General features: G+C 73.0%; 47 protein-coding genes (1 of these 47 running past the window's edge). 21 read left to right on the forward strand and 26 right to left on the reverse strand.

The genetic code is table 11. The annotated features are described in order from the left end of the window. Positions 1-533: 533 nt before the first annotated feature. From ACWEQG_RS08190 to ACWEQG_RS08200, 3 genes are read left to right on the forward strand one after another with little or no spacing between them, the layout of a single operon-like run. Complete coding sequence (locus ACWEQG_RS08190) at positions 534-1,430, forward strand: ABC transporter ATP-binding protein (RefSeq protein ID WP_452282894.1); 897 nt, start codon at positions 534-536, stop codon at positions 1,428-1,430. Next, positions 1,427-3,775, forward strand: a complete 2,349-nt coding sequence (locus ACWEQG_RS08195) for a YhgE/Pip family protein (protein ID WP_452282896.1) — start codon at positions 1,427-1,429, stop codon at positions 3,773-3,775. The genes ACWEQG_RS08190 and ACWEQG_RS08195 overlap by 4 nt, the downstream gene beginning before the upstream one ends. Continuing rightward, positions 3,772-4,398, forward strand: a complete 627-nt coding sequence (locus ACWEQG_RS08200; protein ID WP_452282898.1) for a TetR/AcrR family transcriptional regulator — start codon at positions 3,772-3,774, stop codon at positions 4,396-4,398. The genes ACWEQG_RS08195 and ACWEQG_RS08200 overlap by 4 nt, the downstream gene beginning before the upstream one ends. 141 nt (positions 4,399-4,539) lie before the next feature. Here the strand turns inward: ACWEQG_RS08200 and ACWEQG_RS08205 are convergent, their stop codons facing one another. Then, on the reverse strand, positions 4,540-5,469 hold the full coding sequence (locus tag ACWEQG_RS08205; protein WP_452282900.1) for a hypothetical protein: 930 nt from the start codon (positions 5,467-5,469) through the stop codon (positions 4,540-4,542). 166 nt (positions 5,470-5,635) lie between these two features. On the opposite strand from ACWEQG_RS08205, the gene ACWEQG_RS08210 reads away from it, so the two are divergent. Then, positions 5,636-7,462: an extracellular solute-binding protein gene (locus tag ACWEQG_RS08210; protein WP_452282902.1), complete on the forward strand. Its 1,827-nt coding sequence runs from the start codon at positions 5,636-5,638 to the stop codon at positions 7,460-7,462. Positions 7,463-7,478: 16 nt separating this feature from the next. After that, positions 7,479-8,231 carry a hypothetical protein gene (locus ACWEQG_RS08215; RefSeq protein ID WP_452282904.1) on the forward strand — a complete coding sequence of 251 codons (753 nt, stop codon included), beginning with the start codon at positions 7,479-7,481 and terminating at the stop codon, positions 8,229-8,231. 9 nt (positions 8,232-8,240) lie between these two features. Here the strand turns inward: ACWEQG_RS08215 and ACWEQG_RS08220 are convergent, their stop codons facing one another. From ACWEQG_RS08220 to ACWEQG_RS08235, 4 genes are read right to left on the reverse strand one after another with little or no spacing between them, the layout of a single operon-like run. Then, the gene (locus tag ACWEQG_RS08220; RefSeq protein WP_452282906.1) at positions 8,241-8,618 is read right to left on the reverse strand and encodes a hypothetical protein; all 378 of its coding nucleotides are present in this window, start codon (positions 8,616-8,618) and stop codon (positions 8,241-8,243) included. After that, positions 8,612-9,106 (reverse strand): acyl-CoA thioesterase, encoded by a 495-nt coding sequence (locus tag ACWEQG_RS08225; protein ID WP_452282908.1) that lies wholly within the window; start codon positions 9,104-9,106, stop codon positions 8,612-8,614. Before ACWEQG_RS08225 ends, ACWEQG_RS08220 begins: the two co-directional genes overlap by 7 nt. 1 nt (position 9,107) lies before the next feature. Further along, a complete protein-coding gene (locus ACWEQG_RS08230; RefSeq protein ID WP_452282910.1) occupies positions 9,108-9,740 on the reverse strand; it encodes a TetR/AcrR family transcriptional regulator in 633 nt (210 codons plus the stop codon). A gap of 33 nt (positions 9,741-9,773) precedes the next feature. Further along, complete coding sequence (locus tag ACWEQG_RS08235) at positions 9,774-10,718, reverse strand: threonine ammonia-lyase (protein WP_452282912.1); 945 nt, start codon at positions 10,716-10,718, stop codon at positions 9,774-9,776. Positions 10,719-10,793: 75 nt separating this feature from the next. On the opposite strand from ACWEQG_RS08235, the gene ACWEQG_RS08240 reads away from it, so the two are divergent. Together ACWEQG_RS08240 and ACWEQG_RS08245 are read left to right on the forward strand one after the other, a co-directional pair. Further along, positions 10,794-11,702 carry a LysR family transcriptional regulator gene (locus ACWEQG_RS08240; protein ID WP_452282914.1) on the forward strand — a complete coding sequence of 303 codons (909 nt, stop codon included), beginning with the start codon at positions 10,794-10,796 and terminating at the stop codon, positions 11,700-11,702. Positions 11,703-11,743: 41 nt separating this feature from the next. Continuing rightward, a complete protein-coding gene (locus tag ACWEQG_RS08245) occupies positions 11,744-13,027 on the forward strand; it encodes a serine hydrolase domain-containing protein (RefSeq protein WP_452282916.1) in 1,284 nt (427 codons plus the stop codon). Positions 13,028-13,049: 22 nt separating this feature from the next. Here ACWEQG_RS08245 and ACWEQG_RS08250 read toward each other — a convergent pair whose 3' ends face one another. Beyond that, positions 13,050-13,874 carry a cellulose binding domain-containing protein gene (locus ACWEQG_RS08250; protein WP_452282918.1) on the reverse strand — a complete coding sequence of 275 codons (825 nt, stop codon included), beginning with the start codon at positions 13,872-13,874 and terminating at the stop codon, positions 13,050-13,052. Positions 13,875-14,153: 279 nt separating this feature from the next. On the opposite strand from ACWEQG_RS08250, the gene ACWEQG_RS08255 reads away from it, so the two are divergent. Beyond that, on the forward strand, positions 14,154-15,320 hold the full coding sequence (locus tag ACWEQG_RS08255; protein WP_452282920.1) for a hypothetical protein: 1,167 nt from the start codon (positions 14,154-14,156) through the stop codon (positions 15,318-15,320). Here ACWEQG_RS08255 and ACWEQG_RS08260 read toward each other — a convergent pair. Further along, positions 15,308-15,583, reverse strand: coding sequence for a helix-turn-helix domain-containing protein (locus ACWEQG_RS08260; RefSeq protein ID WP_452282922.1), 276 nt, complete (start codon positions 15,581-15,583; stop codon positions 15,308-15,310). The genes ACWEQG_RS08255 and ACWEQG_RS08260 overlap by 13 nt on opposite strands. 55 nt (positions 15,584-15,638) lie before the next feature. On the opposite strand from ACWEQG_RS08260, the gene map reads away from it, so the two are divergent. The 4 genes from map to ACWEQG_RS08280 all read left to right on the forward strand — a co-directional run bounded on the left by map (position 15,639) and on the right by ACWEQG_RS08280 (position 18,914). Beyond that, entirely contained in the window at positions 15,639-16,406 is a 768-nt protein-coding gene (gene map, locus ACWEQG_RS08265) for a type I methionyl aminopeptidase (RefSeq protein WP_452282924.1), read from the forward strand. A gap of 56 nt (positions 16,407-16,462) precedes the next feature. Beyond that, positions 16,463-17,101, forward strand: a complete 639-nt coding sequence (locus tag ACWEQG_RS08270; RefSeq protein ID WP_452282926.1) for a LysE family translocator — start codon at positions 16,463-16,465, stop codon at positions 17,099-17,101. Between the two features lie 80 nt (positions 17,102-17,181). Beyond that, positions 17,182-17,895 (forward strand): VC0807 family protein, encoded by a 714-nt coding sequence (locus ACWEQG_RS08275; RefSeq protein ID WP_452282928.1) that lies wholly within the window; start codon positions 17,182-17,184, stop codon positions 17,893-17,895. After that, the gene (locus ACWEQG_RS08280; RefSeq protein ID WP_452282930.1) at positions 17,892-18,914 is read left to right on the forward strand and encodes a hypothetical protein; all 1,023 of its coding nucleotides are present in this window, start codon (positions 17,892-17,894) and stop codon (positions 18,912-18,914) included. Before ACWEQG_RS08275 ends, ACWEQG_RS08280 begins: the two co-directional genes overlap by 4 nt. Here the strand turns inward: ACWEQG_RS08280 and ACWEQG_RS08285 are convergent. The 5 genes from ACWEQG_RS08285 to ACWEQG_RS08305 are packed head-to-tail and all read right to left on the reverse strand — an operon-like array spanning position 18,866 to position 25,149. Beyond that, positions 18,866-20,476 carry an acyl-CoA synthetase gene (locus tag ACWEQG_RS08285; RefSeq protein WP_452282932.1) on the reverse strand — a complete coding sequence of 537 codons (1,611 nt, stop codon included), beginning with the start codon at positions 20,474-20,476 and terminating at the stop codon, positions 18,866-18,868. The genes ACWEQG_RS08280 and ACWEQG_RS08285 overlap by 49 nt on opposite strands. An 18-nt stretch (positions 20,477-20,494) precedes the next feature. Beyond that, positions 20,495-21,643: a thiolase domain-containing protein gene (locus ACWEQG_RS08290; RefSeq protein ID WP_452282934.1), complete on the reverse strand. Its 1,149-nt coding sequence runs from the start codon at positions 21,641-21,643 to the stop codon at positions 20,495-20,497. Positions 21,644-21,651: 8 nt separating this feature from the next. After that, positions 21,652-22,692: a thiolase domain-containing protein gene (locus ACWEQG_RS08295; RefSeq protein WP_452282936.1), complete on the reverse strand. Its 1,041-nt coding sequence runs from the start codon at positions 22,690-22,692 to the stop codon at positions 21,652-21,654. Next, positions 22,692-23,612 (reverse strand): Zn-ribbon domain-containing OB-fold protein, encoded by a 921-nt coding sequence (locus ACWEQG_RS08300; RefSeq protein WP_452282938.1) that lies wholly within the window; start codon positions 23,610-23,612, stop codon positions 22,692-22,694. Before ACWEQG_RS08300 ends, ACWEQG_RS08295 begins: the two co-directional genes overlap by 1 nt. Further along, positions 23,602-25,149, reverse strand: a complete 1,548-nt coding sequence (locus ACWEQG_RS08305) for an acyl-CoA synthetase (RefSeq protein ID WP_452282940.1) — start codon at positions 25,147-25,149, stop codon at positions 23,602-23,604. The genes ACWEQG_RS08300 and ACWEQG_RS08305 overlap by 11 nt, the downstream gene beginning before the upstream one ends. A gap of 340 nt (positions 25,150-25,489) precedes the next feature. On the opposite strand from ACWEQG_RS08305, the gene ACWEQG_RS08310 reads away from it, so the two are divergent. Both ACWEQG_RS08310 and ACWEQG_RS08315 read left to right on the forward strand, forming a co-directional pair. Further along, entirely contained in the window at positions 25,490-26,305 is an 816-nt protein-coding gene (locus ACWEQG_RS08310) for a crotonase/enoyl-CoA hydratase family protein (RefSeq protein WP_452282942.1), read from the forward strand. Positions 26,306-26,499: 194 nt separating this feature from the next. Further along, a complete protein-coding gene (locus tag ACWEQG_RS08315) occupies positions 26,500-26,925 on the forward strand; it encodes a nuclear transport factor 2 family protein (protein ID WP_452282944.1) in 426 nt (141 codons plus the stop codon). A 45-nt stretch (positions 26,926-26,970) separates the two neighbouring features. On the opposite strand, the gene ACWEQG_RS08320 is transcribed toward ACWEQG_RS08315, so the two are convergent. Continuing rightward, the gene (locus tag ACWEQG_RS08320) at positions 26,971-28,164 is read right to left on the reverse strand and encodes a damage-control phosphatase ARMT1 family protein (protein ID WP_452282946.1); all 1,194 of its coding nucleotides are present in this window, start codon (positions 28,162-28,164) and stop codon (positions 26,971-26,973) included. Between the two features lie 189 nt (positions 28,165-28,353). Beyond that, positions 28,354-29,469, reverse strand: coding sequence for an NAD(P)H-dependent flavin oxidoreductase (locus ACWEQG_RS08325; RefSeq protein ID WP_363467134.1), 1,116 nt, complete (start codon positions 29,467-29,469; stop codon positions 28,354-28,356). A 228-nt stretch (positions 29,470-29,697) separates the two neighbouring features. Here ACWEQG_RS08325 and ACWEQG_RS08330 point away from each other — a divergent pair, with 228 nt between their 5' ends. Both ACWEQG_RS08330 and ACWEQG_RS08335 read left to right on the forward strand, forming a co-directional pair. Further along, positions 29,698-30,660, forward strand: coding sequence for a LysR family transcriptional regulator (locus tag ACWEQG_RS08330; RefSeq protein WP_452282948.1), 963 nt, complete (start codon positions 29,698-29,700; stop codon positions 30,658-30,660). A gap of 294 nt (positions 30,661-30,954) precedes the next feature. After that, complete coding sequence (locus ACWEQG_RS08335) at positions 30,955-32,109, forward strand: S1 family peptidase (protein WP_452282950.1); 1,155 nt, start codon at positions 30,955-30,957, stop codon at positions 32,107-32,109. 43 nt (positions 32,110-32,152) lie between these two features. On the opposite strand, the gene ACWEQG_RS08340 is transcribed toward ACWEQG_RS08335, so the two are convergent. Genes ACWEQG_RS08340 through ACWEQG_RS08355 form a run of 4 tightly spaced genes read right to left on the reverse strand, consistent with a single transcriptional unit; the run spans position 32,153 to position 36,176 of the window. Continuing rightward, on the reverse strand, positions 32,153-32,902 hold the full coding sequence (locus ACWEQG_RS08340; RefSeq protein WP_452282952.1) for a decaprenylphospho-beta-D-erythro-pentofuranosid-2-ulose 2-reductase: 750 nt from the start codon (positions 32,900-32,902) through the stop codon (positions 32,153-32,155). Between the two features lie 22 nt (positions 32,903-32,924). Beyond that, positions 32,925-34,274, reverse strand: a complete 1,350-nt coding sequence (locus tag ACWEQG_RS08345; RefSeq protein WP_452282954.1) for an FAD-binding protein — start codon at positions 34,272-34,274, stop codon at positions 32,925-32,927. After that, complete coding sequence (locus ACWEQG_RS08350; RefSeq protein WP_452283911.1) at positions 34,271-35,197, reverse strand: decaprenyl-phosphate phosphoribosyltransferase; 927 nt, start codon at positions 35,195-35,197, stop codon at positions 34,271-34,273. Before ACWEQG_RS08350 ends, ACWEQG_RS08345 begins: the two co-directional genes overlap by 4 nt. Positions 35,198-35,246: 49 nt before the next feature. After that, complete coding sequence (locus tag ACWEQG_RS08355; protein ID WP_452282956.1) at positions 35,247-36,176, reverse strand: DUF3068 domain-containing protein; 930 nt, start codon at positions 36,174-36,176, stop codon at positions 35,247-35,249. Between the two features lie 185 nt (positions 36,177-36,361). Here ACWEQG_RS08355 and ACWEQG_RS08360 point away from each other — a divergent pair, with 185 nt between their 5' ends. Beyond that, positions 36,362-37,630: an acyltransferase family protein gene (locus tag ACWEQG_RS08360; RefSeq protein ID WP_452282958.1), complete on the forward strand. Its 1,269-nt coding sequence runs from the start codon at positions 36,362-36,364 to the stop codon at positions 37,628-37,630. Positions 37,631-39,531: 1,901 nt separating this feature from the next. Further along, positions 39,532-40,302 carry a class I SAM-dependent methyltransferase gene (locus ACWEQG_RS08365; RefSeq protein WP_363463990.1) on the forward strand — a complete coding sequence of 257 codons (771 nt, stop codon included), beginning with the start codon at positions 39,532-39,534 and terminating at the stop codon, positions 40,300-40,302. Here ACWEQG_RS08365 and ACWEQG_RS08370 read toward each other — a convergent pair. The 5 genes from ACWEQG_RS08370 to ACWEQG_RS08390 all read right to left on the reverse strand — a co-directional run bounded on the left by ACWEQG_RS08370 (position 40,243) and on the right by ACWEQG_RS08390 (position 48,798). Continuing rightward, positions 40,243-41,226 carry a DUF3068 domain-containing protein gene (locus ACWEQG_RS08370; protein WP_452282960.1) on the reverse strand — a complete coding sequence of 328 codons (984 nt, stop codon included), beginning with the start codon at positions 41,224-41,226 and terminating at the stop codon, positions 40,243-40,245. The genes ACWEQG_RS08365 and ACWEQG_RS08370 overlap by 60 nt on opposite strands. Then, complete coding sequence (locus ACWEQG_RS08375; RefSeq protein ID WP_452282962.1) at positions 41,223-45,368, reverse strand: alpha-(1->3)-arabinofuranosyltransferase domain-containing protein; 4,146 nt, start codon at positions 45,366-45,368, stop codon at positions 41,223-41,225. The genes ACWEQG_RS08370 and ACWEQG_RS08375 overlap by 4 nt, the downstream gene beginning before the upstream one ends. Positions 45,369-45,376: 8 nt before the next feature. Further along, a complete protein-coding gene (locus tag ACWEQG_RS08380) occupies positions 45,377-46,645 on the reverse strand; it encodes a glycosyltransferase family 4 protein (RefSeq protein ID WP_452282964.1) in 1,269 nt (422 codons plus the stop codon). 183 nt (positions 46,646-46,828) lie between these two features. Beyond that, the gene (locus ACWEQG_RS08385) at positions 46,829-46,960 is read right to left on the reverse strand and encodes a hypothetical protein (protein ID WP_256862666.1); all 132 of its coding nucleotides are present in this window, start codon (positions 46,958-46,960) and stop codon (positions 46,829-46,831) included. 137 nt (positions 46,961-47,097) lie between these two features. Beyond that, positions 47,098-48,798 carry a hypothetical protein gene (locus ACWEQG_RS08390; protein WP_452282966.1) on the reverse strand — a complete coding sequence of 567 codons (1,701 nt, stop codon included), beginning with the start codon at positions 48,796-48,798 and terminating at the stop codon, positions 47,098-47,100. A gap of 272 nt (positions 48,799-49,070) precedes the next feature. Between ACWEQG_RS08390 and ACWEQG_RS08395 the strand changes: the two genes are divergently transcribed. After that, positions 49,071-49,625 carry a hypothetical protein gene (locus ACWEQG_RS08395; RefSeq protein WP_452282968.1) on the forward strand — a complete coding sequence of 185 codons (555 nt, stop codon included), beginning with the start codon at positions 49,071-49,073 and terminating at the stop codon, positions 49,623-49,625. A gap of 74 nt (positions 49,626-49,699) precedes the next feature. Here ACWEQG_RS08395 and ACWEQG_RS08400 read toward each other — a convergent pair whose 3' ends face one another. Together ACWEQG_RS08400 and ACWEQG_RS08405 are read right to left on the reverse strand one after the other, a co-directional pair. Further along, positions 49,700-50,695 carry an MBL fold metallo-hydrolase gene (locus ACWEQG_RS08400; RefSeq protein WP_452282970.1) on the reverse strand — a complete coding sequence of 332 codons (996 nt, stop codon included), beginning with the start codon at positions 50,693-50,695 and terminating at the stop codon, positions 49,700-49,702. Positions 50,696-50,711: 16 nt separating this feature from the next. Beyond that, positions 50,712-51,314: a hypothetical protein gene (locus tag ACWEQG_RS08405; RefSeq protein WP_452282972.1), complete on the reverse strand. Its 603-nt coding sequence runs from the start codon at positions 51,312-51,314 to the stop codon at positions 50,712-50,714. Positions 51,315-51,493: 179 nt separating this feature from the next. On the opposite strand from ACWEQG_RS08405, the gene ACWEQG_RS08410 reads away from it, so the two are divergent. Then, positions 51,494-54,292, forward strand: coding sequence for a helix-turn-helix transcriptional regulator (locus tag ACWEQG_RS08410; RefSeq protein ID WP_452282974.1), 2,799 nt, complete (start codon positions 51,494-51,496; stop codon positions 54,290-54,292). 109 nt (positions 54,293-54,401) lie between these two features. Here ACWEQG_RS08410 and ACWEQG_RS08415 read toward each other — a convergent pair whose 3' ends face one another. Further along, the gene (locus ACWEQG_RS08415; RefSeq protein WP_452282976.1) at positions 54,402-56,609 is read right to left on the reverse strand and encodes an acyl-CoA dehydrogenase; all 2,208 of its coding nucleotides are present in this window, start codon (positions 56,607-56,609) and stop codon (positions 54,402-54,404) included. Positions 56,610-56,780: 171 nt separating this feature from the next. On the opposite strand from ACWEQG_RS08415, the gene ACWEQG_RS08420 reads away from it, so the two are divergent. Further along, a protein-coding gene (locus ACWEQG_RS08420; protein WP_452282978.1) for a S1C family serine protease crosses the window boundary here: on the forward strand, positions 56,781-57,671 show its 5' portion. The gene runs 192 nt beyond the window's last position; only the first 891 of its 1,083 coding nucleotides appear in the window; it begins with the start codon at positions 56,781-56,783; the stop codon falls past the right edge of the window.

Below are 57,671 nucleotides of genomic sequence, written 5' to 3' on the forward strand. Positions count from 1 at the left end.
TCCGGTAGGCGCCCGCGCTGGGCGCCGCGTTGGAGACGCCGGTGAAGACGCCGCCGACCAGGGCGGCGACCCCGATGAGGGTGCCGATCACCCCGAATCCGGTTCTGGTACTCCTTCTCAAACCGAGCTCCTCGCAGATCGTGCAGGACCCCTGACCGAGGCGGTGGCGCGAGGCCACTCCTGATCCCGCGGGGGGCAATTCATGAATGTGAACAACATCCATGAACCGGAACGCGGCTTAAATTACGGACCGTGGGAACCCGGGTCAATGCTCCGTGTCGGACGCGTGACGCCCCGAACCGGACGCCCGCCGGTTTGGCCAGGTGAGAGCCGGAGCGCCGAGGTCTCCTCGGTGAAATTTTCATGAAACGCCCGCGCCGCGCGAGTGCCCGGCGACGTCGGAGCGGCGCATCCCAGAGGCCCGATCGGCCTCACCTGTGTAGGTGACATCACATCGCGCCGAGGCGGCGCGAGGGATCCTGGGCGCTATTGTTTTGTACCGACTGGTCAGTGCAAAAGAGTGGAGCACAGACATGGATGCCCGGCGGCCCTTGGATCCCACACCCACTGCCGGAGCTCCCGCCACACCGTCCGGCGGCGCCTTCGCGGGTGTCGAGGTGGCGGCGCGGGGACTGGGCGTCCGGGGTGGTCACGGCTGGGTCTACCGGCACGTCTCACTGCACGCGGCTCCCGGGACGCTCACCGTCGTCGCGGGTGAGGCGGGCAGCGGCCGTACGAGCCTGCTGCTCACCCTCGCGGGGCGGATGAAGCCCACCGAGGGAACGCTCACCGTGGGCGGCCTGGTGGCGCCTCGCAGGATCGCGCAGGTGGCCGCCCTCGGACTCTTCGCGCAGGTGAACCCCTTCGACGACGCCCTGTCCGTGCGGGAGCACCTGCAGGAGCGCCTGCGCGCGCACGGGTTCCTGTGGCGCAGGCGGCACCCCGGCGCCGCCCGCGCGGCCCTCACCCACGCCGGGCTCGATCCGGGCGCGCTGCCGCAGGGCGATCGGACGCCGGCCAGGGGGCTCACCCGTGACCAGGCGGTCCGGCTGGGCGTGGCGCTCGCGCTGCTCGACCAGCCGGGCCTGCTCCTCGTGGACGACGCCGACATCGGCATTCCCGCAGGCAGGCGCCACGAGTTGTGGGACACGCTCCGCGGCCTGGCCGACGAGGGCCTCACGGTCGTCGCGGCCTGCACCGACGCCGAGGAGGCGGCCGGCGTGGCCACCACGCTGCTGCCGCTGCCCGTCGAGCGGGCGGCCGCGCTCCGCGACGAGACGGCCGGGGACCCGGACGGCACGGGCGAGGACACCTCCGGCGACCCCGATCACGACCGCGGGGACGACCGCGGGGACGACCGCGGGGACGACTGCGGGGCGGCGCCCCGCGACGACGACCGTCACGATGCCGAGGAAGGGGCACGCCGATGAGGGCCCTCCTCCCCGGCCGGTTCGAACTGCGCAGGTTCATGCGCTCGCGGCTCACCAGGGCCGCGCTGGTCGCCGTCGTGATGCTGCCCCTGCTGTACGCCGGGCTCTACCTGTGGTCGTTCTGGGATCCACAGGCGAACCTGAGCCGCGTACCGGTGGCCCTCGTGGTGGAGGACCGTCCGGCCACCGTCGCCGGAGCCGCGGGAGACCGGCCGAGCACGGTGGACGCCGGCCGCGAACTCGCCGACGAACTGGAGGAGCGCAGGGTCTTCGCCTGGCACCGGGTCGGCGCGGCCGAGGCCGACAGGGGCGTCCGCGAGGGGCGTTACTACCTGTCGCTCACGATTCCGGCCGACTTCAGCGCCGACCTCGCCTCGCCCTCCGGTGACGGCACGCCGCATCCGGCCCGGCTCGGCGTACGGGTGGACACCGGGCGCAGCTACATCATGGGAACGATCTCGGACGCCGTGTTCCGCGAGGTCAAGCAGGCGGCCGGGCGCAGCGCGGTCAAGGACTACCTCGACCAGATCTTCCTGTCCTTCGGCGAGCTGCACGACAAGACCACCCAGGCGGCCGACGGCGCCGACCGGCTCCACGACGGGGCCGCCACCGCGAGCGACGGCGCCGCTTCGCTGGCCCAGGGCCTCGGGTCCGCGCAGGACGCGACGGACCGCCTGTCATCCGGGGCCGACGCCCTGTACGGCGGGTCGAAACAGCTGACGAGCGGGCTGCACCAGGCCAGGACCGGCTCGGCCACCTTGTCCGCCGGCCTGGCGAAGGCGGCCTCCGGCGCGGCCGACCTCCGCGAGGGCCTGTCCGCGCTCGACAAGGGGGCGGCCAAGCTGGCAGAGGGCAACCGCGAGGCCTACCGCCAGGTGCACGCCCTGTCTCCGACCGTCGACCGCGCGGCCGACACCTACGTCCCCGTGCTGAAGCGGAACGGCGACCGCATCCGGCGGGCCGCGCTCACCCTGGCGGAGGGCGCCGACGGCTTCGCGGACGCGCTCGACGGCCTGCCCCGGGAGGTGCGGAGCTCGGCCGGCACGGCCCGGCAGGACCTGCGTGCCGTCGAACGCTGGCTGGACACCCATCCCGACGCCGACCCCGAGCTGCGCACGCTGGTGGAACGCGCCGCGGGGTCGGCCGGCGACCTCGCGTCGGCCGCCGGACGGCTGCAGGACCGCCTCGGCGCCCAGCAGGGCAGGCGTGACGACCTCGCCCGTACGGCGCGGACGGTGGCGGACGACGCCCGCGAGCTGGCCGCCGCCGCACCCGGCCTCGGCACCGCCCTGGACGACGCCCGCGACAAGTTCAACGAGCTGGACAAGGGTCTCAGGCGACTGGCCGACGGAGCGTCCGACCTGCACGACGGCACCGGCAAGGCTCTGAGCGGGGCCTCCTCGCTGTCCACGGGCCTCGGCACGCTGAACGCGGGCGCGCGCGGACTGTCCACCGGCCTGGCCAGACTCGACGACGGAGCGGGCAGCCTCACCACGGGCCTCGCCTCACTCGCCTCCGGAGCGGGCAAGCTCGACAACGGCATCGGCGCGCTGCGGCGGGGGGCCGGGAAGCTCGACTCCGGGCTGGTCAAGCTGACCGACGGCTCGGGCGAGCTGGCCGGTGAGCTCGGCGACGGGGCCGGCCGGATCCCCGACTACGGGGCCGGGGAACGCGCCAGCCGTACGGACATGATGAGCGACCCCGTCCGGCTCGCCACCACGGTGGACAACGAGGTGCCGAACTATGGGACCGGCTTCGCGCCGTTCTTCGTGCCGCTGGCGCTGTGGGTCGGCGCGATGGTGACGTACATGGTGCTGCGGCCGCTCAACCCGCGGCTGCTCGCCGGGTCGGCGCCGGCCTGGCGCACGGCGCTCGCGGGCTGGCTGCCGGGTCTCGCGATGGGCACGCTCCAGGTGGCGGTGCTGCTCGCCGTGCTGCGCTTCGGGCTCGGGCTGCGGGCCGGCAGCTGGCCGGGCGTGGCGGCGTTCCTCGTGCTCGTGACGGCGGCGTTCCTCGCGATCGTGCAGGCGGTCAACGCGCTGCTCGGGCCGCCCGGACGGGTCGCGGTGCTGGCACTGCTCATGCTGCAGCTCACCTCGTCGGCGGGCACCTACCCCATCGAGACCTCTCCCGGCTTCTTCCAGGCGATCTCGCCGTGGTTGCCGATGAGCTGGGTGGTGTCGGCGATGCGCCGGCTCATCAGCGGCGGCGACACCACCGTGGTGTGGCAGGCTTGCGGCGTGCTGTCCCTGTTCGTCGCCCTCGGTCTCGCGCTCACCGTGCTCGCCGTCCGCCGCGGCCGTACCTGGTCGATGCGCCGTCTCAAGCCGGAGCTGTCGCTGTGAGCCGCCCAACGGACGGCCCGACGGACGGCCCGGCGAAGGAACAGGGCGGCAGGCGGGCCGAGACGCGGCAGCGGCTGTACCGTGCCGCGGCCGACCTCATCGCCGAGCAGGGCTTCGCGGCCACGACCGTCGACGCGATCGCCGAACGCGCCGGGGTGGCCAAGGGCACCGTCTTCTACAACTTCGGCAGCAAGGAAGCGCTGTTCGCCGGGCTGCTCGACCACGGGATCGAGCGGCTCGCCGACGCCCTCGCCGAGGCCGCGCGCGGCCCCGCCGCCTCGCCGGTCGCCATGCTCGACGCGCTCATGCTCGCCCAGCTCCGCTTCTTCGACGAGTACGGGCCCTTCGCCCGGGTGCTGCTGGCCGAGTTGTGGCGGGCGGCGTGGCAGGACGCCGTCCTGCGGCTGCGTACGAGCGTGCTCGCGGCGTACGAGCGCGTTCTCACGGACGCGGTCGAGGCCGGCGAGCTGCGCCCGGGGTTCGACACCGGCACCGCCGCGACGGCCGTCTTCGGCATGGTGCTCACCGTCGCCATCGAACGCCGTGCCCTGCGCCCCGACCAGCCGGTCGAGGACGTCCACGCCACCCTCGCCGAACTCGTCCACCGCCGCATCTCGCCCTGACCGGGCGCGGTGAGAAGGGCCGGGATCCACAGGGCCGGGATCCACAGGGCCGGGATCCACGGGGACAGGACACCGGTCGCGCGAGCACCGAGCCCGCCCGGCGACCCCCAAGACCCCCCATCCGCCGCAGGGCCAGGGGCCTCAGGAGAAGAGGTCGTCCACGGATTTCGCCGTGGCCGCCCGGCGGATCCATTTCTCCAGCAAGTGCAGGTCGGAGCATCGACTGATCCGCTCACGCGCTTCGGAAGGGATGTCCAGGCCACGGGCGTCGAGCACGGCGAGGATCGCCTCGATCTCGCCCTCCGCGCGGCCCTCTTCCCGGCCCTCTTGACGACCCTCGATGCGCCCCCGTTCCAGACCTTGTTCCAGGCCCTTGTTCACCCACTCGGAGAAATAACGGTCACCGATGACCTTCTCGTAGTCGGCTGACGCTGTCATCAAGAGCTCCTTCAGTCGCTCGCCCGCTACAGCAGGTATCCGGCCGAACACGTAGTTCAAATATAGCTGGACGCCCTCCCCGCCCACCTCCTTCAGACCTTCCAGCATCGCCTGCAGCCCCTTGTCGATGTCGGGGTGGTCGCCGTTCATCGCCACCGACAGCACGGCCAGCACGGGATGCCTTCGCGCTTCGTCCGGGTCGGTGACCAGAGGCAGCCGGCCCGGATGGATCGCCACCGGGGTGACGGTCCCACTCGGGCCCATGGAGATGGGCCGCTCGCACCAGCGGCCCACCGCCCGGTTCAGGCAGATCACCAGCAGGGCGGTGTCACACTTCAGCCGGGCACGCAGCGCGGCGGCGTACACGGGCCAGCTGAAGCGTTTGCGCGCGTCGCGACGCGACTGCACCTCGACGATCACCGCCAGGCGGGCCTTTCCCGCGCCGTCGCGGAGCACCACGACCGCGTCCGCGCGGTACTCCACGGGAGTCAGTTGTGTGGCGTCCACCGCCTCTGCCGTGGCCATGGCGAACTGGGGCGGGTCGATGCCGCCGACCGCGCGCAGCAGCTCCACGGCGGCACCGGGCCGGTCGTGGAAGAAATCGACGGTCTGCTGATGGATGAGCTTCGGCACGAGGCGAACTTTACTTATTGTGTTCGAGTCGTCACGGAGGATTATCGGAATCTGTGGATGGCGTGGGAACGGGGCTGATGCGTTAGCGAGACGAGATGATCGGCAACTAACGTGATCCGCCGTTCGTCGGGATGAATGCAGGCATCCCGGAGCAATGGAGGAGATCGTGTACCCCCCACCGCAGCAGAAGCGCCGTCGCAGCGTGGCTCCGTTCATCGTCGCGGTCGTCTTCGCGGGAGCGCTCATCGTCGGGTTGAAGCTGCTGTTCGGCGGGGTGTCGGGCGGCGGGAACGCCGGTGACGACAAGGACGGGAACGCGACCAGGCGCGCCTGCGACGACGGCGGGATCACGCTGACCGTCGCCGCCTCCAGTGAGAAGGCCGAGCTGCTGCGCACGATGGCCAACGGCTACAACGGCCACAAGGTGGACGGGCAGTGTGTGGACGTGGTCGTGAACTCCAAGGCGTCCGGCGGGGCGATGCAGGCCCTGGCGCGCGGCTGGGACGAGCGGCAGGACGGCCCGAAGCCGGACGTGTGGACGCCGGCGAGCGCCGGCTGGATCACCCTCCTGCGGCAGCGCGTCGAGGGCGGCGACCAGGCGTCCCCGGTGTCCGCGGAAAACCCGACGATCGCCACGTCTCCGCTGGTCATCGCGATGCCCAAGCCGATGGCACAGGCGCTCGGCTGGCCGTCGAAGAAGATCGGCTGGTCCGACATCCTGGACCTGGCCAACGACCCGAAGGGCTGGGCGAAGTACGACCACCCGGAATGGGGGCAGTTCCGTCTCGGCAAGACGAACCCGAACTTCTCCACGTCGGGCCTGAACGCGACCGTCGGGGCGTACTTCGCGGCCACCGGGCTGTCGGGCGACCTGACGGAACGGGACGTCGCCGCGGCGAAGACGCGTGACTTCGTCAAGGGTGTCGAGCGGTCCATCGTCCACTACGGCGACACCACGCTGACCTTCCTGTCCAACCTCCAGCACGCCGACGACTCCGGGACGGCCATGTCGTACATCTCCGCCGTGACGGTGGAGGAGAAGTCGGTCTGGGACTACAACCAGGGCAACCCGACGGGCGACCCCGAGACGCTCGGGGACCACGCCAAGCCGAAGGTCCCGCTGGTGGCGATCTATCCCAAGGAGGGCACGCTCTTCTCCGACCACCCGTACGCCGTGCTGTCCTGGGCGGACGCCGCCAAGAAGGCCGCGGCGGCGGACTTCCTGAAGTACCTCCAGGCGCCCGAGCGGCAGCAGGAGTTCGAGAAGTACGCCTTCCGGTCCTTCGACGGCAAGCCAGGCGGCCTCGTCACGACCGCCAACGGCCTCGACCCCAAGCAGCCGGCCACCACTCTCAGCACGCCGACTCCGCAGGTGCTCGACCGGATCCTCGCCAGCTGGGCCGAGCTGCGCAAGCCCGCCAACGTGCTGATGGTGATGGACGTCTCGGGCTCGATGGGCGCCGACGTCGCGGGCACCGGCAAGACCAAGCTCGACCTCGCCAAGCAGGCCGCGATCAACGCCCTGCCGCAGTTCGGCCCGAACGACCGCGTGGGCCTGTGGCTGTTCAGCCTCAAGCAGGACGGCGACAAGGACTACCGCGAGCTCGTTCCTCTGGGGACGAACAACCAGTCGCGCCTCAAGAACCGCATCAACGGCCTGATTCCCAGCGGCGGCACGGGGCTCTACGACACGGCCCTCGCGTCGTACCAGCACGTGATGCGGCACCAGAGCGGCGACGCGATCAACGCGGTCGTGTTCCTGACGGACGGCAAAAACGAGGACAACAACTCCATCTCGCTCGAGAACCTGCTGCCCGAACTGCGCAAGGAGGCGGGGCAGGAGACCGTGCGGATGTTCACCATCGCGTACGGCGCCGACGCCGACCTCGGCGTCCTGCGGAAGATCTCGCAGACCACCGACGCGGCGGCCTACGATTCGCGCAAGCCGGGGAGCATCGACGAGGTGTTCACCGCCGTGATCTCCAACTTCTGACCGGGAGCCCCTGCCTGTGTCCCGCTTCACCGACGAACTGCGCGACCCCTGGGCGCTGCTCCTGGGCGCCACGGCCGCCGGCGCGGCCTGGGCCGTCGACCTCCCTCCGGCGGGCGTGGCCGTCGCCGGGGTGGGGGTGCTGCTCATCAAGGCGTTCGCCTCCGCATGGCAGTCCGCGGGGGGCGAGAGCCGTACGGAGCCGCAGTCCCCGCCGGTCGCGCGCGGCAGCGTGGAGGAGGCGTGGCTGCGGCGGGCGGAGCAGGCCGCCGCGTCCTTCGCCGACCTGTCCGCCTCGATGCGCGGGCAGCTCCTGCTCGACCGGATCGCGGCCATGCGCCCGCAGGTGGACGACACCGTCGCGACCCTGCGCCGGCTGGCCGGGCACGCCACCGTCACCGGCTCCGCGCTGGCCCGTCTCGATCCCCGGTTCCTGGAGCAGGAGCGCGCACGGCTGACGCAGGCCCGGCGGACGGCCCGGCAGGAGGTCGCGGGCGAGCTCGACCGGTCGATCGCCGCCCTGGACGCCCAGCGCGAGGTGTACGACCGGTTGTCGGGCGCCCGGGAGCGGGTGCTGGCCCGGCTGCAGTCGGGCGCCATCAGCCTGGAGGGCCTGGTCGCCCGGGCCGTCGAGATCTCCGCCATGACCGCGACCGCCGACGGCGCGGGCGGCGGCGCTCGGGCGCTCGACGACCTGACCTCCGAGCTCGAACTCACCCGGCAGAGCCTGCACGAGGTCGAGGAGGCCACCCGCGACGACCTCGGCCCCTGATCGCCCCGCTCAGGCGGACGGCGCGGTCGCGGCGTGCCACAGGGCGGCTCTGTCCAGTTCGCCGACCTGCCAGGTGCGGGAGCGGAGCGTGCCCCGATGCCGGTACTCGCGCATGATCTCGACGTGCGCGCGCAGCCGGACGAACTCCCGCAGGTCGCTTTCGGCGCGCCACACCGACAGCGAACCGACCCGGCGGCCGGGGAGGTCCGCCCACAACCACATGCCGACCGCGCCGGGCAGCGACGACCACAGGCGGCTCAGCGACAGGCCGCGCCGCGCGATGCCGGGCAGGTCGAGCATCCGGTCCATCCGGAAGTCCGTCAGCGTGGCCACCAGTGGTCCCGGCCGCTCCGCGTCGGGCCCGGCGATCCAGCGCGACCTCAGCACGGCGCCGCCTCCGCGAGCACCGCGGGCGCCGTCCGCAGCAGAGGCGCGGCGGCGACGCGGATCTCGTCGCTGAACGGCGCCGGCCGGAAGGTGGCCGGATCCAGGTTGACGTTGACGCGGTAGCCCTCGGCGTGCACCGTGGCTTGCTCCCTGGCCTGCTCCGTGGCTTGGTCCGTGACGCGGTCCGCGGACAGCACGCGGAAGCCGTACACCCCGCTGGTGCGTCCCATCCGCTCCAGCCAGAAGTGCACCAGCCGCTCGCCCGGCTCCGCGATGGGCGCGTGGTAGGTCACCTTGAACTCGCGTACGGCCATGAGCACGTCGGGGAACGCCGACCGGGCGGGGTCGGGCGCCCAGCCGAGCCGGTGCCAGTACGCGCCGATGGCCCGTTCGACGAGCACGGCGTAGCGCGAGTTGTGCAGCAGCCCCATCGCGTCGAGGTCGTCGAAATACACCTGGACGGGTTCGTGGACGCCATCTGCGGTCATGTCAGTCCTCCGGGAGAAGCGCGGGGTCGGAACAGAGCGCACGCAGGCGCTGCAGCACGCCACGGCGGGCGTGGACGAGGGCCTGCGCCCCGTCGTACAACCGGGAGTGGATGATCACCATCTCGCCGAGCGCGTCGATTTCGTAGGCCAGCTGGGCCGGATCGACGCCGCCGTCCACCTCACCCAGCGTCACGGCCTCCGCGACCAGCCGGCGGATCAGCCCCTGCCACTCGTGCATGGCCCGCGCGAGCCGGTCGCGGACGGTCCCGGGGCGGTCGTCGAACTCGGCCTGCACGGCCAAGAAGAAGCACCCGCCGGGCAGCACACCGGTGCCGTAGAAGGCCAGCCTCGCCTCGTGCAGCGCGAACAGGCGCCGTACGCCCGCGGGGGCGCGCAGCGCGGGGCCCACAACCTGCTCGGTCCACTGCCGGGCGGCCCACTCCACGGCGTCGAGCTGCAGTTGTTCCTTGTCCCGCCAGTGGGCGAAGAGCCCGGACTTGCTGACGCCGGTCGCCGTCGCCAGCCGTCCGAGGGAGAGCCCGTCCAGCCCTTCGACGGAGGCCAGCTCCACCGCCTGCCGGAGAATCGTCTCGCGGCTGCGCAACCCGCGCAGCCGCCGGCCGTCTTGTGTCACCCGTCCAAACTATATGACCGACCGGTCGGTCGTCTATTCGGCGAGGAGGCGGGACAGTTCGGCCGGGCCGGCGTTGCCGCCCGTGCAGACGACGGCGACCCTCCGCCCGGCGAACTCCTCGCGCCGGGCCAGCAGCCCCGCGAGGGCGGCGGCCCCCGCGCCTTCGGCCAGGGTGTGGGCCTCGGTGAGCAGCAGGCGCTGGGCGCGCAGGATGTCCTCGTCGTCCACCAGGACGAAGTCGGCCAGCCCGTCCCGCATCACGGCCTGCGGGGTCGCGAACGCCGAACCGGTCGCGAGCCCCTCCACGACGGTCTTCACGGGCCGGGTCACGAGCTCCCCCAACCGCCAGGAGTCGTACGCGGCCGGGGCCTGGGCCGACTGGACGGCGATCACCCGGCAGCCCGGCGCGAGCGCGGCGGCGGCGATGCACGCGGCGGCGGCCCCGCTGCCGCTGCCCACGGGCACGAACACCGCCTCCAGATCCGGCCGGGCGGTGAACATCTCGACGTAGAGCGTGCCCACCCCCGCCAGGATGTCCGGCTCGTCGGCCGGGCTGATCAGCCTGCGCCCGGTCTCGGCGGCGAAGACCCTCGCGTGCTCCCCGGTCTCCACCATCGTCGCACCCCGGACCTCGATCGCCGCCCCGAGCGCCTCGACCGCCGCGACCTTGGCGGGGTTCGGGTTCTCCGGCATCAGGATCGCGCAGGGCACGCCGTACAGGCGGCAGGCGTACGCGATGGATTGCGCGTGGTTGCCGGTCGAGTACGCGACGACGCCCCGGGCGCGGTCGGCCATGCGGGCCAGCAGCGCGATGCCGCCGCGGACCTTGAACGCCCCCGTCGGCTGGACGTTCTCGTGCTTGACGTGGACCTCGGCGCCGACGGCCGCGTCGAGCACGGGATAGGACCATATGGGAGTCTCGGGCAGGTGAGGGGCGATGAGCCGCCGGGCGTCCAGGATGTCGCGGATGTTCGTCATGGCCCCAGCCTGGCCCGGGGCCCGACAATAGGTCCAACTGAAGTTTCCAGGCGAATCCATAGACGGGATCGATGAATGCCGCTTGACGTCGTACGACTGCGGGTTCTCGTGGCCGTGGCCCGGACCGGCACGGTGACCGCGGCGGCGCGGGAGCTGCACTACTCGCAGCCCTCGGTGAGCCACCACCTGGCCCGGCTGGAGGCGGAGACGGGCGCGAAGCTGGTGCAGCGGGTGGGCCGCGGCATCCGCCTCACCGAGGCCGGCCGCCTGCTCGCCGAGCGCGGCGCGGAGATCCTCGGCCGGCTGGAGGCGGCGTCCGCGGAGCTGTCCGCGCACGTCGGGCTGCGGGCCGGGCGCGTACGGCTGGCCGCGTTCCCCTCGTCCCTCGGCACGTTCGTCCCGGCCGCCGCCGCGCGGCTCGCCGACGACCACCCAGGACTGGATCTGCGGCTGATGGAGGCCGAGCCGCCCGAGGCGCTGCGGCTGCTGCGGGCGGGCCGGGTCGACGCGGCCGTGGTCTTCCGGTACGGCGAGAGCGGCCCGGACGATGGCACCGACGATGACACCGACGACGACACCAAGGACGACGGCGTCCGGCTGGTCCACCTGCTCGACGACCCGAGTCTCCTCGTCACCCCGGCCGCGCACGACGGCGCGGGTGACCTGGCGGCGTACGCGGACGGGCCGTGGATCGCGGGCTGCGAGCGGTGCCGGGCCCACCTGCTCGCGCTGTGCGCGCAGGCGGGCTTCGAGCCGCGCGTCTCGTTCACCACCGACGACTACGTGGCCGTCCAGGCCATGGTCGCGGCCGGTCTGGGCGTGACGGTCCTCCCCCGGCTGGCGCTGTCGGCCCATCGCCATCCGGACGTGCGGGTCCACGAACTGCCGGGCTCGACTCGCCGGGTCTACGCCGCGACGTACGGCGAGCCGCCCGACCCGCCCGCCACCGCGGCCCTGGTCGCCGCTTTGCTGGCTATCGCGTGAATTGTCTGCGCCGCGAGTCAAAGATCCACTAGAAATTGGACATGCGGAAAACGTCGCTGTACACGTCCATATCTGGCGACCAGGAAGGTCTGAGCAGGAGGGGCTTCCTCCAGATGGGCGCCCTCACGGTGCCCGCCCTCGCGTTCGGTGTCCAGGCGCGCCCTCTTCCCGTCGTGGAGACCACCGGGGTGGCGCCCACCGCGCTCGCCGGCTTCGACACGCTGATGAAGACCTACGTCAAGGATCGTGGGATCACCTGCGCGCAGCTCGCCATCTCCAAGAACGGCAAGCTGGTGCTCGCCAGGGGTTACCGCTACTCCGACGGCAGCCGGGCCATCCCCGCGGTGTCGCCGACGTCGCTGTTCCGGATCGCGAGCCTGAGCAAGCACATCACCGCCATCGCGATCATGCGGCTCGTCCAGGACGGCAAGCTCAGTCTGACCGCCTCGGTCGCGACGCTCCTCGGCCTGTCCACCACGGCCGACCCCCGGCTGGCGAAGGTGACCGTATGGCGGCTGTTGCAGCACACCGGTGGCTGGGACCGCGACGTCTCGGGCGACTACCTGTACATGGACCACGCGATCGCGGCCGCGCTCGGCGTCCCGCTGCCGATCAGCCAGGACCACATCATCACCTACGCCTGCGCCCGGCCGCTCGACTTCGAACCCGGCACGCGGTACGCCTACAGCAACTACGGCTACATGCTGCTCGGCCGCATCGTCGAGAAGGTCTCGGGCATGAGCTATGAGGCCTACGTCAAGCAGAAGATCCTCGCGCCGCTGGGGATCACCCGGCTCGGCCTGGGCCGTACGCTCCGGTCGGAGGCCGCGCCCGGCGAGGTCCTCTACGAGTCGCGGTACACGAGCAAGACCGTCACCGACGCCTCGGGCACGATCGTGCCCACGCCGTACGGCGGGTTCAGCATGCCCAACCGCGCCGGCGGCGGCGGGTGGCTCGCCTCCGCCGTCGACCTGGTGCGCCTCGCGAAGGTGCTCGACGCGCCGAACACCGTGCTGAACTCGACCTCCATCAGCAGGATGCTCGCCAAACCGGAGACCGGCGTCAACGAGAACGGCTCCTGGTATGGCGCCGGGCTGTGGGTCCGCCAGGTCACGGGGCACGTCAACACCTGGCACGACGGCTCGCTGCCCGGGACCTACACCTACACCGCCCGCCTGCAGAACGGCTTCAGCTACGCCGCGCTGTTCAACCGCCGCGAGGAGACCGGCTCGCCCGACTTCGACGTGCTCAGTCCGCTCGTCAACGCGGAGATCGGGAAGGTGACGAGCTGGCCGACCACCGACCTCTTCCCTCGCTACTTCTGAGGCCGCCCGCTGACGACTCCGTTCAGCTCGGGCTCGGTGCGGGCGACGGTGTGGCGACGTCGTTGTCCAGCTCCCTGGCGGTCCACAGGGCGACGCCGCTGCCCGGCAGCTGACTGATCCGGGACAGGAACGTGGCGCTGCCGTCCGTCGCGTCGTCGTCCTCCGCCGCGAAGACGGTGAGGGACTGCCAGGTGCTCCACTGGTCGGCGGGGAAGAGCAGCCGGGGGCCGATGGACAGGTCCGGATCGCCGAGCAGCCGCTCGCTGTCGACGGTCACCCAGCCGTACGACGGCTTCTGGCTGAGCCGCACGTGGATGAGCGCCGAGCCGCCTTCGGGCACGACGATGTCCGCGGGCGAGACGACGACGCTCGGCGTGGCGCTCGGGCTCGGCGACGGGACGGGGGTGGGGGCCGGGCTGGGCGACGGGCCGGCCACGCACGGCACGCCGTTGACGGCGAAGTCCGTGGGCCGCGGATTGCTCCCGCGCCAGGTGCCGGCGAACCCGACGGCGGCCGACGCGCCGGGCGAGATCGAGCCCGCCGGGACCGAGGCGGCGACCAGGTGGCCGGTCTGCGCCCACTGCGCCGACCAGCCGTAGGTGAGCCGCTGCGAGCCGGGGAAGGTGAACGTCAGCGTCCAGCCCGCGATGTGGTCACCGGTGTTGGCGACGTCCACACTGGCCGTGAAGCCGCCCCCGTCCTCTCCCCACTGCGTGGTCGCGTACGTGACCTCGCAGGAGACCGCGGCGTCGGCCGTGCCCGTGACGAGCCCGGTCGTGGCGGCAGCCGCGACCATCGCGGCCGCGAGGACGGCCGCGCGACGCAACCGGCCGTGGGGGAATCGCATCCGGCACCTCCATGGTGAGCTGACCACACCGTCCGGGCCGGCTGCGACTGATCGCCGGCGACGCTCCCAGCGTCAGGTCTGCCTCGCCCGCTGTACAGGAATTGCGGCGGCCCGCCCGCGCCGTGGCCGGCCGGGCGCGTGCCGGCCCGTCCCCGCTCACCTCGGTCAACACCCGCGACGGCGGCCGGGGCGCGGAGGCCGCCGCCCGTGCGGACCGGTGAAAGATTCAGAGCGGACGGTTCCCGGGACGGGTTCCGGCCCTCATGCGATCATGTCCGGGTGCGTACCAGTATGGGAGCACTCGCCGCGCTGGTCCTCGTGTGCGCGTCCACGCTGATCGCGGACACGGCCCGGTACGGCGCCGAGCGGACGGCCGGCCACGCCGTCGAAACGTCCTCGCGGTGGACCCTGAGGTACGCGGCCAGGGAACCCGAGGACTTTCCGGTGTCGATGGTCTACGCGGCGGACGGCGGAGTGTCGCTGTTCGTCAGGAAGAGGCCGGGCCCCGGCTGGTCGATGCTGCGGTGGGACGGGACCTCCTGGAGACGCGCCGGCCTGCCCGCGCAGTTCGGCAAGGCCTGGGGGCTGGAGGTCGGTGGATCTCCGTCCGGGCAGACGATCTGGGCGGCCTTGAGCGTCCCCGGCAAGTACGACACCGTGACAGAGCATCTGTGGCGGTTTTCCGGCGGGCGCTGGACACGCCTGCTCTCCCGCGACGCGACGTGGAACGGAGTGGTCGACATCTCCGTCGACGCGCGGGGCGGCGCCTGGTTGATCACCGGCATGGACCCGGACGGGGCTCCCTCCACCGTGCTGCGCTGGAGGGACGGCGCCTGGCGCCGGCAGCCGTCGCCCCCGCAGTTCGACCTCATCGCGGTCGCCGCCGCGAGCCCGGACGACGTGTGGATCGTCGGCCGGGAGCGGGGGTACAGATTGCTGCACTGGAACGGCGCGTCATGGCAGGACGCGCCCTACCCGTGCGCGATCGGCTCCGCTCGTCCGCCCTGCCGCGAACGCGCTCACCTGGTCGACCTGGACCTGGCCGCGCGGCCGGACGGCCAGGCGTGGGCGGCCGGGCCCTACTGGCCGGACGGCGGCAGCGCCGTCGTCCTCCACTGGAACCGCACGCGATGGGTGCAGGTGGGCACGGACCTGACCAGGACGGGCCTGACTGCGGTGCGTGTCGACCCAGAAGGCGGCGTGTGGATGGCGGCTCATCCCGCCTCCGGCGCGCCCTATGTCCTCAGCCTGCGCGACGGCGGCTGGACCAGATCCACCCTGCCGGCGGGTGGCCCCGGCGAGCGCATCGTCGACATCGTGCCCGTGCGGGGCACGACGCGGCTCTGGGTGCGCACACGGCGGCCCGATCCCACCGGTGGCGGGACGACCTCGCTGGTGTACGAGCTCTCCTGGGAAACGGCGCGGCCGGGGCGTCAGCCGGCTTGACGGAGCTCGGCGGCGTGCGGGCCCTCGGCGCAGGCGGCGGCCAGCTCGTCCAGCGACAGGCCAAGCGCGTCGGCGAGCGCGGCGACGGTGAAGAAGGCCGGGGTCGGGGCCCGGCCGGTCTCGATCTTGCGCAGCGTTTCGGCCGACAGCCCGGCCGCCGCCGCGACCTCGACCATGCTGCGCTCGCCGCGCGCCTGCCGGAGCAGGGCGCCGAACCGCTCCCCCCGCAGGCGTTCCTCGGGGGTCAGGGGCACTCTCACCATGACCGTGATACTAATACCGGTATAGTTATTGGTGCCACTAGGGAAGGCAAGTGTCATGGTGGAGATCAAGACCGACGCCGCGCTGGACGCGATGCGGGAGGCGGGGCGCGTGGTGGCCCGCATCCTCGACGCCGTGCGGAAAGCCGCGGCCATCGGGGTGCGGCTCACGGATCTGGACGAGACCGCGCGGGCGGTGTTGCGCGAGGCGGGGGCGAGCTCGCCGTTCCTCGGCTACCGGCCGCGGTTCGCGCCGACCCCGTTTCCCGCCGTGATCTGCGTGTCCGTCAACGACGCGATCGTGCACGGCATCCCGACGGACTACCGGCTGCGTGACGGCGACGTCGTCGGCGTCGACTGCGGCGCGGAACTGGACGGCTGGACGGCCGACGCCGCCGTCACGTTCATCGTGGGCACGCCGCGGCCCGGCGACCTGGAGCTCGTCGACACCACGCGCCGGGCCCTGGAGGCCGGGATCGCCGCCGCGACCGTGGGCAACCGCATCGGGGACATCTCGGCGGCGATCGGCGCGGTCGCCGAGGAGGCCGGGTACGGCATGCCCAGGGACTTCGGCGGCCACGGCATCGGCCGCCGCATGCACGAGGACCCGTCGGTGCCGAACCACGGCCGGCCCGGCCGGGGCTATCCCCTGCGGCACGGCCTCGCGCTGGCCATCGAGCCGATGTTCATCGCAGGAGGCCGGGACGGCTACCGCACGGCGGGCGACGGCTGGACACTGCACAGCGTGGACGGCAGCCGGGCCGCCCACATGGAGCACACGATCGCGGTCACCGAGGACGGCCCCCGCGTGCTGACCACGCTCTGAGCAGGAGCCGTAAATAGGAGTGCCTGAACAGGCGCGGTGTCCGTACCATCCGAGCCATGCCGACTCTACCCACGCTCGCCCTGTTCGCCGCCGCCACGCTGGCGCTGCTCGTGGTCCCGGGACCCGCCGTGCTCTACATCGTCACCCGCAGCGTGGCCCAGGGCCGTTCGGCGGGGCTGGTGTCGGTGCTCGGCGTGCACGCCGGTTCGCTGGTGCACATCGCCGCCGCGGCGTTCGGGATCACCGCGCTGCTCGCCGCCTCGGCCACGGCCTTCGCCGTCGTGAAGTACCTCGGTGCGGCCTACCTCGTCTACCTGGGAGTCCGCAAGCTCATGCGGCGGCCGGAGACGGAGGACGCGGAGGTCACGGTGGCCTCGAACTCCCGGCTGTTCGGCGAGGGGTTCGTGGTCAACGTGCTGAACCCCAAGACCGCCATGTTCTTCCTGGCGTTCCTGCCGCAGTTCGTCGATCCGGCGCGCGGGCCGGTGGCGCCGCAGGTGCTCGTGCTCGGGGCCGTGTGGGTCGCGCTGGGCATGGCCAGCGACGGCACGTACGCGCTGCTGGCCTCGGTCCTCGCCGGCCGGCTGCGCTCCTCGGCCCGGGCCCGGCGGCGGCTCGACCAGGGCAGCGGCGTCGTCTACCTCGGCCTCGGCGCGGTGGCGGCTCTGGCCACCGAGGGCGCCAGGAAGCTCTGACGGCTACCGGGACATTTGTACTGCCGTAATCGGGATCGCTGAATCTGCCCGGCTCCTCCGGCTTTCGAGACGCTTGATGCGTGCGGAGAGACGACCTGGAGGAGCCGATGACGCAGACCCTGAGCGCACCGCCGAGAGTCGAGCAGCCCCAGAGAGGCAATCTCGGCAGGCTGCTCGTGCCGCTGGCGCTCGACGTCGCCACGCCGATGGCGTGCTACTACCTGCTGCACGGCGCGTTCGGTATGAGCGAGGTCGCCGCGCTGGCCGTGAGCGGCGCGATCCCGGCCGTCCGGGTGGTCGCCGGCATCGTCAAGGACCGCACGGTGAACGGGCTCGCCGGGCTGACGCTGGCGGCCAACCTGGCCGGCATCGCGCTGAGCTTCGTCACCGGCGACGCCCGCATGATGATCGCCAAGGATTCCGGCCTCAGTGCCGTGCTGAGCCTGGCGATCATGCTCTCGGCGTTCACCCGGCAGCCGGTGATGTCGGCGGGGATGCGCCCGTTCGTCACCCGGGGCACGCCGGAGAGGGAGGCCGCCTGGGACCGGCTCGCGGAGCGGTCGCCCCGGTTCCGCCGGGCGGTGCGGCTGTTCAGCGGCATCTGGGGCGGCGTGCTGCTCGCCGAGTGCGTGGCCCGGCTGATCGGCGCGTTCACGCTGCCGGTGTCCACCATGGTCTGGCTGTCCAACGTGATGCTGATCGCCGCCATCGTGGTGGGGCTCCTGGTCGCGGGCGCGTTCGCCTCCGGGCCGATCATGGGGATGGTCAGGATGGAGGCGAGGGGCGCGCGATGAGAGGCAGGGGCATCAACTACGACACCGGTTTCCTGCCCGGCGGGCGCATCAGCCGGGAGACGTTCGACTCCGAGACGGTCCGCGCGGAGATGCGCGTCATCGCCGACGAGCTGCACTGCACGGCCGTCCGCATCACCGGCGGCCACCCGGAACGGCTCAGCGTCGCCGCGCGGCACGCCGCCGACGCCGGGCTGGAGGTGTGGTTCGCGCCCTTCCCCTGTGAGATGACCACGCGGGAGCTCGCGCCGTTCTTCGCGGACTGCGCCGAGCGGGCCGAGGAGGTGCGGCGCGGCGGCGCGGAGGTGGTGCTCGTCACCGGGTGCGAGCTGAGCATGTTCGCCGCCGGATTCCTCCCCGGGGACACCGTCTTCGACCGCATCGCGGGGCTCACGAAGGGCGACCCCGAGGTGTACGCCAGCTTCGCCGGGATCCCCGCGCTGCTGAACCCCTTCCTGGCGGAGACCGCCCGGGCGGCGCGTGAGGTCTTCGGCGGGCGGGTGACGTACGCCTCGGGAGACTGGGAGGGGGTCGACTGGAGCCCGTTCGACATCGTCGCGGTGGACGCCTACCGCGACGAGCGCAACGCGGCGACCTACCGCGAGGGGCTGCGCTCCCTCTTCGGGCACGGCAAGCCGGTCGCGGTCACCGAGTTCGGCACGTGCGCCTACACAGGGGCGGGCGCACGCGGCGGCATGGCCTGGGCCATCGTGGACCGGTCGCGAAGGCGGCCCCGGCTCACCGGTGACTTCACCCGCGACGAGGGCGAGCAGGTCCGCTACCTGAGCGAACTGCTCGCCGTGTTCGAGGAGGAAGGCGTGGACAGCGCCTTCTGGTTCACCTTCGCCGGGTACGGCCTGCCGTACGACGCGCACCCGCGCAGGGACCTCGACATGGCCTCCTACGGGGTGGTCCGGCTGCTGAAGGACGGCGGGCGGGAGCCGAAGGAGGTCTTCCACGCCCTCGCGGCCGCCTACTCCGGCGGACGCGCGACCGGCCGAGACGCGGCGGCGGCCACCTGACCGGCCCACCGGTAGTCGGCCTTGCCCGCCGGGGAGCGGACGATCTCCTCCACGAACGCGTAGGCCCGCGGCACCTTGTAGCCCGACAGCCGGGTGCGGCAGTGCGCGTCGAGCTGCTCCGCCGTCGGCGCGGCTCCGCCGTACGGCTGGACGACGGCCGCGACCCGCGAGCCCCAGCGTTCGTCGGGGACGCCGGTGACCACGGCGTCGAACACGGCGGGATGCCCCTTGAGCACCGCCTCGACCTCCTCGGGGAAGACCTTCTCCCCGCCGGTGTTGATGCACTGGGACCCGCGTCCGCAGAACCGGAGCGTGCCGTCCTCCTCGACCGTCGCGAGGTCGCCGGTGAGCAGCCACCGCACGCCGTGGGCGTCGGTGACGAAGGTGCGGGCCGTCTTGTCCGGGTCGTTGTGGTAGCCGAAGGCGATCCGGCCGCTCCTGGCCACCGTGCCGATCCGGCCGGAGCCCGGCTCGACCGGGGTCAGCGTCTCGTCCAGCACGGCCACGGCGGCGCCCGCGTTGGGCCGGTAGCGCAGGCCCGACTCCGGCGACGACCCGTCGACGCCCGACGCCGTGTAGCCGGACTCGGTCGAGCCGAAGTTGTCGAGGATCATCCGGCCCGGCAGCAGCTCCTCCAGCCGCGCGCGCACGGCGCCGCTGAGGATCGCGCCGGTCGAGCTGAGCACGAACAGAGACGACAGGTCGTAGGACCCGGCGGCCATCTCCTCGGCGAGCGGGCGGGCCATCGCGTCGCCGGTGATGTTCAGGCTGACGACCTTCTCCCGCTCGATCGCGCGTAGCACGGCGGCCGCGTCGAACCTGCGGACGTGCACCATCGTGCCGCCCATCCACCAGGCGATGAAGGTGCCCATCTGGGCCGCGCCGTGCATCAGCGGGGCCCCCGTCATCATGACGACCGGGGACGCCGCGCCGCGCGCCTGCTCGATCACCGCCTCGGGCGTCTTCAGCGGATCGCCGTACGGGTTGCCGCCGCCGAAGGCGAAGAACAGGTCCTCCGACCGCCACATCACGCCCTTGGGCATGCCGGTCGTGCCGCCGGTGTAGATGACGTACACGTCGTCGCCGGAGCGGGGCGGGAAGTCCCTGCCCTCGGACTCCACCGCCACCGCCTCCTCGTACGGCACCGCGCCCGGCACGGCCGTGGGGCCGCCGACGGCGACGAGGTGGCGCAGCCCGGGGACCTGCGCGGCCGCGGCCGCGACCCGGTCGCCGAACTCCACGTCGAACAGCAGGGCCGCGATGCCGGAGTCCCGGTAGAGGTAGAGCAGCTCCGACTCGACGTACCGGTAGTTGACGTTGACCGGGACGGCCCGCAGCTTCAGCGTCGCCAGCAGGGCCGCGACGTACTCCACCCCGTTGTAGAGCTGCATGCCCACGTGCTTGCCGTGGCCGACGCCGTGCGCGGCCAGGTGGTGGGCCAGCCGGTTGGCGTGGGCGTCGAGCTCGGCGTACGTAGGGCGGTCGTCGCCGCAGATCACCGCGACGCGGTCCCCGATGGCGTCGGCGAGCCCCTCGAAAAGATCGGCGTGGTTGAACTCCATCCGGCGGACCTCCCGCGCTCAGGGTTTACTGCTGCCGACGATCCACATCGCGAAGAACTGCGCGCCTCCGCCGTACGCGTGGCCGAGCGCGAGCCGCGCCCCCTCGACCTGGTGCTCCCCCGCCATGCCCCGCACCTGGAGCGCCGCCTCGGCGAACCGGATGAGGCCGGAGGCGCCGATCGGGTTGGACGACAGCACGCCGCCGGAGGCGTTCCACGGGGTGTCGCCGTCGAGCGCCGTGCAGCCGGCCTCGGTGAGCTTCCAGCCCTCCCCCTCGGCGGCGAAGCCGAGGTTCTCCAGCCACATCGGCTCGTACCAGGAGAACGGCACGTACACCTCGGCGACGTCGATCTCCCGGCGCGGGTCGGTGACGCCGGCCTGGCGGTAGACGTCGGCGGAGCAGTCACGGCCCGCGCGCGGGCTGACGACGTCGCGGCCGGCCACCATGATCGGTTCCGAACGCATCGCGGTGCCGTGGATCCAGGCGGGCGTGCCGGTCACCTTGTCCTCGGCCGCGAGCACGATCGCGCAGGCGCCGTCGGACGACGGGCAGGTCTCCAGGTAGCGGATCGGCTCCCACAGCATGGGGGTCGACTCGACCATCTCCCGGTTGATGCCGGGAATGCGCAGGTGGGCGTAGGGGTTCTTCAGCGCGTTCAGCCGGTCCTTGACCGCGACCAGCGTGCCGACGTGGTCCGGCGCGCCCGACCTGCGCATGTACTCCCTGATGTGCGGCGCGAAGTAGCCGCCCGCGCCCACGACCAGGGAGGCGTTGAAGGGCAGGTGCGTGGACAGGGCCCAGGTGGCGTTCGACTCCGACTGCTTCTCGAAGGCGACGACCAGCACCCGCCCGTGCACGCCGCCCTGCACGAGCGACGCGCCGACCAGCGCGGTCGAGCCGCCGACCGAGCCCGCCGTGTGCACGCGCATCACCGGTTTGCCGGCCCCGCCGAGCGCGTCGGCGAGGTACGCCTCCGGCATCATCACGCCCTCGAACAGGTCCGGCGCCTTGCCGATGACGACCGCGTCGATGTCGGCGAACGTCAGGCCCGCGTCCTCCAGCGCCCGCAGGGCGGCCTCGCGGACCAGCCCGGCCAGCGACACGTCCCGCCGTCTGGTCTGGTAGCGGGTCTGGCCCACGCCGATGACGGCACAGCGGTTTCCCACGGCGACTCCTACAGAGACTGGTCGAGGACGGCGCCTTCGAGCACGGCGACGAGGTTCTGCTGCAGGCACGGTCCCGAGGTGGCGTGCGCCACCGCGCGGTCGGCCGAGCCGTCGAGGATCCGCCGGGCCGCCTCGCCGACGCGGATCAGGCCGGCGGCCATGACCGGGTTGGCCGCGAGCGGCCCGCCCGACGGGTTGACCGTCACCTCGCCGGACAGGCCGAGCGCCGCGCGCAGGATCGGCTCCTCGTGGCTGAACTGGGTGTGCAGCTCGGCCACGTCGACCGGGCCCTTGCCCACCCCGGCCGCCCGGCCCGCCTCGGCCGTGGACATCGATAGGGACAGGTCGCGCATGCCCGGGTAGTGAGGCTCGGCGCGGTGTGCGATTCCGGTGATCCAGGCCGGCCGCCCGGCCAGCTCGCGGGCGCGGTCCCCGGCGGCCAGCACCACGGCCGCCGCCCCGTCCGTGACCGGCGCGACGTCGTACGGCCGCAGCGGCTCGACCTCGAACTCCTCCCCGGAAGGGTCGGGCAGGTCGAGGGCGCAGGGGTTGGCGCGGCCGTCCGCGCGGCTGCGCCGTACGACCTCGTCCAGCGCCGCCCTGTCCGCGTTCACCGCCGCGGCCTGCAACGCGGCGTACGACACCTGGTCGAGCCCGAGCGGCGCGAGATAGTACGGATCGAGCTGGAGCGTCATGATCTCCCGGATGTCCGACATCGACGACTTGCCGAAGCCGTAGACCAGAGCGGTGTCGATGTCGCCGTGCTGGAGCCGCACCCACGCCTCGTACAGCGCGAACGCGCCGTCCATCTCGACGTGGCTCTCGCTGATCGGCGGCCAGGCGCCGACCGCGTCGAGCGCCGAGACGAACGAGAACGGCGCCCCGGCCAGGTAGTCGCACGAGCCGGAGCAGGTGAAGCCGAACCTCTTCAGCCCGGTCGCCCGCTTGACCTCGTCGATGACCGGCAGCAGCAGCTCGGGCTCGGCCAGACCGGTGTCGTGGCCGGTGTGCACCGTCTGGGCGAAGGCGACGACCGCGACGTCCCTCATCACGCCCTCCCGGTGGCGTCGTCGAGGTCGGCGTCCGGCTCGCCGGTCGGCTCGAACCACCTCACGTTGGTCATCGACAGCGTCCGCTCCTCCGGCGGCACCCACACGGCGCGCACTCGCATGCCCTGCCGCACCTCGTGCGCGGGAATGCCTCCGATCAGCGCGATCATCGGCGTGTCTGCGCCGTCCAGCAGCACGTACGCCGAGACGAACGGCACCTCGGGGGCCCGGGGGTCGGGCAGGTTGTTGATCGCGTACGTGGTGACGGTGCCGGTGTCGGCGACCTCCACCTCCTCCTCCACCACGGAGCCGCACGCGGGGCAGGACACGCGGTAGGGCACGTAGACGGCGTCGCATTCGGCGCACCGGCCGCCGACGAACCTGCCGTCGCGCACGCCTTCGAGGAAGCGGGTGAGCGCCCGGCCCGGCGTGACGCGATACTCGGCCCGCACCGGCGCGACGAGCGAGGTGACCTCGGGCAGGAAGCACTCGATGTCCGTGATGTGGCCCGTCGTGGCGGCCCGCCAGCGCGGGCGGACCCGAAGCCCCGGCCTCAGCGCCTTCGGGCTTCCGGCGTCCACCACGTGGACCAGGGCGGTGTCCGCGCCGTCGAGTTCGATCAGCGCCCAGGCGAACGGCCGGTCGAGCGGGTGGCCGGGGCGCGGGGAGCCGACCCAGGCCCACGCCTGGACGGTCCCGGCCGGTCCGACCTCCACGTACTCCTCGGTGACCGGCTCGCCCGTGTCCGGGTCGTACTCCAGCGGCGGGACCAGCACCCGCCCGCCGGCCGTACGGACCCCGACCAGCCGCCGGTCGCGCAGCTCGGTGAGGAACCGCCCGATGACCGGACCGGTCGTCCGCGTGTAGCCGCCGGGGAATTCCAGGACGTGGGTGGCGACCGGTGATTCCTCAGATGGCACGGTCCCTGCCTTCCCAGTAGGGGGCGCGGAGCTTGCGTTTGAGCAGCTTGCCGTTCGGCTCGCGGGGCATCTCGTCGATGAAGTCGATGACGCTCGGCCACTTCATGCGGGCCAGGCGGCCCTCCAGTGAAAGGACGATCTCCGCCGCCAGTTCCTGCCCGGGAACGGCGCCGGGCGCGGGCTCGACGACGGCCATGATGCGCTCGCCCCACTCGTCGTCGGGGATGCCGAAGACGGCCACGTCGGCTACCTTCGGGTGGACCATGATCTCCTTTTCGATCTCGGCCGGATAGATGTTGGTCCCGCCCGAGATGATCATGTCGGCCTTGCGGTCGCAGAGGAACAGGAAGCCGTCCTCGTCCAGGTAGCCGATGTCCCCCACTGTGAAGAAGTCGCGAAGCCGGTTGGCCGCGGTCTTCTCCGGGTCGCCCTTGTATTCGAAGGAGATGCCCATCTTCATGTAGACGGTGCCGGGCGTGCCCGCGGGCACCGGGGCGAGCTCGTCGTCCACGATCAGCAGCTCGCTGCCCGGCCAGGCCTTCCCGACCGTGCCCGGGCGTTTCTTCCAGTCCTCGGGGGTCGCGATCGTGCCGCCGCCCTCGGTGGCGGCGTAGTACTCGTAGATCACGTCGCCCCACCACTCCAGCATCTGCCACTTGACCGGCACGGGGCACGGCGCGGCGGCGTGGATCATCCACCGCAGCGACGACAGGTCGTAGGCCCGCCGCGTCTCCTCCGGCAGCGACAGCAGCCGCTTGAAGTGCGTGGGGACCATGTGGGAGTTCGTCACCCGGTGCCGCTCGCACAGGCGCAGCGTCTCCTCGGCGTCCCACTTGTCCATGAAGACCAGCGTGTGACCCATGTGTAGTGCCGTACCGGCGAACTGGGTGACCGCCGTGTGATAGCCGGGCGAGGTGACGAGGTGGGCGTTCGGCCGCCCCGGCGTCACGCCGAACAGCCGCAGCAGCCCCGTCATCAGCTCGGCTGCGTCGTCGGGGTCGAGACCGGTGAGCGCGCGCCGCACGCCCTTCGGCCGTCCGGTCGTGCCGGAGGTGTAGTGCATGGTGGCCCCGGCCGTACGGTCGCCGGGCAGGGTCTCGGGCATGCCGCCGGTCAGCTCGGCCACCGGGCGGAAACCCTCGATCTCGCCGTAGGAGAAGCACCGCTCGGCCGCGATGCCGGCCTCCCGGGCGCCCCTGGCTGCCTCGGCGGCGTACCGCTCGTGGGCGAGGAACGCGGCGGCGTCGCTGTCGGCGACGATGTAGCCGATCTCCGGTCCGGTGAGGTGCCAGTTGACCGGCGTGTAGTACCACCCCGCCTGCAGGGCGGCGAGGTAGAGCACGAGGCCGTCCGCGCCGTTGGGCAGCAGGCCGCAGATGCCGTCCCCGGGTCCCAGGCCCAGCGCACGCAGGCCGTGGACCAGGCGGTTGGCCCGGGCGAGCAGTTCGCCCGCGGAGTGTTCCGTGCCGTCGGGATCGACCGCCGCGATCCACGCCGGGTCGGCCTGCGCGAGCCTCCAGAAACCGAGTGAGCCCATGTGCCAGCTCCCTTATGCGCTGTGTTTCCCGCTCACCATCGGGGCGCTTACTTCCGCCGAGGTCGTGCCGAAGGCGCGCGGTGAACGCTTCCCTCGTCGCTCGGAGTCGCTCGTTCCTCAGTCCAGATCGGCGGCGCGCCCCTCCGGATCGCTCGGCTCCGCACCGCCGGGCGTCAGCGGCCGCGAAGTGAAGCACGCCGGCACGACGCTGACAAGATCTGGCAATGCGGAGCGACTCAGATGAGAATCGGTTCTAGTTCTTGCGGGCAGACTAACCCCGCGCGCGATGTCTAACAAGCGCTTGATCGAACCGGTGACGCCGTCCCGCTGGAGGACACCTGTGGAGCTCCTGCCCGTCAGCACCCCGCACTGCCGGATCGAGCGCGACGGTCACGTGGTGATCGTCACGATGGACCGCCCCGAGGCCAGGAACGCGCTCTCGCAGGACATGCTGGTGGGGCTGGCCGAGGCCTGGCAGTACATCTCGGATGAGCCCGAGGTGCGGGTCGGCATCCTGACCGGGGCGAACGGCACGTTCTGCGCCGGGGCCGACCTCAAGGCGATGGGCACGCCGTCGCAGGACGAGCGGGTGCGCCGCCGGGCCGCCGAGATCCCCGACTACCACTGGAAGGGCCTGCTGCGCGATCCCGGGGCGCTGCCGTCCAAGCCGATCGTGTGCGCGGTCGAGGGGTACGCCGTGGCGGGCGGCACCGAACTGCTCGTCGGCACCGACCTGCGCGTCGCCGCCGAGAGCGCCACGCTCGGGCTGTTCGAGGCCAGGCGGGCGCTGTTCCCGATGGGCGGCAGCGCCGTCCGGCTGCCCCGCCAGATCCCGTACGCGTTCGCCATGGACGTGCTGCTCACCGGCAGGGCGGTCACGGCGGCCGAGGCGCTGGCGATGGGCATGGTCAACCGGGTCGTGCCGGACGGCCGGGCGCTGGAGGCGGCCCGCGAGATCGCCGATCAGGTGGCCGCCTGCGGGCCGCTGGCCACGCAGGCGATCCTGCGCGCCTACCGCGAGACGCTGGGCATGCCGGAGGCCGAGGCGTTCAAGGTCTCCGACGCGATCGGCTGGCCGGTCATCGGCTCCGAGGACGCCAAGGAGGGCGCGCGCGCCTTCCGCGACAAGCGCCCGCCGGTGTACCAGGGGCGGTGACGCGCTCCCTCCACGCCGTCTCTTGCCCTTGCCTCAGGGTCAGATCCGACGATGACCACGATGCCCCAGCCCGCAGGCCCGACGTTCCGGCCCGTGACATGCGCGTCCGCTGTCGCACGCCCATGCTTCGATCCGCGTCCAAGCGTCACCGCCCTAGCCTCGTTCGTGTCCGGGAAACAGCGAGGAGGACCGACATGACGTCGCAGAACACCGAGGTGCGGCATGACGTCGAGCACGTCTACCAGGCCTGGGACGCCGCTCTTGGCGCCAAGGACCTCGACGCCGCCATGGCGCTCTACCACTCCGACGCGACGCTGGAGAGCCCGCTCGTCCGCCACCTGCTCGGCACCGACGAAGGAGTGGTTCGCGGCCGGGAGGACCTGCGCCGGTTCGTCGCGAAGGTCTTCGCTCATCAGCCCGCCAAGCGCCGCCGCTTCCGCACCGCGTTCCTGACCGACGGGTCGCGGCTCGTGTGGGAGTACCCGCGCGTGGCGCCCGACGGCGAGCAGATGGACATCGTCGAGGTGATGGAGATCCAGGACGGTCTCATCAAGCACCACCGGGTCTACTGGGGCTGGACGAGCGTGGGAATGCTGCTCAGCGGCGAGCACTCGAAGTAGCGATCCCAAGCGGCCGGGCGGACGCGGACGACCCGCCGGGCCGGGTCAGGGGCGGGCCTGGACCATGGCGTGGGTGCCCGTGGTGCGCCACGGACGGCCGGTCGCGTCCAGCTCCGCCAGCGTCCGCTCCGGCACGCCGACGAGCGCGTCCGACTTCAGGGTGCGCAGCGCGACGACGGGCCCGGGGAAGTAGCCGGTGACCGCCGCGAACGGCGTGGTCGCCGGCCACGTCCGGTCGCCGACGAGCCGCCGGTAGTTCAGGTCGCCCTTCAGGATGGTCAGCGAGGCCGACGCGAACTCCTCGCGCAGGTCGTCCGGCATGTCGGAGTAGGGCAGCGGAGCGCAGGCGAAGGGATGCGTCCGCAGGCTGAGACGCCCCTCCTCCATCGCGGCCCACAGCCGGGCGCCGGCCTCCCCGGCCCGGCCGGGGGCCGCGGCGAGCCGCCGCAGGCACGCGAGCACGTCGGCCGCAGTGGCGTCGGACACGAAGTACGGAACGGGCTTCACGTGCAGGACGACCTCGCCCGCGAGCCCGCGGGCGAGGAGGTGGTCGACGAGCACGAGGTCGGGCAGCAGTTCACGCCCCGCGTTGTCGGCGACCAGGCAGATCCGCCCCGGCGCGGCGGCGTCGAGGAGCGACCACAGCAGCGGGCCGTCGTCCACGACCAGACCGGCCGCCCTCTCGTGGTCTCCGTCGAGCGTGACGCCGAAGGACAGGTCGGCGCGGTTTCCCCAGAGCGAGCCCAGCAGGAGCGCCCGGGCCTGCTCGTCCGGGGGCAGCGTCGCCGTCTCGTCGAGCGCCGCCAGTTCCCCGTCCACGATCGGGCCCTCGAGCTCGGCCTGCTTCATCGGGCCGAACGGGTCGACCCCGTGCCACGGGCCGTCGCCGAAGTATCCGGTGGCCTCCAGCAGCTTGCGGTAGAAGTAGCTCTCGCCCCACAGGAACGGCACGTCGACGTAGCGGCGGCCGATCTTCCCGCGTCCCCACTCGGCCCAGGCGGCGCCGTCGTGCGCCGACGGCTCCAGCGGCGCCATGACGTCGCGCACGACCTCGTCGAGCAGCCGGTCGAGCGCGCGCCGCCGGTCCGGGTCGTACGGCAGCGCCCGAGCGACCTGGCGGACGAGCACGGGATGCCGCTCCCTGAAGACGCTCAGGGCGTAGGAACCGGGGACGTTCCCCATGATCGGCGGCGGGATCGGCGGGGCCTCGGCCACGGTCTCGTCGCGGGCACCACTCATCCCCGGCATCCTCCCTCGGCTCGCGGAACTGCACCGCCAGTAAATCGCAGCGGCCGAACGATCGAGGGAGGCGGGGCAGGGTGTGGCAGGGATGGGTGGCAGGGGTCGGTGGCAGGGGGTGCAGGTGTGTGGGGCAGGGTGCGGCAGGGGTGAGGGACCGGGCGCACGAGGGACCGGCCGCACGCGGCGTCAGCCGTCGCCGGTCATGCGACCGAGGCGTTCCATGGCCTCGACGTACTCCTCCACCATCTCGAAGACGACCTGTTTGGCCGGCTTGACCTGGTTCATCGCGCCGATGATCTGGCCGGCGGGGAACGTGGCCAACTCGGTCGCGTCCGACCTGCCGATCCGCCGCAGCGCGTCGGAGATCAGCATGAACTGCAGCGGCATCGGCAGCGTGCCGGGCGACTCCGCCGACTCCCAGGCGTCGGTCCACTCGTTCTTCAGCAGGCGGGCGGGCTTGCCGGTCCAGCTCCGCGACCTGACGGTGTCGCGGGAGGTGGCCGCGATGATGCGCCGCCGTACGGTCTCGGAGGTGTCGGCCTCCTCCACCGCCAGCCAGATCGAGCCGGTCCACACGCCCTCGGCGCCGAGCGCCATGCCCGCGGCCATCTGGCGGCCGGAGCCGATGCCGCCCGCGGCCAGGACCGGCACGTCCACCGCGTCCACGACCTGCGGGATGAGCACCATCGTGGAGATCTCACCGGTGTGGCCGCCCGCCTCGGTGCCCTGCGCCACGACGACGTCCACGCCGACCTCGACCTGCTTGACGGCGTGACGCGGCGTGGAGGCGAGCGCCGCCACCTTCACACCCTTGGCGTGCGCCTGCTCCACGACGTCGGCGGGCGGCGGGCCGAGGGCGTTGGCGAGCAGCGCGATGGGATGCCGGAGCGCGACCTCGACCTGCGGCCGGGCCGTCGCGTCGGTCCAGCCGAGCAGCACCTTGCCCGAGTCGGATCCGTCCAGCGGCGGCACGCCGTGCCGGGCCAGCAGGTCCTCCACGAAGGCCCGATGCCCCTGCGGGATCATCCCCTGCAGCCGCGCCACCAGGTCGGCCGGGGAGTCCACGTCGAGGTCCGACCCCGCGTATGAGGCGGGCATCACCACGTCCACGCCGTACGGACGGCCGTCCACGTGGTCGTCGATCCACTTGAGCTCGATTTCGAGCTCCTCGGGGGTGAAATACAGGGCGCCGAGCACTCCCATGCCGCCGGCCCGGCTGACCGCGGCGACGACGTCCCGGCAGTGGCTGAAGGCGAAGATCGGGAACTCGATACCGAACATGTCGGTGACACGTGTCCGCATGCCTTCGAACGTACGACGGCCTCCGGCGAACTGCAACGCGTTCTAGTGAACCGCATCCGACGCGTTCCTACCAGCCGGTAACTCGACGGCCGGGACACGGCGGGAAGCCTCACGAGAACACGTTCCAGCACGCCGGGGCGAGGATCACCCGGCGATGACCACCGTTAAAGTCAGATTTCATGACAATGCGGGATTGCGGCCATACCACGGGGGTCGTACCTTCCCCCTATGGATCTGGAGATCCGCCACCTGAGAATCGTGCACGCGGTCGCCGAAGCCGGGAGCGTCACGAAAGCGGCCACCCGGCTCGGCCTCGCCCAACCGTCGCTCACCGCTCAGCTCAAGCGCATCGAGCGCTCACTCGGAGGTCCGCTGTTCGAACGCGACCGCAATGGCGCACGTCCCACTCCTCTCGGCGAGATGGTGCTGTCCCGCGCCCGGGTGCTGCTGCCCGCCGTACGGGACCTCCAGGAGGACGCGGTACGGTTCGCCAACACCTCGGTCAAACTGCCCGGCTATCGCATCGGCGCGACGAACGGGCCCATACTCGGCGGGCTGGTCGAGCGCCTGACCGCCGACCAGCCCGGCATCCCGGTCACCACCCGCACGTCCTGGTCGGCCGGTGAGCTGACCTCGCTCGCGGTGGCCGGCCGGCTCGACTTCGTGCTGCTCGGGACGTGCGGTGACAGCCCGCCTCCCCCGGCCGAGGCGATGAACTGGACCACGGTCGGCACCGACCCGGTCTTCGTGCTGCTGTCGGCGGACCACCCGCTCGCCGGGGAGAGGGAACTGGAGTTGTCCAGGCTCGCCGACGAACACTGGACGGTCGCCCCCGGCGACGGCTGTTTCGCCGACTGCTTCGCCGCCGCCTGCGCCCGGGCCGGGTTCGTCCCCGAGTCCATCTACGAGACGGACGTGGCGACCTGCCTGCACCTCGTCGGTGTGGGCAAGGCCGTCGCCCTGTGCCAGGCCACCTTCCGGCTCACCGCCGGGCTGGTCATGATGCCGCTGGCCGGCGCGCCGCTGCGCTGGCGGCACCTGCTCGGCTGGCACGCCGACTCGATGGGCGCGCGGGCCGCCGCCCCCGTGGTCGCCGCCCACGCCCGGGCCGCGTATGCCGAGGCGGTCCGCCTCAGCGCCCGCTACGCGGACTGGCTCGTCACCAACCCCGAATACGGCACCGTCCCCTGACGCGGCGGCGGGCGCACCCCCTGCGCCCCTCGCACGTCCGTCCACGCGGCCCGGCCCCGCCCGATCGCCCGCCCGCCCGATCGCCCACCCGATCGCCCACCGGCGTACGCCGCGGCGCCTGCCTCGTCTCGCGCTCACGCACGCCCGGAGGTTCGAAGGCGGTTATTTCCGGGCCAGCGAATCCCCCAGCGAGGGCGGTTCCATAACTCGGTGATAGGGGCGAATTGATAGATCCACCTGACAGCGGAGGTCGGTTACGTTGACGGCACCCCCCAAAGACAAGGAGAGCCCCACATGCTCCACAGACGCACCGTACTCGCCGGATGCGCTCTGGCCGTCACGGCCCTCGCCACGGTCGCCACCCCCGCCATGGCCGAGCCGAACAACTCTCCCGCCTCCTCCGCCGTCAAGCCCCCGCCCGCGATGGTGGACGCCATGCAGCGCGACCTCGGGCTCACCCCCGCCCAGATCGACGCCCGTCTCGCGAACGAGGCGAAGGCCATGGCCACCGACACCAAGGTGCGCGCCACCATCGGTGACGCCTACGCCGGATCCTGGGTCTCCGGCACCACCTCCGAGAGCTTCATCGTCGCCACCGCCGACGCGTCCAAGGCCGCCGCGATCCTGGCCGCGGGCGCGCAGCCGAAGATCGTCGGCCGCAGCCTCGCCACGCTCGAGTCCGCCGAGGCCGCCCTGGACCGGGCCGCCGCCGGAGCGCCCGCCTCCACGTCCGTCTGGTACGTCGACGTGCTCAGCAACAGCGTGGTCGTGCTGTCCTCCAACACCGCAGAGGCCGAGGCGTTCGTGGCCGCGAGCGGCGCCGACAGGTCGGCCGTACGCGTCGAGCAGTCCACCGAGCAGCCGCAGACCTACTACGACGTGCGCGGCGGCGACGCCTACTACATCAACAGCTCGGCCCGGTGCTCGATCGGCTTCTCCGTACGCAGGGGAACCACGAACGGCTTCGTCAGCGCCGGACACTGCGGCCGCGCCGGCAACAGCACGACCGGCTACAACCGGGTCGCCCAGGGCACCTTCCAGGGCTCCTCGTTCCCCGGCAACGACTACTCCTGGGTCGCGGTCAACAGCAACTGGACGCCCCGGGGCTGGGTCAACAACTACAGCGGCGGCAACGTGGCGGTGCGGGGCTCGTCCACCGCGCCCGTGGGTTCGTCGATCTGCCGGTCCGGCTCGACCACCGGCTGGCGCTGCGGCACCGTCCAGCAGCTCAACGCCAGCGTCCGCTACTCCCAGGGCACGGTGAGCGGCCTGACCCGGACCAACGTCTGCGCCGAGCCCGGTGACTCCGGCGGCTCGTTCATCTCGGGCAACCAGGCTCAGGGCATGACCTCCGGCGGCTCCGGCAACTGCTCCTCCGGCGGCACCACCTACTTCCAGCCCGTCAACGAGGCCCTCTCGGCGTACGGCCTCACCCTCGTCACCGGCTGATCCGGCCGAACCATGGAGGCTCCCCCGCCGGCCCGGCACAGGGTCAGCGGGGGAGCCTGCGCCATATGGGACGGGGAAGCAGCCGCATCACGGCGAACGCGAGCCGCAGCCGCGCGGGGACCCACACGGTCCCCTTCCGCGTGTCCAGCGCCTCCACGACCGCGTCCGCGACCTCGGCCGCCGTCACCGACATCGGGGCGGGGGTCATCCCGCGCGTCATCCGCCCGATCACGAAACCCGGCCGGACGACCACGACCCGGGCCCCGGAGCCGTGCAGCGCGTCGGCCAGCCCCTGGGCGAAGCCGTCCAGCCCGGCCTTGGCCGAGCCGTACACGAAGTTGGCCCTGCGCACCCGCACCCCGGCCACCGACGACAGCACGACGAGCGTGCCGTGTCCCTGCTCGCGCAGCCGCCCGGCGGCGGCCAGCCCGATCGAGACGTGGCCGCCGAAGTTGACCGCGACGTCGCGGGCGGCGGCGACCGGGTCGGCGTCGTAGACCGCCTGGCTGCCGAGCACGCCGAACGCCGGGATCACCACGTCGAGGTCGCCCACCTCGGCGGCGGCCTCCTCGATCAGGGCGGCGTGCGTCTCCGGGCGGGCGGCGTCGAAGTCCAGCACGTGGACCTCGGCCCCGAGCCGTTCGAGGGCCTCCACCGGCGCGGTCCCACCGCGTGCGGCGAGCACGACCCGGCGGGCGCCCCGCCGGACCAGCCGCTCCACGATCGCGAGGCCGATCTCGCTGCGCCCGCCGAGCAGCAGGACCGTGTCGACCGAACCCAGTGCGTTCCTCACAACCACTCCCTCGACGGCGGAATCAGCACAGGCGCAGCCTACGGGCGAGGTCGGAGACGAAGACGCCGTCCGGGTCGGCCCGGCGCCGGATCTCCCGCCACTGCGGCAGCCGGGGGTACGTCGCGGCCAGGGTGGCGGCGGACATGCGGGAGTCCTTGGCCAGGTAGAGGCGGCCCCCCGCCGCGGCGACCCACTCGTCGAACTCGGTCAGCATCGCGGCCAGCCCGCTCTGCCCGGCCGGGATGTCCAGGGCCAGCGTCCACCCCGGCATGGGGAACGACAGCATGCCGGGGGTCCCCGCCCCGAACCTCTTCAGCACGGTCAGGAACGACACGACCCCCGCGCCGGACAGCCGCTCGACCACCCGGCGCAGCGTGTCCTCCGCTCCGAGCGGCACCACGAACTGGTACTGCACGAAGCCGCGCGGGCCGTACATCCGGTTCCAGCCGTCCACGCCGTCGAGCGGGTGGAAGAACGGCGCGATGCCCTGGACGATCCGGCGCGGAGCGGCGGGGGCCTTGCCGTACCAGGCGGCGTTGAAGGCTCGTACGGTGGCCCGGTTGAGCAGGCCGCCGGGCACCCGGGGCGGGGCCGACAGCAGGGGCCGCGGCGCGAAGGCGAGCGGGTTCCCGCGCGCGCGGGCGGGCAGGTCGCCGGGCACGGCGTGGTCGCCCCGGGTGAGCACGCCCCGGCCCATCCGGCCGCCCCGCGCCAGCAGGTCGATCCACGCCACGGTGTAGCGGTGACCGTCGTCGGTCGCGATCATCGTCGCCAGGGTCTCGTCGAGGTCGCGGGTGCGCTCGATGTCCACCCGCACCCACGCGGTCTCGACCGGCACGCACCGGAACGTCGCCTCGGTGATCACCCCGGTCAGCCCCATGCCGCCCACCGTGGCCCAGAACAGGTCGTCGCCGGGGGTGAGCGTACGCAGGCTCCCGTCGGCGGTGAGCAGGCGCAGCGAGAGCAGGTGGGCGCCGAAGGAGGAGTCGACGTGGTGGTTCTTGCCGTGCACGTCGGCCGCGACGGCCCCGCCGACCGTGACATACCGGGTGCCGGGGGTCACCGGGACGAACCAGCCGCGCGGGACGAGCGCGGTCATGAGGTCGTGCAGGCTGATCCCCGCCGACGCGGTGACGATCCCCGCGGAGTCGACGTGCCACGACCGCTCCAGCGCGGTGCAGTCGAGCACCAGCCCGCCCGCGTTCTGCGCGGCGTCGCCGTAGGCGCGGCCGAGGCCGCGGGCGACGACGCCGCGGCCCCCCGCCTTGGCCAGCAGCGCGGCCGCCTCCTCGGCGGTGCGCGGGCGGGCCACGGTGGCGCGCGTGGGCGCCGTGCGCCCCCATCCCGTCAGCAGCGTCATGCCAGGAGTCATGCCAGTTGGATACCGCACGCCAGCAGGACCAGCATCAGTGCGAGGAAGATCTGCAGCGGGCGGTCGCGCAGCACCAGTTCCTCGGGTTCCTCCCCCACCCCGCGGTCGACCAGCAGCGCGTGCCGCAGCACGACCAGCACGAACGGCACGATGCTGAGCGCGCAGAACGCCCTGGCCGGCCCGGTGTGCTCCTGGAGGGCCCACAGGCAGTAGGTGACGATCATCGCCCCCGAGGCCATGACGCGCACGTGGCCGAGGTAACTCGCCGTGTAGGTCTCCAGCGTGGCCCGAACGGCCGGACCGTCCCCGGGCCGGGCGCGCAGCTCGGCCTCCCGCTTGCCGGTCACCAGCAGCAGCGAGCCGAGCGAGACGACCACCAGGAACCAGCTCGTCACCGGCACGGCCACGGCGACCGCCCCCGCGTACGCGCGCACCACGTGGCAACCGGCCACCGCGACCAGGTCCACCACGGGCTGGTGCTTGAGCCAGAGGGTGTAGGCGAAGGTGAGCGCGAGATATCCGGCGACGACGGCGGCGAGCGGCCACCCGCCCGCGAGCCCGGCGAGCAGGCCGGCCGCCAGCAGCGCCGCGCCCGCGGTCCGCGCGAGCCGTACGGACACGATCCCGGCCGCGACCGGGCGCAGCCGCTTGCGCGGGTGGCGCCGGTCGGCCGCCACGTCGGCCGCGTCGTTGAAGAGATAGGAGCCGCCGGCGGCCAGGCAGAAGGCGGCGAACGCGACGAGCGAGCCGCGCAGGCCCGCCCCGGTGGTCAGCACCCCGGCGGCGGCCGGCGCCGCGAAGACGAGCGCGTTCTTGAGCCACTGCCGCGGCCGGCAGGCCCGCACCAGCCCCGCCGCGCGTGCGCGCCGGGAGGGCGCGCCCGCCGCAGGAGTCGCCACCGGTGGACCCGTAGGCGGGCCCATCGGCGGGTTCAGCGCGCTCTCCCGCTTCACGGACAGGTCCGTTTTCGGGTTACTTCACGCGGCCGGGCCGCAGCAGCAGCCACGCCCCGACGACGGCGAGCGCGAGCCCGAGGATGAGGGCCACCAGCGGGAGCGTCGTCCTGATCAGCGTGATCTGGGCCATGTTGTCGCGGGCCGTCTGCACCATGTCGCTGACGGTCTCCGGGGTGAACGACGCGGTGGCGATGAGGGCGGGCAGGCGCTCGACGCCGTCGGCCGTCTTCAGCACCTCGTGACGCTGCTGCTCCTGCTTGACCGCCACGCCGGTGTTCGGCTCCACCCAGAACGTGATGGTGCCGTCGTAGACGCGCTCGACCTGGATGTCACCGGTGCCCTTCATGCCGAGCACGGAGGCGGGCGCGCTGAGCGTGTCGGTGACGGTCGGGGGGATCTGCTGCGTGAACTTGTAGACCGGCAGCCCGTTGACCGTGTCCTCACCGGTGAAGGTCGCGTCGTACGCCTTGCGCGCGTCGGCGTTGAACACCGGGTAGGTCTTCTTCTCGACGCCGAAGGGGAACAGGAAGACCTGGCCCCGCAACTGCACGGGCTGCGCGCCCTCCCCGTTGTCGACGCTGGTGCCGCAGCAGGTGACGCCCTGGCCGTTGAACTTGTTGAACGCGCTGCGGAACTGCGTCATCGAGATCCGCGGGTTGTCGTTGGTGACGTCGCTGGCGGCCGTGAACTGGTCCCACACCACGTGGTCGTCCTTGGACTCCTTGACGTCGCCCCGGACGGTGACCGTGATGTCGAGGTCGCCGGTGAGGACCTTGAGGTCCCGCATGCTGAAGTAGCGAGCGTTGGGAGCGGTCAGTTTCGCGACGCTGTACTGGTCGGCCGGCGCCTGCACGAGCTTGTCCGCCACCTGGAACCGCAGCAGCGGCGCGAAGACGACGAGGAACGCCCCGATTGCCAAGAGAACAACTCCCACTCCGCGGCGCATCGCTCCTCCTGGGACAGACCAGTTGATGCCTATTTATCCTGAAACAGGTTTCTATTTCGCTGTATGTTAGACGGGGCAGTGACCGACGTCACGAGGGATATGGAAAAGTGACCGAAACAGGTTCTAGCTCGTCGGTGACTCGTGACATGTTACCCGCCGGTTCGCAACCCGTTCGTGACACTGCCGTGCCCGTCGGCCACGTCGACGCCCTCGACGGCGTGCGGGCGCTCGCGGCCGTCGCCGTCCTCGTCTTCCACGTGGCGATCGAGTCGGCGGCGGCGCTGCGCGACAACTTCTTCAGCAGCCTGCTCGCCCGGGGAGACGTCGCGGTCCCCATCTTCTTCGCCCTGTCCGGGCTGCTCCTCTACCGGCCGTACGCGCGCGCCGCGCTGCTCGGGGAGCGTCCCCCGGACACCCGCGTCTACCTGGTCAAGCGTGCCCTGCGCATCCTCCCGGCGTACTGGCTGGTCGTGGTCGTGGCGATGGTGCTGTGGTCCAAGCCGCACCTCGGCGACGTCAAGACGTGGCTGCAGCTGCTGCTGCTCGGCCACACCTACGAGATCCACCCCTGGTGGTTCGGGCTCGGGCCACGCGGGCTCGCCCAGATGTGGAGCCTGTGCGTCGAGGCCGCCTTCTACGTGCTGCTGCCGCTGGTCGCCGCCGTGCTCGCGGCGTACGCGCGGCGCGGCGGCGCCGGCCCCGACGCCCGCGCCCGGCGGCTGCTGGCCGCCGTGGCCGTGCTCGCCGCCTCGTCGTTCGCGTGGGCGCTGCTCACCTACTACCCGGTCTACCGGCCCTACCTGAACGCCTGGCTGCCCCGGGCCTGGGTGTTCTTCGCGGTGGGCATGGCGCTGGCCGTCGTGTCCGAGTGGGTGCGGGAGGAACGCGACCCCGACGGCCCGGCGCATCGCTTCGTCCGGGCGGTGGGCGCGTCGGCGGGCTCGTTCCTGCTCGTCGCCGCCCTCGCGTACGCCGTGGCGGCCTCGCCGCTGACCGGCACGCGCTTCAGCGGCGTGGACGGCGTCTGGGCCGACCTGTCGGAGCTGGCCCTGTACACCACCGTGGCGGCCGGGCTGGTGACCCCGGCCGCGCTGCTGCCGGCCGGCGGCTCGCCGTACGGCCGCTTCCTGAGCAGCCGCGTGATGCGCTTCCTCGGCCGGGTGTCGTACGGCGTGTTCCTGTGGCAGTTCGTGGCCCTCTATCTCTGGTACGACTTCACCGAGCAGCAGGCGTGGAGCGGGAACTTCGCCGGCAACCTGGCCGTGGTAGGCGCGCTCACGCTGCTGCTCGCCACGCTCACCCATCGGTACGTCGAGGAGCCGGCGAGGCGCCTCGCCCGCCTGGCGACCTCGTCGCGGACGCGGACGGCGAGGGGGACGGAGACGCCGACGGGGACTTCGACGGGGACCTCGGTGGAGACGCCGACGGAGAAGGCGGCGTCGCCGCTGCCGTAGGGGCGGGCGCGCCGGGCACGGGGTCGCCGTAGGCGAAGCCCTTCAGGCAGGCCCCCGACGGGTCGTCCAGCCGGATCAGCAGCCCCTTGCCGACGGCCGTGACCGGGAACCGCACCAGCGCGCCGCCGGAACCGGTGGCGTGGAACCGCAGTTGCCCCCGCTGCCCGCTCATCTCGTAGCTGCCGGTGCCCGCGCGCTCGGCGGTGTAGGCCAGCCCGGCGATCGGCCCGGGCCCGCCGAAGGACACGACGTCGGGGAAGAAGATCGCGTCGCCGAGGAGCGGGAAGCACGCGCGGTCCCCCGGCGGCACCACCCCGACCGACGCCTTGACCTCGACCGGCGCGAGCCCGCCCTTGTCGTCGAAGACGAGCGCCTGCTCCGACGGCTCGGGCACCCGCATCCGGGCGCGCAGCGCGGGCCGGGCGAGCGGGGCCAGCAGGTGGTGGCTGAGCCTGCGGTTGCCGTTCCAGGGCAGCACGATGTCCTCGGGCAGCGGGCTGGAGTAGATGACGGCCGTGTCCGGCACCCGGGCGAGCGAGGCCCGCACCGCGGCCAGGTAGGCCCGCACGCGGTCGCCCGACAGCGTGTCGCGGTAGTTCTGGATCGAGACGACCGACATCGCGAGGTAGGCGCCCGCGAGAAGCCCCGCCGCCGTCGGCAGCCCGCTCCCGGCCGGGAGCGGCCGCCGGTACGGCTCGGCCTCCTCCCGCATGGGCAGCAGCGCGAGTCCCAGGCAGACCGCGAGCACGATCGCCGCGTCGGCGACGTACCGGGTCTCGGAGCCGACGACCTGGGCGAGCCCGGTGCCCCGCGCGATCGCCGTGGGCACGCCGTCCGCGGCGACCAGGTAGCCCGCCAGGATCAGCCAGGCCCGGACGGCCCGGCGCCGCCACATGACGGTGCCGGCCACCAGCGCGGCGAGCACGGCCCATCCGGCGGCCACCAGCAGCGGGCTCGGGTCGGCCAGCCCTCCGTTGGGCAGCACCGGGCCCCACGACAGCGGCCCGCCGACCACCCCGGCGGGGAAGATCTCGCCGAGCAGGCGGCCCAGCAGGTCCGCCGCGTCGCCCGGCGCCGGGACGGCGGCGCCCTCGCCCGGCGCGGTGCCGCGGCGGGCCAGGTACAGCGCCGCGTACGCGCCCATCAGCAGCGCGTACGACCCCCACAGCCGCCAGTGGGAGCGCAGCTCGCGCAGCATGAGCGCCGGCCACGGGCCCGCCCACGGCCGCAGGTGCGACGTGGTGAGCGCGAACAGCAGGAACGGGACGAAGACCCCCTTCGTGCTGAACGCCATGCCGGCGAGGACCCAGAAGAAGGCCCGGCGGGCGTGCCGCGCCCCGCCCTCCCCGACGTACCTCACCTGGGCGGCGAGGGCCATGACCATGGCGAGCTGGAGCGGCACCGCGTTGACGGCGGCCGACCACCAGCCGAAGGCCGGGATGGTCAGCGGCGAGAACAGGGCGAGGGTGAGCGGCAGCAGGATGCCGGGCCGCGTGCCGAACAGCCGCACGAGCAGCCGCAGCAGCATGACCGCGGTGGCGGCCTGGACCGCGAACGTGACCGCCGAGACCAGCAGCCAGTCGTACGGCGACAGCCGCGACAGCACCCAGGTGAGCCCGAGCGCCCCCGGCATCAGGTGACCCTTGTGGACGCGGAACAGGAAGTCGAACGTCAGGGAGTGCTCGTAGGCGTCACCCACGAACAGGAAGTCGTCCTCGACGAAGGACGACGACGTGAGCACGGGGACGCGGACCGCCAGCGACGCCGCGACCAGCAGGACCGCCGCGATCATGACAGGATTCGCCAGGCCCGCTCGCCATGCCGGCGCCATGCCGGGCCGTCCGGTACGCATGATCTGACTCATCGGGATTCTCCCAGCACTGTGGGACAAAAGGGGTGTTATGCTCCGGCGCACCCGACAGGAGAGGGACGTCGTGCACGCCGAGCCGTTCCGCGCCGACCTGGCCCGTTCGATTCGCCTGTTCAGCGCCTTCCGCAAGGAGCAGACCGACCCCGACTTCTTCTACGGCCTGCTCGCCCGCGACACCGTCGCCCAGCTCGCGGCATACGCCGACCTGGACGGCGCGCTCGTCGCGGACGTCGGCGGCGGGCCCGGTTACTTCACCGACGCGCTGCGCGCCGTGGGCGCGCGGCCGGTGTGCGTTGACTGCGACGCCGGGGAGATGAGCGCGCGCACCGGCGCGATCCCCGACGGCGCGGTGCTCGGCAGCGCCCTCGACCTGCCGCTGAAGACCGGCGCCGTGGACGTGTGCTTCTCCTCCAACGTGCTGGAGCACGTGCCCGACCCGTGGCGGATGGGCGACGAGATGGTGCGGGTGACGCGGCCGGGCGGCATCGTCTACCTGTCGTTCACCAACTGGCTGTCGCCCTGGGGCGGCCACGAGACCTCGCCGTGGCACTACCTGGGCGGGCACCACGCCGCACGCCGCTACACGCGCCGCCACGGCCGCTCCCCCAAGAACGTGTACGGCACGAGCCTGTACGCCGTCTCGGTGGCCCGGGCGCTCGCGTGGGCCAGGCGGCACCCCGGCGCCGACCTCGTCGGCGCCCTGCCGCGCTACCACCCTCGCTGGGCGACCCCGGTGGTCCATCTACCCGGCGTTCGCGAGATCGTGACGTGGAACCTGCTGCTGGTGCTGCGCCGCCGCTGACCTCCTCGTCCGGGTGCCGATCCGGTAGACCGCGGCGAGCACGATCGCGAGCAGGCCGCACGCCAGCGGGATCCACTCGCGCGTCAGCAGGATCCACCGGCGGAACCGGGCCGCCTCGTCGGCGAACGCCCGCACCTCGGCGGCGCTCGTCGTCAGGTCGGCGTCGAAGGCGACCTGCCGCTCGACCTGGTCGGGCGTGCGCAGGGTGTCGCGCCGCCGCTCCTGGGTGCGTACGGTCAGTCCGCTCTCCGGCTCGACCCAGATCGTGCGGGTGATCTCGGTGTATCTCGCCACGGTGACCCGCGGCTCGCCGGGCATGCCGACCGACGTGCCGGGCACCGGGCCGGGCAGGTCGGCCGTCTTCACCGGCCCGGCCGCGTAGGTGTAGCGGTAGGTCCGCAGGCCCTCGACGGTCTCCTCGCGCTCGAACCGCATCGGCGCCTCCCGCCGCAGCACCGGGTCGAACATCGCGTACGACCGCGGCTCCGCCCCCGCGGGCAGGCGGAAGGCGAGCCCGCTCTGCCGTACGCCGGGATCCTCGTCGACGTACCCGCCGCAGCAGTCGACGGCGAGGCCGGTCCGCCGGTCGAAGGCCGTGCGGCGCTCGTGGTAGTCGACCCGCTCGCCGTCCCGGGTGTCGAGCGAGGAGAACTCCACCCACACGGCCGTGCGGTCGTCCCCGGCCCGCGGATCGCCGTAGACGGCCACCGTGTTCTGCACGGGCACACCCCGGTGGAGGCGGAACGTGGCGGTGTCGAGATAGGTGGCCGAGGGCGAGACGAGCCGCTGGATCCTCGTCAGCTCCAGCGGCAGCACCGTGGTCCGCGGGGAGACGTAGAAGTGGAACAGCACCCCCACGGTGACCAGGAAGGCGATGCCCGCCAGGAGCAGCGTGCGCGGCGACCGCGGGAACGCGCCCTTCATCGGCTCACCTCTCCCTGATCCCGTACGGCGGCCAGCAGCCGGGCGAGCACGACGAGGCAGAGCGCGTCCGCGGCGAGGCCCTGCCCGGCCGCCTGGGCGACGCCGGCGAGGCCGAGCGCGACGAGCACCACCCACGTGGAGGCGGCGCGGCGGGCGAGGGCCCGCAGGCGGCTCGGGCCCGCGTGCTGGGCGGCGGCGATCCCGCGCAGCCACAGGAACGCCGCCAGCGCGGCGGCGACGACGGCCACGCCCACGACGCCCCCGGCCCACAGCCCGGCGAGCGGCGCCGCGATCCACACCCACAGCGCGCGGACGCGGCCGGGCCCGGCGGCGCGCAGCCGCGACCGGCCACGCACCAGGGCCAGGGCCACCACCACGAGGGCCAGGCCCAGCCCGGCGAGCAGCGCCGTGCGGTAGGCCGGATCGGGCTCGTAGCGCAGCACCACCTCGCCGCCGCCGGCCGGCAGCTCCCACGCCTGCCGCCAGCCGTCGAGCCGTGCCGGGGTCAGCCGCGCGCCGTCGAGGTACGCCTGCCAGCCGGCGTTGAAGTTCTCGTTGACCACCAGGTAGGACGGCGCGGCGGCGGCGACCCGGAGGCGGCGCTCCTGCGGCCCCCACGAGGTCACCGTGGCGGGGGCGGCCGTCACCGCCTTCCGCTCCTGCCCGGTGCCGTCGTCCAGCACCACCGAGCGCACCCGGAAGGCGTCGCCCGGGGCGACGCTGACCCTGCTGCGGCCCTCGGTCAGGCGGACGGGCGCGCAGCCCGAGTAGGTCAGCGGGCGGCCGTTGAGCACGTCGTCGAGCGTGCCCTCGATCACCCGGGTCGGCACGTCGTCGCCGTCCACCCGCAGGGTCGGGCCGTACCCGCAGGGCAGCCGCAGGGGGATCGCGCCGAGGCCGCCGAGGGGTTTCACCCCGGGGATGGCGATCTCGGCCACCTCGATCGCGCGGGAGGCGGGCGCGGTGAACTCGATGGTGAACTTCCGCGTCCTCAGCGTGGGGAACGTGAACACGCCGTCGCGGTCCACCCACCCCTGCACCGCTCGCTCTCCGGCACGCAGCGTGAGCTTCACCGGCGGGATGCCCTGCGCCGAGTCGGGGAACAGCACCCGGATGCGCGAGAAGCTCCGGGTCGTCCCCAGGTCGATCGACAGCGTCGGATGCCGGTCGAACGGCTGGGCGAACCACAGCGTCGAGGGGTCGCCGTCCATCGCCTGGCGGCCGAGCACGGCGCCGTGCTCGGCCGCCGTCGAGGACGCGCTCACGTGCGGGTACTGCTTCGGCAGCGTGGTGAGCAGGTCGGCCGCCTTCGGATCGGACAGCACGGCCTGCCCGCGCAGCGTGCGCACGCCGTCGCGCGCCACCGGGACGAGCCGGTCGAACCCGTTGCCGTCCTCACCCAGAATCTGCAGCCGGGAGGAGCACGTCCAGGTGACCGAGCCCCGCATGCACGCGTCGGCGTCCCCCTGCTTGGTCAGCAGCGTCGTGCCCGGGTCGCCCGCGCCGGTGTCCGTGTTGGATGTGTCGGGCACCGAGATCGTCCGCACCGCCCGCACGCCCGGGACGCGCAGGTCGGTGATGCCGACCCGGCTGCCGAGCGCCGTCTTCGGCTCGTACGCGAGCCTGGTCACCCGGATCCGCAGCCACTGGCTCTTCCCCGGCACCGGCGGCAGCGGCTGGAGCGCGTCGGTCCGCGCCACCGCCACGCGCCGCACGCCGCGCTCGGTCTCCAGCGCGACCTCGGCCACCGGCGGCCCGACCGCCTCCTGCTCGAACGCCGCCGAGATCTCCCTCAGGTCGACCTGGCCGGTGAAGCGGACCTCCAGCCACTCCCCGACCGCGCCGTGCCAGCCGTCCGACCGCCACCCCGTGCGCGGGTCGTCGTCGAGCGCGGCGTACGGCTGCCGCCCGGGGTCGCGCTGGCCCACGGCGGCCGTGACGCCGGAGTCCGCCGACGAGGCGGTGACGTCCTTCACGTCGAGATAGCGGGCGGTCGAGGTCGCGGCCGACCAGGCCGGATCGGTGAGATCGGTGGTCACGGGCGCCTGGTCGTCCGGCAGCGTGGCCGACGCGATGCGCCGTACGTCGCCGAACACGATGTCCCGTTTCCGCAGCGTGTCGGTGAGGATCGTGTCGCGGGGCGGGATCGCCGCGGCGCCCGGCTCGTCGCCGACGAGCACCGGCCGGTCGTCGGTGAGCAGGCCCTCCTCTGCCAGGTCGAGCACGGCCTCGGGGGCGCCCTGCACGCGCAAAGTGCCCGCACGGGGCACGGTCGAGGCGAGCGGGGCCGCCCCCGGGATCGTGTAGACCTCCAGCGCCGGGTACGGCTGGTCGAGCCAGCCCGAGGCGGTGCCGCTCGCGGTCAGGCCGACCAGCGGCCCGAACTCGGCGGTCCTGGACAACCCCGAGTCCTGCAGGGTCTGGTGCACCCGGGCGGGCCAGGCGGTGCCGAGCGTCTCCCTGACCAGGTCGTTGCGGATGAGCAGGTGGCTCACCCCGGCGCGGCGCAGGGCCTCGGTCAGGCCGGGCGAGCCGCGCCCGGTGGCGAAGCGCTCGTCCACCGCCTGCACGAGCCGGGCCAGGCCGGGCGAGCCCCACGGCACGTTGGCGTGGGTGGCCCAGCGCACGGTCAGCAGCGACTGCATGGGCTCGTCGAGCGGCCGGCCCCACAGGTACTCCCCGCGGGCCGAGCCGGGCATGGCGAGCACCATGCCGTCGCCCGCGTCGCGGTTCAGCCAGGCCGCCGCCTCCCGCCAGTAGGTGGGGAGGTCCGCGAAGGAGCCCCGGGCGGTCACCCCGGCCGTCCCGACCGGCACGAGCGTGAGCGCGAGCAGCCCGGCCGTCGCGGCGGTGACCGGCCCGCGCAGGCGCGCAGACCCTGTCGCCGGCAGGGCAGCGGGCAACGCGGCCAGGCCGAGCGCCAGCGGCAGCCGGATCAGCGCGTCGAACTTGTGCAGGTTGCGGAAGGGCGCGAGCGGCCCGTCGAACAGGTCCCTGACCTGGCCGGTCCAGGGGTGGGCGAGGTCGCCCGCGTGGCCCGCGGTGACGATCAGCAGGCCGGCGACCACGCTCAGGACCAGGAACGTCCGCTCCGGGGTCGCCCTGCGGACGACGCCGGTCAGCCCGAGCCCGGCCACCAGCGCCGTCGCGGCGACCAGCCACGGCACGGTGGCCTGGTCGTAGGCCGCCGGCAGCCACGGCTGCCCCTCCACCGGCAGGAACGAGATCCAGCTCGACGTGCCGCGCAGCGTGTTCACCAGCGAGGTGACGCTGGTGGTCGCCGACGCCGTCTCGATGAACGGCAGGAACGAGAAGATGTAGCGCCCGAGCAGCAGCAGCGGGACGAGCCACCACATCGACACGAGGCCGGCGAACAGCAGCCACCAGCCGAGCAGGGCCCATTTGCGCCCGCCGTGGCGGCGGCTGAGCAGGTAGACGAGCGGGACGACGAGCACGGCCAGTTCCGCCGCCGCGTTGACGCCGCCCGCGAACAGGAACACGACGGCCGAAAGCGCGGCGGCCCGGCGGGGGCTCACGCCCTCCCGGGTGCCGCGGACAAGCGGCAGCAGCATCCACGGCAGCACGGCGCTCGGCTGGAACTCCGAGGAGTTGATCCCGATCAGGGCCAGCGCGTGCGGGGCCAGGGCGTAGGCGAGCGCGCCGAGGATCCGGGTGCCGGGCGAGCCGATCCCCATCGCCCGGGCCAGCCGCTCGGTCCCGAGGAACGCCGCGCACAGCACGAGCGACATCCAGAGCCGCTGGATGTCCCAGGCGGGCATGTCCATGGCCCGGAAGAGCACGTAGAACGGCCCCATCGGGAAGAGATAGCCGTACGCCTGGTTCTGCAGGTGGCCGAAGTAGGCCGGATCCCACAGGTGCAGCGCGCGCGACAGGAACCCCAGGGGATTCACCGCCATGTCGAGCTTGGTCTCGGAGATCACCGCGCCCGGCGCGGTGTTGAAGGCGACGGCCGCCAGCAGCAGGCAGCCCGCGAGCAGCCGGAGCCGGTGCCGCAGCGTCCCGCCGGGCGGCGCGGGACGGGCGGCGGGGGCGGGCTCGGGCGCTACGGCACTCTCGCCGGGCGCACGGGTCGCCTCTTCCGGCGCGGGCTCCCGCGGCTGGACCGGGACGTCGACGGACACGGGCGCGCTCAGGCCTCCTGCTCATGACGGCTGTCCGGCGGCCGTACGGGGAGCCTACCGAGTTCGCCCGCGACCAGCCCGGTCATGGCGGCCCCGGTCTTCCCCCAGGTGAACTCGCCCGCCCAGCGCCGGCACGCCCGGGCCATCCGGGCCCTCGTCAGGGGGTCGTCCAGCTCCCGCAGGGCGTGACCGACCACGTCGGCGAGCCGCTCGCCGTCGCGGACCAGCCAGCCCGTCACGCCGTGCCGTACGGAGTCGCGCAGGCCGGCCACGTCGTAGGCGACGGTGGGCACGCCGAGGGCCGCCGCCTCGATCACGGTCAGCCCCCAGCCCTCGAACTCCGAGGCCGTGACGTTGAGCCTGGCACGGCTCAGCACCGCGTTCTTCTCCGCCTCGGGCAGGAATCCGTGCAGGTGGACGCGTCCGGCGACGTCGGGCCTGCCCGCCCGCTCGGCCAGCCGCTCGTGCTCGGGCCCCCTGCCGACGACGTGCACGTGCAGGCCGGGACGGCCGGGCGCCAGCTCGGCGGCGAGCTCGACCACCCGCTCGACGCGCTTGTGCCCGACCAGGCGTCCGAGGTAGACGACGGCCGGGTCGCCCGGCACCGGCTCACTCGCGACGGGTCTGGCGGTCGGGCTGCCGTTGGGCACCACCTCGATCGGGGCCAGCCAGCGCAGGCGCTCGCGCATCTCGTGGCGGGAGGACTCGGAGACCGTCACCGTCGTGCACCGGCGGTACAGCAGCCGCGCCACCGGCCCCTCGATGAAGCAGCCGATCCGCGCCAGCCAGCGCGGGAAGAAGGCGTAGAACTGCCGGTCGTGCACGTGGTGGACCACGCAGATCACCCGCGTACGGCGGCGCGCCACGACCGGCGAGAAGAACGGAATGCCGTTCATGCAGTCGACGACGACGTCGAACCGGCGGCGGTGCAGCAGCAGCCAGAGCGGGACGAGGAGATAGACCAGATACTTGCCGCCCATCCTGCGCAGCCGGATGCCGTCACGCGACTCGGCGCGGGTCTGGTACCGCTCCCGGCTGGTGAGGAAGCTGACGCTCGCGCCCTGGCCGACGAGGTAGGCGGAGATCCGCCACGCGTACTCCTCCGCGCCGCCGGCGACCGTCTGGCTCGGTTCGCGGAAGTTCAGCACGGCCACGCGTACGCCGTCGAGCAGGGGAACGGCGGCCGGAGTGGCGCCGGCGGCCGCCAGGTGCGGCCTGTCGGGCGGCTCGGGAAGGGGGCGACCCGAGGACTTCGCCTTCGCACCCTGTGCGACCACGATCACTCCTTCGGGTGACACGTCTCGGCGGGAGTTCGGGGAGCACCGCGTCACCCGATCGGGGCGGGTACGGCGGTGCGGGCGAATCGGGGCACGGACGCATGAGGGCATGGCGAAACCACGCCCCTGACGGGCTCGGTCTTCGCGGAGGTCCTTATGGAACGGGTGTCAGGTCTGCCGCGTTCACCTGTCGCCGTAGTTGTAGAGCGGCTTGTTCGGCGGCTCCGCGGTGGGCGCTGCCACGTTGACGACCGCCACGGAGGCGACGCCGGCGAGCACGGCCCCGACCGCGAGAGCAGCCAGCACCTTCAACACGGGAAGCTTCCTCCTTGTCGGAGCGGGCGATAGAGGCCGAGAGTAGAACGTGATACAGGTCCTACACCATAGCCTTGGTCAAACCGTGATAAAAAGACTTACTGTCCAGTATGCCATCGATCCCTGATCGTGGCTGGTCACAGCCGCACCAGCAGTAGCTCCCGGCCTCTGTAGACGGGGGTCGCCCCCGGCAGCCAGGACAAGAACGTGTTCTCATCAAGCCCGGTCGCGAGCACATAGCGCACTCCCTCCCGCCGCAGCACGTCCGCCGCGGACGAGGCAGGAGGGCCGGCGCGCGGCGTGCCCCCGGCCGTGGTGAGCGCCGCGGTGAGCGCGGACGCCACCGCCTCGATCCGGCGGATCCGCGGGCTCTCGGCCGAGACCCGGATCCGCCCGCCGCCCGGCACGCCGACGACGAGCGTCTCGTCCCACAGCACGGGCCGGGAGAACATCTTGGTCGCGGGGTCGAGGACCACCCGTCCCGAGTTCCAGGAGAAGGCCCGGTAGGCGCTCCAGGGCAGCGACAGCAGTGCGCCGGGAGCGGGGTCGCCGTTGACGACGGCCTGGACGCGGCGCCATTCGCCGGGATACCCGGCCGTCCCGAGCCTGCCGAACGCGCCCAGCGCGAAGGTCGGCAGCACGAGCACCGGCACCGCCACGGCGGCCGCCGCCACCGGAGCGGGCAGGCTCCGGCGCAGGGCCGCCGCCACGACCGCGACGCCTGCCGCCTGCGCGAGCGCGAACGGCGCGACGTACACCTGGCCGTCGCGGAGCGGGCCGAAGCCCGCCCACCAACCGATGAGGGCCCGCAGCACGCCGGACGCGAAGGCCCCGGCGCAGGCGATCAGGACACCCGCGCACGCCGCCACCGCCAAACCACGCCACCACGCGGGCCTGCGGGTGGCACCGCCGAGCCGTACGAACCCGGCGACGGCGACGAGGGTCAGCGCGAGGCGGGCGGCGGCGAGCCCCGGGCCGTCCTGGCCGGGCACGACGGCGTGGGAGTTCCAGATGCCGCCGAGGGAGAGCAGGCTGCCGAGCGTCCCGAACGGCCCGTCCGCCCGGGGCGCGAACGCGGCCACCCCGGCGGGATCGGTCACGGCGTCCGACCGGAGTGCGGGGACGAGCCACGGCAGGCTGAGCACCACGACCACGGCCGACGCCCACGACACCGACCTGAGCACCGCGCGCGCCCGCCCACGCCGGGCGGCGGGCGCTCTCCCGGTCCCCGGCGTCGCGATGGCCGGCTGCTCCGCAGGACCCGCTGTGGGCTCGTGTCGCAGCGCGGCGACCGGGAGCACGGCCAGGGCGCTGACCAGCATGGCCTGGAACCCGCCCACGGCGGCGGGCAGCAGGGCCGCCGCGAGCCGCCCGGTCCCGCCTCGGGCCGCCGCCCGTACGGCCCAGGGCAGTCCGGCGTAGCCCAGCAGCAGCGCCCAGTGGCCGATGAGCAGCCGCTGCGCGAGATAGGCGTTCCAGGCGTAGAACGCCGCGGCGGCCAGCCGGGGCACGATCGCCGTCCGCACCCGGGCCTCGCGTGCGCCGCCCGAGGCGGACCCGGACGACAGGGCCTCGCCGGCCAGGGCCGCCGCGCCGGAGGCGGCCAGCGTGAACAATCCGAGCAGGATCGCCTTCTGCACGATCTCGGCCGGGATCACGGCGGACAGCAGCGCCACGACCTGGTCGCTCGGCACGGCCCGGGGGAAGCCGTCGCCGAGGCGCAGCGGCGGGTCCGGCACGAAGACCATGTCGTAGCGCAGCGTGAACCCCGGCCCCAGCGCGGGCCCCAGCGCGAGCACGCCGAGCGCCAGGCCGAGCAGGGCCGGCCCGAACCGCACGACCGCCGGCCCCCGTGCGGCGCCCGCATGCCCCACAAGGCCAAGCCGCACAAACCGGAAGGGCCGCCACATGTCGTACAGGCTAGTGGCCCGCCTTGACGGCGTTCGATCGCGTCGGCGCCTGTCGGCGGCATCGCCGAAAGGCGGAGAAAGGGGACGGCAAGGCCGTTGCAAGCGCTCGGCCTTACCACTGGACACGGCCGCCGCGACTCCCGGGCGGCGACCCGCCCCGCCCGCACGTCACGGCGCACCTCAGTACACCGGAGGATCACATGCCCCGCTCGACCCGCCACCTGACCGGTCTCGCCGTCCTCGCCGTCGTCGCGGGCGGCCTGGCCGCGCTCACCGTCCCGGCCCAAGCGACGCCCACCCCCTCCGCCGCGGCCGCTCCCGACACCACCCCGACTCCCAGGCCCACCCCGACCGCCCGCCCCGGCGAAGTCGCCGTCTTCAGCTACGCCGGCCTGGACGCCGACTGGGGGCCCTTCTACTCGGTTCGCCGGAACGGCGCGCGGGCCATGGCCCGCGGCCGGGTGTGGGAGGACGAGGACAACGGCAGCTTCAACTTCGAGGCGCGGCTGTACGACCGGAACTCCCCGGTCAGGCTGTGCGCCTACCTGCGACTGAAGGCCAAGACCGAGGAAGAGACGTGGAGCAGGACGCTGAAGAAGTGCGGGCCGGACGGCTACGCCCGCTTCTCCTTCCACGACTGGGAAGAGCATGTTCCCCAGGACCTCCGGGTCCAGGTCTGCTACCGGGACGCGCTCACCCGCACGGTCGCCTCCTGCGGCGGGTGGTGGCACGCCTACCGCTGGATCGAGCAGTGACCGCCGGTCGACGCTGACGGCGATCGGAGCCGCCGGTGTCGCCGGAGATCGACCTCACCGCACTCGGTCAGTCCTCAGCGGCTCTCGTACAGGCGGTATGTGGCCAGGACGTTCAGCCGGTGCAGGTCGCGGCAGAGTGTGAGCATGCCCTGCCGGGCGAGGTCCGGTGGCACCGGATAACGCGCGAGGGCGGCCGACAGCCGGGGATCGAGGCGCTCCGCCCACGGATCGGTGCACGCCGCGAACGTCTCCTCCAGATCGCGGCCCGCCCGCACACTCGCCTCCACCTCGGCATGAAGTCGTTCGAGGTAGCCGATGAGAGTCTCCAGGGCCGCGGGCCCGTCCCCCATCGGCCCGTGGCCCGGGACGATGGTCTCCAGGTCCGGCAGCGCCTCGCGCATCCTGCGCAGCGAGCCCACGTACGGTTCGGGGCCGCCCTGGAGCAGCATGTGGGCCGTGCCGGCGTGGCAGAGGAAGTTGCCGGTCCAGGCGGTGCGGGCGTCGGGGACGTACACGATCGTGTCTCCCGGGCCGTTGCCGGGGCCGAAGTGATGCAGCTGGACGACGCGTCCTCCCAGGTCGACCTCGGCGGAGAAGTCGAACGTGAGGTCCGGCGTGCGCCACACGGTGACCTCGTCGAGCAGCGCGGCGTCGCCGTACATGTTGGCCGAGCGGGTCTGTTTCTCGTACGCCAGGTCGGTCATGTTCGCCTTGTTCGCCCCGGACGAGATGATCACGACCTCCTGGGGGAACGCGGCGTTGCCGAAGGTGTGGTCGCCGTGGTAGGTCGTGTTGACCAGGTAGCGGAGCGGCCGGTCGGTGAGACCGGCGACGGCCGCCTGGATCTGGCCCGAGACGGCGGAGGTGATCCCGGCGTCGACCACCAGTGCGGCGTTCCGCCCCGCGATCACGCCGTTGTTGTCCTTGGGCGGCAGGCTGGCCATGAGCGCCCACACGCCGGGCGCGAGTTCGTGCGGCACCAGTTCGAGACCTACCGGCGACAGGTTCGGGCCGCCGTAGCCCGCGGGCCGCTCGGCGATCTCCCGTTCGGGGATGCGAGACAGTGACATGACGATTCCCTTCGGTTCAGTGTCGGACGGAGGCGGCGACAGGGCGGGCGTCCGGGGCGACGGCCGCCCGGGGGAGACCGGCCGTCCAGAGGCGGTGGACGAGGATCGGGCCGATGACCCAGTAACCGAGGGAGGTGACGATGCCGGGGAAGGCGAGGTCACCCGAGACCAGGTCGTAGACGGGATGGCCGATCGCGTTGCCCATCGCCCCCATGACGGCGAAGAACCAGGCGATGAGCAGCGGCACCCGCCAGCCCCGGTAGATCGCGAGCGCGCCCAGCGCGAAGGCCGCGTAGGAGACCATGTTGATCCAGACGAACAGGGGCAGTGACATGGCCTGCGCGCCGAAGACCTCGATGGGCCAGCGCCGGTTGAACCCGTTCATGAACTCCTCCCCGAAGTGGAGGAACTGCCAGGCCAGGCCGACGAGGTAGACCGGCAGCACGCGCGAGGGGTCGGGGGGCCGGCGGTCGGTGGTCGCGAGATGGCAGCCGTAGGCGATCACCATCGCCGGGATGAAGGTCAGCCAGAGCGCCAGGCCGGGCGACAGGTAGGCGAACAGCGCGATCAGGGCGGCGGCCATGACGCCGGCGACGACGGTGGGACGGTGGCGGGTCATCGAGTGCTCCTCACGAGGTGGAGCGCGCGGGCGGGATCCGGACGCCGGTCCCGTCCCGCTGTGGAGAAGGTCGGAAGGTCCATGCCGACGACGCTAGGGCGGCGCCGCCCACCCGGAATCTGTCACGTGACCGGTCATCCCGAAGCGGACATACGTCACGTCCTCCATAAGATCGGTCCGTGCTGTACGGGCGGAGGGCCGAGACCGATCGGATAGATCACCTGCTGGCCGAGGCCGGGAACGGCCGGAGCGGCGCTCTGGTGATTCGCGGTCCGGCGGGGATCGGCAAGACGGCGCTCCTCGACCACGCGGCGCGGAAGGCGTCCGCCATCGGGATGCGCACCTTGCGCGGGGTGGGCATCGAGAGCGAGACCGAGCTGGCGTTCGCCGCACTCCACCTGGTGCTGCGCTCCGGACTCGACCGCCTCGACCGACTGCCGGCCCCGCAGGCGGACGCCCTCAGAGGAGCCCTCGGGCTGGCCGCCACGACCACGCCCGACCGCTTCCTGGTCGGTCTCGGCGCGCTGACCCTGCTGTCCGAGCTCGCCGGCGACGGACCCCTGCTGTGCCTGGTCGACGACGCCCAGTGGCTGGACCGCTCCTCGGCCGACGCGCTGCTGTTCGCCGCCCGGCGGCTGGAGGCGGAGGGGGTGGCGCTGATCCTGTCCCTGCGGGACGGCGCCCACGGTTTCCGGCCGGCCGGCCTGCCCGAGATGAGGCTCGGCGGCCTCGAACCGGCGGACGCGGCCACGCTGCTGGGGGCGACCGCCGGCACGCTGGCGCCGCACGTCAGGGACCGCGTCCTCGCCGAGAGCGAGGGGAACCCGCTCGCGCTCATCGAGCTTCCGGCGGCGCTCACGCCCGAACAACGGGCCGGACACGTCAATCCGCTGGCCTACCAACTCGGGCCGCTTCCGCTCCCCGGGCGGATGCGGGAGGCCTTCCAGACGCAGATCCAGTCCCTGCCCGAACCCGCCCGGACCCTGCTGCTCGTGGCGGCCGCGGAAAGCACCGGCGACCTCGCCGTCGTCCTCGCGGCCGCACAACGGCTGGGCGTCGGCCCTGACGCCGCCGAACCGGCCGAGCGTGCCGGGCTCATCCGCGTCGACGGGGAGCTCGCCTTCCGTCACCCGTTGATCAGGGCGGCCGCCTACCAGGGAGCGCCGTTCACCAGGCGCGTGGCCGCCCACCGGGCACTGGCCGCCGCACTCGACGACGCCGCCGACGGCAGCCGGCGCGCCGACGCACGGGCCTGGCATCTGGCCGCCGCCTGCACCGGACCCGACGAGGCCGTCGCCGCCGTGCTGGAACAGGCGGCCGAGCGGGCCAGGCGCAGAAGCGGCCACGCCGCCACGACCGCGGCCTACGAGCGCGCCGCGCAGCTCACCCCCGACCCGCGCGATCGGGTACGCCGGCTGATCGGCGCCGCCGAGGCGGCGATGGACGCCGGCCAGCTCCCGCGGTCGCGCGCGCTGGCCGACCAGGCGGCCCTGCTCACCGACGATCCGCGTGAGCAGGCCAAGCTCGCGGGGGTCCGCGCGGCCGTCGAGTTCGAGCAGGGCTCACCGCGCGTCGCGCACGGCATCCTCATGACCGCCGCCGCCCCCATCGCGGCCGCCGACCCGGGCATGGCGGCGTCCATGCTGGCGGAAGCCGTACGCGACGCCTGGTTCGCCGGCGCGCCCGAACTGGCCGGGCAGGCCGTCGAGCGGCTCCACGCCCTGGATCTGCCGGCCGGGCATCCCCTCCATCCGGTCATCTCCGCGTTGACCGGACTGGCCGCCCTGCTGGCGGGCGACTCCGCGCGCGGGCTGGTGCCCATCCACGCGGCACTCGCCGACGCCGGGCGATCCCAGCCCGCCGATCCCGGAGAACGGCTCATCATCGCGTCGATGGCCTTCATGGTGGGCGACGACGAGACGTCCCTCGACCTGGCCGCCGGCCTCGCCGACGACTGCCGGGCCCAGGGGATGATCGGCTGGCTGCCGCACGCGCTGCAGAACCTCGCCAGCAGCCAGCTCTACCTGGGCCGGTTCCGGGACGCGAAGGCGTCGGCCACCGAGGCCGTGCGCATCGCCGAGGACACCGGGCAGCATCACCGGGTCGACCACCTGCAGGGCGTGCTCGCGTGGCTCGCCGCGGTCTCCGGCGACGACCGGACCTGCGAACTGCTCACGAGCCGCGTTCGCGCCCACGCCACGGATCACGGCAACGTGTCGAGTCTGGCCTGGGCCGTCTGGGCGCAGGGCCTGCTCGCGCTCGGACAGGGCAGGACGCGGGCCGCACTGGACCATCTGGAGACAGGTCTCGCCGGCACCGTACGCCACCAGCTCTCGACCACCTTGTTCGTGCCCGATCTGGTGGAGGCGGCGGTCCGGTGCGAGCAGCCCGAACGGGCCAGGGCGCCGCTCGCCAGGTTCGACGAGTGGGCAACCGCCACCGGGCAGTCCTGGGCGCGTGCCGTCGCCCTGCGCTGCAGAGCGCTGACCGCCGCGCGGGACGAGGACACGGAGAGGGACTACGTCCGGGCCGTCCGCCTGCACCTGAACGGGGGGCGGCCGTTCGAGGAGGCCCGCACCAGGCTCCTGTTCGGAGAATGGCTACGCAGGAACCGGCGCAAGTCCGACGCCAGAATCCACCTCAGACAGGCGCTGGACATGTTCGAACGCGCCGGCGCCGCCCCCTGGGCCACGCGTGCCCGCGCCGAACTGCGCGCCACGGGAGAGGTCTTCGGCGACGTCCGCACGGTGGGCGCGGCCGGCCTGCTGACCCCGCAGGAGCTGCAGATCGTCCGCCTGGCCGCGCGGGGCGCCACCAACCGCGACATCGGCGCTCAGCTCTTCCTGAGCCCGCGCACCGTGGGCTATCACCTGCACAAGGCCTTCCCCAAGCTCGGCGTCGCCTCCAGAACCGAACTGGGCCGGCTCGACCTCGGCGATCCCGCCCTCGCGACGAGCCCGCGCCACCGCGACGGCTGACCCCGGCGTCACGGACCCCGGCCGGTGCGTCGCCGGCACGGCGGACGCATGGGGTCACCGCACGAGCGACCGGGCGGGCCTGCCGTCGGCCCGCCCGATCACCCGAGGGTTACTTGCCCGGCTCGGGGTCGCGGGGCAGGCCGAGCATGCGCTCGGCGATGATGTTGAGCTGCACCTCGGTGGTGCCGCCGTAGATGGTCATCGCCCGGGTGGCGAGCACGGCGCGGTTCCAGTAGCCGGCGTCGCCGAGCTTCCAGTCGGCGGCGGTGACGGCGGCCGGTCCGAGCAGGGAGACCGCCACCTCGGAGACGTGCTGCGCGTGCGCGGTGGACAGCAGCTTGCGCACCGAGGCGTCGGCGCCCGGCTCGCTGCCGGCGAGCTGCTTGAGCGTCACCCGCAGCGACAGCGCGTTGATCGAGTGGGACTCGCAGACGACGCGGGCGAGGTCCTGCCGCTCGGCCGCGGTGAGCTCGCGGCCCAGCCGGCCCGCCAGGCCGAGCAGGTCGGGCACCGAGGCGCCGGTGCCGCCCGAGCCGGACGACAGCGAGACGCGCTCGTTCGACAGCGTGTTCCGCGCGACCCGCCAGCCCTCGTCGACCTCGCCGACGACCAGCTCGTCGGGCACGAAGACGTCGTCGAGGAAGACCTCGTTGAACAGGTTCTCCCCGGTCATCTCGGTCAGCGGCCGCACGGTGACGCCCGGCGCCTTCATGTCGACGAGGAAGTACGTGATGCCGTCGTGCTTGGGCTTGGAGGTGTCCGAGCGGGCGATGCAGATGGCCCACTCGGCGACGTGCGCCACCGACGTCCAGATCTTCTGGCCGTTGAGCTTCCAGCCGCCCTCGACCTTCTCCGCCTTCATCTGGAGCGAGGCGAGGTCGGACCCGGCCCCCGGCTCGGAGAAGAGCTGGCACCAGATCAGCTCGCCGCTCAGCGTCGGCGGCAGGAACCGCTCCTGCTGCTCCGGCGTGCCGTAGGTGACCAGCGACGGCACCACCCACGCTCCAATGATCATCTGCGGCAGCTTGATCTTGGCCGCCCTGATCTCCTGGTGGATGAGCACCTGCTCCAGCGGGGAGGCCGCCCGGCCCCAGGGCTTGGGCAGGTGCGGCATGACGAAGCCCGCCTTGGCCAGGGCCCGCTTCTGCTCGGCGCCCTCCAGAGCGGCCATCTCGGCGAGCTCCGCCCGGATGGACTCGCGCAGCGGCTGTGACTCCTCCGGCAGGTCGATCTCCATCTCCCGCGCGACACCCTCCAGCGCGAGCGCGGCCACCCGGTCGGACCACTCGGAGGACGAGCCGAGCAGCGCGCGGATCGTCAGCGCCCGGCGGTAGTACAGGTGCGCGTCGTGCTCGAAGGTGTAACCGATGCCGCCGAACGTCTGGATCGCGTCCTTGGCGCACTGCACGGCGGCGTCGGGCGCCATGACGGCGGCGATCGCGGCGGCGTAGTCGCGCTCGGCGTCCTCCGCCCGGGTGGCGTCCCAGACCGTGGCCCGGGCCTGCTCCAGCGCCACCAGCATCCGCGAGATCTTGTGCTTGATGCCCTGGAACTGGCCGATCGGGCGGCCGAACTGCACCCGGACCTTCGCGTAGTCGGCGGCGGCGGCCACGCACCAGGCGGCCACCCCGACCGCGTCCGCGCCGAGGACGACCGCGGCGATGTTGCGCACCTCGGCGCCGGTCAGGCCGGTCAGCACCCGCTCGGCGGGCACCCGTACGCCGTCGAGCTCGACCTTGGCCACGCCGCGGGTGAGGTCGAGCGACTTGACCGCGGTGACCGTCGCCTGGGCGGCGTCGATCGCCACCCACTCCTCGCCGGCGTCCGTGGTCACCGGCAGGACCAGCACGTCGGCGACCGCCGCGCCGAGGACGTACGCGGCCGCGCCGCCGATGGTCAGCGCGTCGCCGTCGCGCGCACCGGTGACCGCGCCGTCCAGCGCCACCGCGCCGGTCAGCGACCCGTCCGCGAGCCCGGGCAGCAGGTCGGCCTGCGCCTTGCCCTCCGAGGCGAGGATCGCGGCGCTCGCGAGCACGGTCGGCACCATCGGCCCGGGCGCCACCCGCTCCGACAGCGCCTCGATCGCCACCGCGGCCTCCAGCAGGCCGTAGCCGGAGCCGCCGTACTCCTCGGGGACGTGCAGCCCGAGCAGCCCCTGGCCGGCGAGAGCGGACCAGAAGGCCGGACGCTCCTCCGCGCCCGGATCGGCGAGGACGCCAACCGCGCTCCGCACGAGGTCGGCGGGCACGGCCCGCTCGGCCCATCCGGTCACCGACTCGCGAAGCGCCTCGTGCTCCTCGCTCAGCCCGATCCCCATAAGATCCTCCAGCGCTAGGTCCTTGTAGAACCATATTCTAGAGGAATATTCGCTGGCTAGGCCGGGGGTTTCGCGGGCTCCGGTATCGGCCGTTCCCGGCACCCGTCATGACCTGCGCCGGTCCCGGCGCGCCGCCTTGCGGCGGCCGTTCGCGCAGGTAGACAGGGGGCTATGCAGCTCTCACGGAAGGTCCTCCGTACGGTCGCCGGCCCGGCCGTGGCCGCGCTGGTCGCGGGGGGATGCGCGTCGGGAACCACCCCGGGCGAGACCGCCACCCCGAACGCGGCCCGGACGACGGGCACGGCGGCGCCCGTGCCCAGCCGCCCGATCGAGCTCGAGACGACCTACGAGCAGGTCATCAAGAGGGTCCTTCCGTCGATCGTGCAGATCACCACAGGTCAGGCCCTCGGCTCCGGCATCGTCTACGACACCGAAGGCCACATCCTGACCAACGCCCACGTCGTGGGCGCCGCGAGCGAGTTCCAGGTCACGCTGGCCACCGGCGGCAAGCCGAGGAAGGCCCGGCTGGTGAGCTCCTATCCCCCCGGCGACCTGGCGATGATCCAGGTCGAGAACGCGACCGGGCTCACGCCCGCCACCTTCGGCCGCTCCGCCGACCTCAAGGTCGGGCAGATCGTGCTCGCCATGGGCAACCCGCTCGGTTTCTCCGGCAGCGTGACCCAGGGCATCGTGTCGGCCCTGGGCCGCACCGTGACGGGCGAAAGGCACGCCGGCGGCGGGGCCGCGACCATCACCAACGCCATCCAGACCTCCGCGCCCATCAACCCCGGCAACAGCGGCGGCGCCCTGGTCGACCTGTCCGGCCGGGTCATCGGCATCCCGACGCTGGCGGCCGTCGATCCGCAGCAGGGCACCGCGCCCGGCCTCGGCTTCGCGATCCCGAGCGACACCGCGACCGACGTGGCCCGCCAGATCATCCGGTACGGCCAAGTCGTCAACAGCCGCCGGGCGGCCCTCGGCGTACGGGTCGGCACGGCGGTCGACGCGAGCGGCGAACCGGTCGGCGTGGCCGTCGGCTCCGTGTCTCCCGGCGGCGGCGCG

The organism is Microbispora sp. NPDC004025 (genome assembly GCF_053604425.1).

Excerpts from the sequence above, each read along its gene's own strand:
- ACWEQG_RS08190 (WP_452282894.1), top strand. The coding sequence starts at position 534 with ATGGATGCCCGGCGGCCCTTGGATCCCACACCCACTGCCGGAGCTCCC.
- ACWEQG_RS08195 (WP_452282896.1), top strand. The coding sequence starts at position 1,427 with ATGAGGGCCCTCCTCCCCGGCCGGTTCGAACTGCGCAGGTTCATGCGC.
- ACWEQG_RS08225 (WP_452282908.1), bottom strand. The coding sequence starts at position 9,106 with ATGACCGCAGATGGCGTCCACGAACCCGTCCAGGTGTATTTCGACGAC.
- ACWEQG_RS08235 (WP_452282912.1), bottom strand. The coding sequence starts at position 10,718 with ATGACGAACATCCGCGACATCCTGGACGCCCGGCGGCTCATCGCCCCT.
- ACWEQG_RS08240 (WP_452282914.1), top strand. The coding sequence starts at position 10,794 with ATGCCGCTTGACGTCGTACGACTGCGGGTTCTCGTGGCCGTGGCCCGG.
- ACWEQG_RS08245 (WP_452282916.1), top strand. The coding sequence starts at position 11,744 with ATGCGGAAAACGTCGCTGTACACGTCCATATCTGGCGACCAGGAAGGT.
- ACWEQG_RS08250 (WP_452282918.1), bottom strand. The coding sequence starts at position 13,874 with ATGCGATTCCCCCACGGCCGGTTGCGTCGCGCGGCCGTCCTCGCGGCC.
- ACWEQG_RS08260 (WP_452282922.1), bottom strand. The coding sequence starts at position 15,583 with ATGGTGAGAGTGCCCCTGACCCCCGAGGAACGCCTGCGGGGGGAGCGG.
- map (WP_452282924.1), top strand. The coding sequence starts at position 15,639 with ATGGTGGAGATCAAGACCGACGCCGCGCTGGACGCGATGCGGGAGGCG.
- ACWEQG_RS08270 (WP_452282926.1), top strand. The coding sequence starts at position 16,463 with ATGCCGACTCTACCCACGCTCGCCCTGTTCGCCGCCGCCACGCTGGCG.
- ACWEQG_RS08280 (WP_452282930.1), top strand. The coding sequence starts at position 17,892 with ATGAGAGGCAGGGGCATCAACTACGACACCGGTTTCCTGCCCGGCGGG.
- ACWEQG_RS08285 (WP_452282932.1), bottom strand. The coding sequence starts at position 20,476 with ATGGAGTTCAACCACGCCGATCTTTTCGAGGGGCTCGCCGACGCCATC.
- ACWEQG_RS08295 (WP_452282936.1), bottom strand. The coding sequence starts at position 22,692 with ATGAGGGACGTCGCGGTCGTCGCCTTCGCCCAGACGGTGCACACCGGC.
- ACWEQG_RS08305 (WP_452282940.1), bottom strand. The coding sequence starts at position 25,149 with ATGGGCTCACTCGGTTTCTGGAGGCTCGCGCAGGCCGACCCGGCGTGG.
- ACWEQG_RS08315 (WP_452282944.1), top strand. The coding sequence starts at position 26,500 with ATGACGTCGCAGAACACCGAGGTGCGGCATGACGTCGAGCACGTCTAC.
- ACWEQG_RS08320 (WP_452282946.1), bottom strand. The coding sequence starts at position 28,164 with ATGAGTGGTGCCCGCGACGAGACCGTGGCCGAGGCCCCGCCGATCCCG.
- ACWEQG_RS08325 (WP_363467134.1), bottom strand. The coding sequence starts at position 29,469 with ATGCGGACACGTGTCACCGACATGTTCGGTATCGAGTTCCCGATCTTC.
- ACWEQG_RS08330 (WP_452282948.1), top strand. The coding sequence starts at position 29,698 with ATGGATCTGGAGATCCGCCACCTGAGAATCGTGCACGCGGTCGCCGAA.
- ACWEQG_RS08335 (WP_452282950.1), top strand. The coding sequence starts at position 30,955 with ATGCTCCACAGACGCACCGTACTCGCCGGATGCGCTCTGGCCGTCACG.
- ACWEQG_RS08345 (WP_452282954.1), bottom strand. The coding sequence starts at position 34,274 with ATGACTCCTGGCATGACGCTGCTGACGGGATGGGGGCGCACGGCGCCC.
- ACWEQG_RS08350 (WP_452283911.1), bottom strand. The coding sequence starts at position 35,197 with ATGGGCCCGCCTACGGGTCCACCGGTGGCGACTCCTGCGGCGGGCGCG.
- ACWEQG_RS08355 (WP_452282956.1), bottom strand. The coding sequence starts at position 36,176 with ATGCGCCGCGGAGTGGGAGTTGTTCTCTTGGCAATCGGGGCGTTCCTC.
- ACWEQG_RS08365 (WP_363463990.1), top strand. The coding sequence starts at position 39,532 with ATGCTCCGGCGCACCCGACAGGAGAGGGACGTCGTGCACGCCGAGCCG.
- ACWEQG_RS08370 (WP_452282960.1), bottom strand. The coding sequence starts at position 41,226 with ATGAAGGGCGCGTTCCCGCGGTCGCCGCGCACGCTGCTCCTGGCGGGC.
- ACWEQG_RS08395 (WP_452282968.1), top strand. The coding sequence starts at position 49,071 with ATGCCCCGCTCGACCCGCCACCTGACCGGTCTCGCCGTCCTCGCCGTC.
- ACWEQG_RS08400 (WP_452282970.1), bottom strand. The coding sequence starts at position 50,695 with ATGTCACTGTCTCGCATCCCCGAACGGGAGATCGCCGAGCGGCCCGCG.
- ACWEQG_RS08405 (WP_452282972.1), bottom strand. The coding sequence starts at position 51,314 with ATGACCCGCCACCGTCCCACCGTCGTCGCCGGCGTCATGGCCGCCGCC.
- ACWEQG_RS08415 (WP_452282976.1), bottom strand. The coding sequence starts at position 56,609 with ATGGGGATCGGGCTGAGCGAGGAGCACGAGGCGCTTCGCGAGTCGGTG.